This is a genomic window from Gordonia sp. 852002-51296_SCH5728562-b, assembly GCF_001665475.1.
GTDB classification, from domain to species: domain Bacteria; phylum Actinomycetota; class Actinomycetes; order Mycobacteriales; family Mycobacteriaceae; genus Gordonia; species Gordonia sputi.
Genome location: NZ_LZMI01000132.1, coordinates 1 through 57671, shown reverse-complemented (window position 1 = coordinate 57671; position 57671 = coordinate 1). Strand labels below are relative to the sequence as shown.

56 protein-coding genes (1 of these 56 running past the window's edge) are annotated in these 57671 nt (G+C 65.8%); 20 read left to right on the top strand and 36 right to left on the bottom strand.

The genetic code is table 11. From position 1 onward, the window contains the following. Together A5766_RS22185 and A5766_RS22180 are read left to right on the top strand one after the other, a co-directional pair. Positions 1–352: the 3' portion of a hypothetical protein gene (locus A5766_RS22185; protein WP_372495563.1), read on the top strand. Its footprint begins 473 nt before the window's first position; 352 of the gene's 825 nt are visible here — the last part of the coding sequence; its start codon lies beyond the left edge, outside the window; the stop codon is at positions 350–352. Between the two features lie 113 nt (positions 353–465). Then, entirely contained in the window at positions 466–1584 is a 1119-nt protein-coding gene (locus A5766_RS22180; protein ID WP_064863856.1) for a GGDEF domain-containing protein, read from the top strand. Between the two features lie 28 nt (positions 1585–1612). Here the strand turns inward: A5766_RS22180 and A5766_RS22175 are convergent, their stop codons facing one another. From A5766_RS22175 to mshA, 7 genes are all read right to left on the bottom strand, one after another. Beyond that, complete coding sequence (locus A5766_RS22175; protein WP_064863855.1) at positions 1613–2299, bottom strand: response regulator transcription factor; 687 nt, start codon at positions 2297–2299, stop codon at positions 1613–1615. After that, positions 2296–3756 carry a sensor histidine kinase gene (locus tag A5766_RS22170; protein ID WP_064906440.1) on the bottom strand — a complete coding sequence of 487 codons (1461 nt, stop codon included), beginning with the start codon at positions 3754–3756 and terminating at the stop codon, positions 2296–2298. Before A5766_RS22170 ends, A5766_RS22175 begins: the two co-directional genes overlap by 4 nt. 109 nt (positions 3757–3865) lie before the next feature. Further along, positions 3866–4204, bottom strand: coding sequence for a GNAT family N-acetyltransferase (locus A5766_RS22165; RefSeq protein WP_064863853.1), 339 nt, complete (start codon positions 4202–4204; stop codon positions 3866–3868). A 54-nt stretch (positions 4205–4258) separates the two neighbouring features. Further along, on the bottom strand, positions 4259–5005 hold the full coding sequence (locus A5766_RS22160; RefSeq protein WP_064863852.1) for a phosphoglyceromutase: 747 nt from the start codon (positions 5003–5005) through the stop codon (positions 4259–4261). A gap of 133 nt (positions 5006–5138) precedes the next feature. Then, complete coding sequence (locus A5766_RS22155) at positions 5139–6746, bottom strand: AMP-binding protein (protein ID WP_064906438.1); 1608 nt, start codon at positions 6744–6746, stop codon at positions 5139–5141. 95 nt (positions 6747–6841) lie between these two features. Further along, entirely contained in the window at positions 6842–7450 is a 609-nt protein-coding gene (locus A5766_RS22150; protein ID WP_005204714.1) for a YbjN domain-containing protein, read from the bottom strand. A gap of 42 nt (positions 7451–7492) precedes the next feature. Then, positions 7493–8830, bottom strand: a complete 1338-nt coding sequence (gene mshA / locus A5766_RS22145; RefSeq protein WP_005204717.1) for a D-inositol-3-phosphate glycosyltransferase — start codon at positions 8828–8830, stop codon at positions 7493–7495. Positions 8831–8978: 148 nt separating this feature from the next. Here mshA and A5766_RS22140 point away from each other — a divergent pair, with 148 nt between their 5' ends. The 5 genes from A5766_RS22140 (at position 8979) to A5766_RS22120 (ending at position 13636) form a co-directional block, all read left to right on the top strand. After that, the gene (locus A5766_RS22140) at positions 8979–10307 is read left to right on the top strand and encodes a cytochrome P450 (protein WP_064906437.1); all 1329 of its coding nucleotides are present in this window, start codon (positions 8979–8981) and stop codon (positions 10305–10307) included. Positions 10308–10316: 9 nt separating this feature from the next. Further along, positions 10317–10907, top strand: a complete 591-nt coding sequence (locus A5766_RS22135; RefSeq protein ID WP_005204720.1) for a TetR/AcrR family transcriptional regulator — start codon at positions 10317–10319, stop codon at positions 10905–10907. A 79-nt stretch (positions 10908–10986) separates the two neighbouring features. Further along, positions 10987–11904 (top strand): metal ABC transporter solute-binding protein, Zn/Mn family, encoded by a 918-nt coding sequence (locus tag A5766_RS22130; protein WP_005204721.1) that lies wholly within the window; start codon positions 10987–10989, stop codon positions 11902–11904. After that, positions 11901–12713: a metal ABC transporter ATP-binding protein gene (locus A5766_RS22125; protein ID WP_005204723.1), complete on the top strand. Its 813-nt coding sequence runs from the start codon at positions 11901–11903 to the stop codon at positions 12711–12713. The genes A5766_RS22130 and A5766_RS22125 overlap by 4 nt, the downstream gene beginning before the upstream one ends. Continuing rightward, complete coding sequence (locus tag A5766_RS22120) at positions 12710–13636, top strand: metal ABC transporter permease (RefSeq protein WP_064863442.1); 927 nt, start codon at positions 12710–12712, stop codon at positions 13634–13636. Before A5766_RS22125 ends, A5766_RS22120 begins: the two co-directional genes overlap by 4 nt. Before the next feature lie 314 nt (positions 13637–13950). On the opposite strand, the gene A5766_RS22115 is transcribed toward A5766_RS22120, so the two are convergent. Beyond that, positions 13951–14490 carry a DUF2599 domain-containing protein gene (locus A5766_RS22115; RefSeq protein ID WP_231894778.1) on the bottom strand — a complete coding sequence of 180 codons (540 nt, stop codon included), beginning with the start codon at positions 14488–14490 and terminating at the stop codon, positions 13951–13953. 36 nt (positions 14491–14526) lie between these two features. On the opposite strand from A5766_RS22115, the gene A5766_RS22110 reads away from it, so the two are divergent. Further along, positions 14527–15657 carry a hypothetical protein gene (locus A5766_RS22110; RefSeq protein WP_005206287.1) on the top strand — a complete coding sequence of 377 codons (1131 nt, stop codon included), beginning with the start codon at positions 14527–14529 and terminating at the stop codon, positions 15655–15657. Positions 15658–15664: 7 nt separating this feature from the next. Here A5766_RS22110 and A5766_RS22105 read toward each other — a convergent pair whose 3' ends face one another. Genes A5766_RS22105 through A5766_RS22090 form a run of 4 tightly spaced genes read right to left on the bottom strand, consistent with a single transcriptional unit; the run spans position 15665 to position 22402 of the window. Then, complete coding sequence (locus tag A5766_RS22105) at positions 15665–17341, bottom strand: ArnT family glycosyltransferase (protein ID WP_064906434.1); 1677 nt, start codon at positions 17339–17341, stop codon at positions 15665–15667. Continuing rightward, positions 17338–18945 (bottom strand): glycosyltransferase, encoded by a 1608-nt coding sequence (locus A5766_RS22100; protein ID WP_005206293.1) that lies wholly within the window; start codon positions 18943–18945, stop codon positions 17338–17340. Before A5766_RS22100 ends, A5766_RS22105 begins: the two co-directional genes overlap by 4 nt. Further along, positions 18942–20480 carry a hypothetical protein gene (locus tag A5766_RS22095; protein ID WP_064906432.1) on the bottom strand — a complete coding sequence of 513 codons (1539 nt, stop codon included), beginning with the start codon at positions 20478–20480 and terminating at the stop codon, positions 18942–18944. Before A5766_RS22095 ends, A5766_RS22100 begins: the two co-directional genes overlap by 4 nt. Further along, positions 20477–22402 carry a hypothetical protein gene (locus tag A5766_RS22090; protein WP_039855142.1) on the bottom strand — a complete coding sequence of 642 codons (1926 nt, stop codon included), beginning with the start codon at positions 22400–22402 and terminating at the stop codon, positions 20477–20479. Before A5766_RS22090 ends, A5766_RS22095 begins: the two co-directional genes overlap by 4 nt. A gap of 285 nt (positions 22403–22687) precedes the next feature. Between A5766_RS22090 and A5766_RS22085 the strand changes: the two genes are divergently transcribed. Continuing rightward, positions 22688–23497 carry an alpha/beta fold hydrolase gene (locus A5766_RS22085; RefSeq protein WP_005204815.1) on the top strand — a complete coding sequence of 270 codons (810 nt, stop codon included), beginning with the start codon at positions 22688–22690 and terminating at the stop codon, positions 23495–23497. Here A5766_RS22085 and A5766_RS22080 read toward each other — a convergent pair. The 6 genes from A5766_RS22080 to A5766_RS22055 all read right to left on the bottom strand — a co-directional run bounded on the left by A5766_RS22080 (position 23468) and on the right by A5766_RS22055 (position 29282). Continuing rightward, complete coding sequence (locus A5766_RS22080; RefSeq protein ID WP_064906430.1) at positions 23468–25063, bottom strand: carboxylesterase/lipase family protein; 1596 nt, start codon at positions 25061–25063, stop codon at positions 23468–23470. The genes A5766_RS22085 and A5766_RS22080 overlap by 30 nt on opposite strands. Before the next feature lie 97 nt (positions 25064–25160). Beyond that, a complete protein-coding gene (rlmB, locus tag A5766_RS22075; protein ID WP_064906427.1) occupies positions 25161–26114 on the bottom strand; it encodes a 23S rRNA (guanosine(2251)-2'-O)-methyltransferase RlmB in 954 nt (317 codons plus the stop codon). Between the two features lie 27 nt (positions 26115–26141). Next, positions 26142–27530 carry a cysteine--tRNA ligase gene (cysS, locus tag A5766_RS22070; RefSeq protein WP_064863437.1) on the bottom strand — a complete coding sequence of 463 codons (1389 nt, stop codon included), beginning with the start codon at positions 27528–27530 and terminating at the stop codon, positions 26142–26144. Between the two features lie 11 nt (positions 27531–27541). Beyond that, positions 27542–28027 carry a 2-C-methyl-D-erythritol 2,4-cyclodiphosphate synthase gene (gene ispF, locus A5766_RS22065; RefSeq protein WP_064906425.1) on the bottom strand — a complete coding sequence of 162 codons (486 nt, stop codon included), beginning with the start codon at positions 28025–28027 and terminating at the stop codon, positions 27542–27544. Between the two features lie 33 nt (positions 28028–28060). Continuing rightward, positions 28061–28771: a 2-C-methyl-D-erythritol 4-phosphate cytidylyltransferase gene (ispD, locus tag A5766_RS22060; protein ID WP_064906423.1), complete on the bottom strand. Its 711-nt coding sequence runs from the start codon at positions 28769–28771 to the stop codon at positions 28061–28063. A gap of 22 nt (positions 28772–28793) precedes the next feature. Continuing rightward, on the bottom strand, positions 28794–29282 hold the full coding sequence (locus A5766_RS22055; RefSeq protein WP_005204805.1) for a CarD family transcriptional regulator: 489 nt from the start codon (positions 29280–29282) through the stop codon (positions 28794–28796). Between the two features lie 428 nt (positions 29283–29710). Here A5766_RS22055 and A5766_RS22050 point away from each other — a divergent pair, with 428 nt between their 5' ends. Together A5766_RS22050 and radA are read left to right on the top strand one after the other, a co-directional pair. Continuing rightward, positions 29711–30343: a hypothetical protein gene (locus A5766_RS22050; protein WP_064906422.1), complete on the top strand. Its 633-nt coding sequence runs from the start codon at positions 29711–29713 to the stop codon at positions 30341–30343. Positions 30344–30511: 168 nt separating this feature from the next. Then, a complete protein-coding gene (gene radA / locus A5766_RS22045; protein ID WP_064906420.1) occupies positions 30512–31891 on the top strand; it encodes a DNA repair protein RadA in 1380 nt (459 codons plus the stop codon). A 20-nt stretch (positions 31892–31911) separates the two neighbouring features. Here the strand turns inward: radA and A5766_RS22040 are convergent, their stop codons facing one another. Further along, entirely contained in the window at positions 31912–32460 is a 549-nt protein-coding gene (locus A5766_RS22040) for a PaaI family thioesterase (RefSeq protein ID WP_005204798.1), read from the bottom strand. A gap of 66 nt (positions 32461–32526) precedes the next feature. Here A5766_RS22040 and disA point away from each other — a divergent pair, with 66 nt between their 5' ends. The 3 genes from disA (at position 32527) to A5766_RS22025 (ending at position 35369) form a co-directional block, all read left to right on the top strand. After that, complete coding sequence (gene disA, locus A5766_RS22035) at positions 32527–33627, top strand: DNA integrity scanning diadenylate cyclase DisA (protein WP_005204795.1); 1101 nt, start codon at positions 32527–32529, stop codon at positions 33625–33627. Between the two features lie 63 nt (positions 33628–33690). Further along, positions 33691–34746, top strand: coding sequence for a DNA polymerase III subunit beta family protein (locus A5766_RS22030; RefSeq protein WP_064906418.1), 1056 nt, complete (start codon positions 33691–33693; stop codon positions 34744–34746). A gap of 20 nt (positions 34747–34766) precedes the next feature. After that, on the top strand, positions 34767–35369 hold the full coding sequence (locus tag A5766_RS22025) for a hypothetical protein (protein WP_005204792.1): 603 nt from the start codon (positions 34767–34769) through the stop codon (positions 35367–35369). Here A5766_RS22025 and A5766_RS22020 read toward each other — a convergent pair. Together A5766_RS22020 and A5766_RS22015 are read right to left on the bottom strand one after the other, a co-directional pair. Beyond that, complete coding sequence (locus tag A5766_RS22020) at positions 35294–36043, bottom strand: hypothetical protein (protein ID WP_064863433.1); 750 nt, start codon at positions 36041–36043, stop codon at positions 35294–35296. The genes A5766_RS22025 and A5766_RS22020 overlap by 76 nt on opposite strands. 130 nt (positions 36044–36173) lie before the next feature. Beyond that, a complete protein-coding gene (locus A5766_RS22015) occupies positions 36174–36899 on the bottom strand; it encodes a carbonic anhydrase (protein WP_005204789.1) in 726 nt (241 codons plus the stop codon). Between A5766_RS22015 and A5766_RS22010 the strand changes: the two genes are divergently transcribed. Both A5766_RS22010 and A5766_RS24530 read left to right on the top strand, forming a co-directional pair. Next, positions 36898–37791, top strand: a complete 894-nt coding sequence (locus tag A5766_RS22010) for an A/G-specific adenine glycosylase (protein WP_064906416.1) — start codon at positions 36898–36900, stop codon at positions 37789–37791. The genes A5766_RS22015 and A5766_RS22010 overlap by 2 nt on opposite strands. Before the next feature lie 103 nt (positions 37792–37894). Further along, entirely contained in the window at positions 37895–39088 is a 1194-nt protein-coding gene (locus A5766_RS24530; RefSeq protein ID WP_064906414.1) for a hypothetical protein, read from the top strand. A gap of 4 nt (positions 39089–39092) precedes the next feature. Here A5766_RS24530 and A5766_RS22000 read toward each other — a convergent pair whose 3' ends face one another. Then, complete coding sequence (locus A5766_RS22000; protein ID WP_005204785.1) at positions 39093–39959, bottom strand: alpha/beta fold hydrolase; 867 nt, start codon at positions 39957–39959, stop codon at positions 39093–39095. A 50-nt stretch (positions 39960–40009) separates the two neighbouring features. On the opposite strand from A5766_RS22000, the gene A5766_RS21995 reads away from it, so the two are divergent. The 3 genes from A5766_RS21995 to A5766_RS21985 all read left to right on the top strand — a co-directional run bounded on the left by A5766_RS21995 (position 40010) and on the right by A5766_RS21985 (position 42632). Further along, positions 40010–40318, top strand: coding sequence for an antibiotic biosynthesis monooxygenase family protein (locus A5766_RS21995; protein ID WP_005204783.1), 309 nt, complete (start codon positions 40010–40012; stop codon positions 40316–40318). A 64-nt stretch (positions 40319–40382) separates the two neighbouring features. Further along, a complete protein-coding gene (locus tag A5766_RS21990) occupies positions 40383–40994 on the top strand; it encodes an LON peptidase substrate-binding domain-containing protein (protein WP_005204782.1) in 612 nt (203 codons plus the stop codon). Positions 40995–41138: 144 nt separating this feature from the next. Beyond that, positions 41139–42632 (top strand): aldehyde dehydrogenase, encoded by a 1494-nt coding sequence (locus A5766_RS21985; protein WP_005204780.1) that lies wholly within the window; start codon positions 41139–41141, stop codon positions 42630–42632. 20 nt (positions 42633–42652) lie between these two features. Here the strand turns inward: A5766_RS21985 and A5766_RS21980 are convergent, their stop codons facing one another. The 14 genes from A5766_RS21980 to A5766_RS21915 all read right to left on the bottom strand — a co-directional run bounded on the left by A5766_RS21980 (position 42653) and on the right by A5766_RS21915 (position 56265). Further along, a complete protein-coding gene (locus A5766_RS21980; protein WP_005204778.1) occupies positions 42653–43423 on the bottom strand; it encodes a glucose 1-dehydrogenase in 771 nt (256 codons plus the stop codon). A 69-nt stretch (positions 43424–43492) separates the two neighbouring features. Further along, complete coding sequence (locus A5766_RS21975; RefSeq protein WP_005204775.1) at positions 43493–44263, bottom strand: SDR family NAD(P)-dependent oxidoreductase; 771 nt, start codon at positions 44261–44263, stop codon at positions 43493–43495. 258 nt (positions 44264–44521) lie between these two features. Beyond that, positions 44522–45181, bottom strand: a complete 660-nt coding sequence (locus A5766_RS21970; protein WP_005204773.1) for a hypothetical protein — start codon at positions 45179–45181, stop codon at positions 44522–44524. Beyond that, a complete protein-coding gene (locus A5766_RS21965; protein ID WP_231894777.1) occupies positions 45181–45981 on the bottom strand; it encodes a hypothetical protein in 801 nt (266 codons plus the stop codon). The genes A5766_RS21970 and A5766_RS21965 overlap by 1 nt, the downstream gene beginning before the upstream one ends. A gap of 8 nt (positions 45982–45989) precedes the next feature. Next, entirely contained in the window at positions 45990–47426 is a 1437-nt protein-coding gene (locus A5766_RS21960) for an MCE family protein (protein WP_005204770.1), read from the bottom strand. Continuing rightward, on the bottom strand, positions 47423–48754 hold the full coding sequence (locus A5766_RS21955) for an MlaD family protein (protein ID WP_082965602.1): 1332 nt from the start codon (positions 48752–48754) through the stop codon (positions 47423–47425). Before A5766_RS21955 ends, A5766_RS21960 begins: the two co-directional genes overlap by 4 nt. Next, positions 48754–50028, bottom strand: coding sequence for an MCE family protein (locus A5766_RS21950; RefSeq protein WP_005204767.1), 1275 nt, complete (start codon positions 50026–50028; stop codon positions 48754–48756). Before A5766_RS21950 ends, A5766_RS21955 begins: the two co-directional genes overlap by 1 nt. Before the next feature lies 1 nt (position 50029). Beyond that, positions 50030–51181 (bottom strand): MCE family protein, encoded by a 1152-nt coding sequence (locus A5766_RS21945; RefSeq protein ID WP_064906560.1) that lies wholly within the window; start codon positions 51179–51181, stop codon positions 50030–50032. Beyond that, positions 51178–52245, bottom strand: a complete 1068-nt coding sequence (locus A5766_RS21940; RefSeq protein WP_005204764.1) for an MCE family protein — start codon at positions 52243–52245, stop codon at positions 51178–51180. Before A5766_RS21940 ends, A5766_RS21945 begins: the two co-directional genes overlap by 4 nt. Next, complete coding sequence (locus A5766_RS21935) at positions 52238–53416, bottom strand: MCE family protein (protein WP_005204762.1); 1179 nt, start codon at positions 53414–53416, stop codon at positions 52238–52240. Before A5766_RS21935 ends, A5766_RS21940 begins: the two co-directional genes overlap by 8 nt. Before the next feature lie 4 nt (positions 53417–53420). Continuing rightward, positions 53421–54272: an MlaE family ABC transporter permease gene (locus A5766_RS21930; RefSeq protein WP_005204760.1), complete on the bottom strand. Its 852-nt coding sequence runs from the start codon at positions 54270–54272 to the stop codon at positions 53421–53423. Positions 54273–54275: 3 nt separating this feature from the next. After that, positions 54276–55040 (bottom strand): MlaE family ABC transporter permease, encoded by a 765-nt coding sequence (locus tag A5766_RS21925; protein WP_005204758.1) that lies wholly within the window; start codon positions 55038–55040, stop codon positions 54276–54278. A gap of 60 nt (positions 55041–55100) precedes the next feature. Then, complete coding sequence (locus A5766_RS21920; protein ID WP_005204756.1) at positions 55101–55991, bottom strand: 3-oxoacyl-ACP reductase; 891 nt, start codon at positions 55989–55991, stop codon at positions 55101–55103. Between the two features lie 85 nt (positions 55992–56076). Further along, positions 56077–56265, bottom strand: a complete 189-nt coding sequence (locus tag A5766_RS21915; RefSeq protein ID WP_005204755.1) for a ferredoxin — start codon at positions 56263–56265, stop codon at positions 56077–56079. 107 nt (positions 56266–56372) lie between these two features. On the opposite strand from A5766_RS21915, the gene A5766_RS21910 reads away from it, so the two are divergent. Continuing rightward, complete coding sequence (locus tag A5766_RS21910; protein WP_005204753.1) at positions 56373–57575, top strand: acyl-CoA dehydrogenase family protein; 1203 nt, start codon at positions 56373–56375, stop codon at positions 57573–57575. Positions 57576–57671 lie beyond the last annotated feature (96 nt).

The window sequence follows — 57671 nt, the reverse complement described above, 5'->3', positions numbered from 1 at the left end:
CGATGTGTGCTGGCAACTTCCGATCCGGCGCGAGCAGGACTGGGTGGAGCGTCCCGACGGCACGCAGGTCCTCAAGACCACCATCACCGAGTTCGATCGCCGCGGCTGGGGCGAGGGCGGCCACGACCTCAAGTGGTACTGCTCGGGTTCGCCCGACGCCCACGTCGGCGCGACACAGGTCTTCGAGTCCTACGCCCCGGAACTGACAGAACTGCTCGGCAAACCCGCCTACGACGAACTCGCGCGAGCGTGCCGACGTCGCAACGGCCTTGGCATCGTCGCCGTACATCCCGCCACCGCAGCCGCGACGACCCGCCGCGAGACCGACATCAAATACGAGGAACTGGGCTAGCCACGCCCGCCCCGGCGAGTAACAGGCCGGCGAATAGCAGGTAATCGCACATCAGAGGCCCTCACCGGGTGCAAGTGGTGGTACCCGGTCCGCAGGAATTGCACAATGTGCCCATGGAGATCGATGGGGGGCGCGGCGTGCGGGATGCTGCTCGCCAGTGGCTGAGGCAATCCGACGACCGTTGGGTGCTCGACTTCTTCGACTACCTCAACCTCATCGGCTTCACCAAGGCCGTCGTCGCGGGCGGCGGCGTGCTCAACGGCGTGATAGCAGTGCTTTCCCTACTCGGACCCGACGGCGTGCTGTGGCCGGGCGTCGGCACGACTGCGATGATCGCGGTCGTCGTCCTCTGTTTTGTGTGGACGGTGCGCTGGCTCCTGCTCCACTGGCCGACACGCACAGAATCCCTGATGTTGTGTGCCATCGCCGATGTCGTGATCGCCGTCACGATCTTCGCTCACCAGAACCTGCTCCTCGGCATCGCCTCGGCGTCGCTGTTCGTGGCGACGAGCATCTACATGACGCTGTTCCACGACGCCGTAGCCAATCTCTGCCACATCATCTTCACCGCGGTGGTCGTCGTGGCCGCCGTCGTCACGTGCTGCATCGTGCAGGGTATGCAGTGGCTCCCGATCGCCACCGCGGAGGCGACCGTGGTCGTCATGGCCGTTGTGGTGGCGCTGCCCATCCTCCACATCGGGTTCAGCATCGTCCGCAGGAGCGCCGTCGACTCACTGACCGATTCACTGACCGGCTTACTCAATCGCAGGGGTTTCTACCGGGCCGTCGCCGCGGCGTCGTCTCGAGGCGCGACAACGACTGCGCCGCACCGCCATTCACGGTGGATCGCCGCGGTCGTCGACCTCGACAACTTCAAGGTCGTCAACGACATCGACGGCCACGTACACGGAGATCGGATTTTGGTGGACGTCGCGGCGGCCGTACGACTCGCCGCAGAAAGTCACACCATCATCACGCGCTTCGGTGGCGACGAGTTCGTGCTCGCCACCCAGTACGACTCCGAGTTACCCGACGCCGACCGGTGTGCTGCCATCGGCGAACGACTCGTGGGCGCCGTCGTTGAGGCGAGCGGCGGCGCGGTGACGGCGAGCGTCGGAATCGCCGGCGGAGAGAACGACGACGACGGACGCATCACCACGGTCATAGCCGACGCCGACCGCGCGATGTACGCAGCCAAGATCCATGGTGGCAACCGGTTCGAACTCGGCTGAGCAGCGTCGGTCGTCGAGCCGCTGCGGGTCAGGGCTCGAGTTTGTAACCGAGTCCGCGCACGGTGACCAGATGCTTCGGGTTGGCCGGATCCGGCTCGATCTTCGACCGCAGACGCTTGACGTGCACGTCGAGGGTCTTCGTGTCACCGACATAGTCGGCACCCCACACGCGGTCGATGAGCTGACCGCGGGTGAGTACTCGACCCGAGTTGCGCAGCAGGTACTCGAGGAGGTCGAACTCCTTGAGCGGCAACGTGATCTGCTGACCGCTGACGGCGACGATGTGGCGTTCGACGTCCATCCGGACCGGACCGGCCTCCAGGATGCCGATGGCCAGGTCGTCGTCGAGCCCGTCGCCACCGCGACGCAGCACGGCACGGATTCGGGCGATGAGCTCGCGAGCCGAGTACGGCTTGGTGACATAGTCGTCGGCACCGAGTTCGAGTCCGACGACCTTGTCGATCTCGCTGTCGCGTGCGGTCACCATGATCACCGGCACGCTCGACCGCGTGCGCAACGACTTGCAGATCTCCGTGCCGGACATACCGGGCAGCATCAGATCGAGCAGAACGATGTCGGGGCTGACGCGGTCGAAGGTGCCGAGTGCCGCCGCGCCGTCGTTGACGACGGTGGCCTCGAATCCCTCCTTGCGCAACAGGAATGCCAGCGGATCGGCCAGCGATTCCTCGTCCTCGACGATCAGAACGTGAGTCACCTGTCGGTTTCCTTCGGTCGTGCGATCGGCGCAGGCTGAACTGCCTCGCCCTGGACCACGGCAACAACTGCCGTAGGTTCGAATATCTCGGTGTCGGCGATCTCGGTGTCCCACACACTCTCGGTGCTCATGTCCTGCGGGATACACAGGGTGAACGTAGAGCCCGTACCGGGCTTGCTCCACAGCGAGATGACTCCACCGTGATTGGCGGCGACGTGCTTGACGATAGCCAATCCCAAACCGGTGCCGCCGGTACTGCGTGACCGCGCCTTGTCGACACGGAAGAAGCGCTCGAAGACTCGCTGCTGGTCGGCGGGTGCGATCCCGATCCCCCGGTCGGTGACGGAGATGGCGACCATCGGCCTTCCGTCGTGGCGGGTCACGCGCCTGCTCACCGAGACGGTCGTGTGTGGCGGCGAGTACGAGATGGCATTGACGATCAGATTGTTCAGTGCCGTCAACAAGAGCATGCGGTCACCACGCACCGTCAGGTCTGCTGCGGCGTCGGCGCGCAGCGAGATCGACGCCGCTTCGGCAGCCACGCCCGCTGATTCGATCGCTTCGTCGATCAGTGCATCGACGTCGACGAGCGAGAAATCAGCAGTCTCACCCTCCTGCAGTCGCGATAGCGCGAGCAGTTCGGTGACCATGTTGCCCATGCGCGTGGCCTCCGCGACCACACGATTACCGAAGTGCTGCACCGAATCCGAGTCGTCGGACGACTCCAGCAGCGCCTCCGCGAGCAGGCTGATGGCTCCGACCGGTGTCTTCAGTTCGTGCGAGACGTTGGCGACGAAGTCGCGACGGGTGGCTTCGACGCGCAGATGTTCGGTGTCGTCGACGCCGTAGACAACGGCGTAGCGCTCCTCGCCCTCACGGACCAGTCGCGCGACACAGCTCACCGATTCGATGGTTTTGCCGCGTGCGCGCCCCGTCGAGAGGAATCCCAACGCGGACGCGGGGGGTTCGAAATCGAAACGACGCTCGGCCTCGGTGTCGAGGACCTCTTTCGCCGCCTCCCAGACCGAGTCGTCGAGCAGCCTGTCGCGCACGAGGGCCAGTTCGACGGCGCGATGGTTGTACAGGACGACGTCGCGGAATTGGTCGACGACGGCGACGGCCGTATCGGAGTTGCGCACGATCAGACCGAGCAGGCCCGCGGTGGTCATCCGACCGTCCTCGGTGGTGCCGTGCACATCGCTGTCGCGCAGCTCCGCACTCTCGGGCACCACCCGCGGGCGTTCGGCGAGAGTCAACGAGTAGCTGGGCTGGTCGTCGGAGATCTCGGGGACCACGGCGGCATCGTCGAGGGTGCGCTGCACATCGTCGCGGGTGTGGGCGGACGAGTTACGGGCGATCGCGTCACGGCGCCAGAAACGACCGAGCGCGAATCCGACGACGACAGCCGCCACGAGGGCGACGGCAACTGTCACGCCGCCCACGAATACACCGGTCACAACGTCAGCTTACGGCCCACCAAACTGCAGGAACACTCAGTGCAGGACAGTTCGACCGCTGTTCACGCACCGTTCCACCCGCATTACGTGACACCGCGGTCTCCGACGTTCAGGAGGTGACCGACGCCACCAGATCGGCGTACTCGGGGTGCTCGTCGATGTAGTGGCGCACGTACGAACAGACCGGCACGACCTGCTTGCCCTGAGACCTGATGTCGTCGAGAACGGTCCGCACAAGCTGGCCGGCGTATCCCCGTCCCGAATAGGCGTCGAGGATCACCGTGTGAGTCAGAATCACCTGGTAGGGCTCGGACACGTAATCCAGGTACCCGACGAGATGCTCTGAGGGTTCGACGTCGCGAGGATCGGACTCGGGATCGGTGAGGATCGCCTCGTACCTTTCCTGCGGTGCCGAGTGGACTATGCGCAGGGTTCCAGAATCGGCCATGCAACCAATGTAACCGCGGTCACAGCAACCCGCCCATGACGATTGGGTTACGGACTACTTCTTACCCTGCGCCGCGACCGCCGCAGCACCCGCGGCAGCCGCCTCGGGATCGAGGTAGGTCCCGCCGGGGTTGAGTGGCTTGAGGTTGTCGTCGAGGTCGTAGCGCAGCGGGTTGCCGGTCGGGATGTTGAGCGCGGCGATGTCGGCGTCGGAGATGCCGTCGAGGTACTTGACCAGCGCGCGCAGCGAGTTGCCGTGCGCGGCGATCAGCACCGTTTTACCGGCCTTGAGGTCGGCGGCGATGTCGGATTCGAAGTACGGGATGAGTCGCTCGACGACATCCTTGAGGCACTCGGTCAGCGGTACCTCGGGGAGGTCGGCGTACCGGGGATCGTGCGTCTGGCTGTACTCCGAGTCGGGTTCGATCGGCGGCGGCGGGGTGTCGTACGAGCGACGCCACAGCATGAACTGTTCCTCGCCGAACTTCTCGAGCGTGTCGGCTTTGTTGAGGCCCTGCAGCGCACCGTAGTGGCGCTCGTTGAGACGCCAGTCGCGGACGACGGGAATCCAGATCCGGTCGGCGGCGTCGAGTGCGATGTTCGCAGTGGTGATCGCGCGTCGCAGGAGCGAGGTGTAGAGGACGTCCGGCAACAAATCGTGCTCGACGAGCAGCTCGCCCGCGTGCGTCGCCTCCGCGCGACCCTTGGCGGTCAGCGCGACGTCGACCCAACCGGTGAACTGGTTGGACGCGTTCCATTCGCTCTCGCCGTGCCGCATGAGAATCAGGGTGCCGTTGCTCATGGGAGTCAGTTTTCCACACGGAAGCGTCACGCGGGAGCCGCACATGGGGCTTCGCACGCGGCCGTGGGTCACCGACAACAGCGGGCCGCCCTCGGAAGTATCCGAAAGCGGCCCGCTGCCTTGCGATCTGAGTCTACTTGCGGAGATCCTTGCGCAGGATCTTGCCCGACGCCGACTTGGGGATGACATCGATGAATTCGACGGCGCGCACCTTCTTGTGTGGCGCGACCTTGGCGGCGACGAACTCGATGACGTCGGCTTCGGTCAGCTCCGCGTCGGACTGCGTGACGACGAAAGCCTTCGGGATCTCCTCGCCGGACTCCTCGTCGATCACGCCGACGACAGCGGTGTCGGCGATCTTCGGGTGCGTGAGCAGCAGCGCCTCCAGCTCGGCGGGCGGCACCTGGTAGCCCTTGTACTTGATGAGCTCCTTGAGGCGGTCGACGATGTAGACCGCACCGGTCGCGTCGAGCTGGGCCATGTCGCCGGTGTGTAGGAAGCCCTCGGCGTCGATGGTGTCGACGGTCGCCTGCTCGTTGTTGAGGTAGCCGAGCATGACGTTGGGTCCGCGGACCCACAGTTCGCCGGGTTCCGACATTCCCTCGCTCGGCACCGCGAACTCTTCACCCGTTGCCGGATCGACGATCTTGTTCTCCGAGTTGGGGATTGGCCAGCCGACGGACGAGAGCGGCGGCTCGTCGAGTCCGAGTACGTCCTGTGAGTCGATCGGGATGAGGTGGCTGACCGGCGAGAGCTCACTCATGCCGTAGCCCTGCAGCATGTGCAGATTCAGCCGCTTGGCAACAGCTTTGCCGAGCTCGTCGTCGAGCGGCGCCGCGCCCGAGAGCATGGTGTGCAGCGACGAGAGGTCGTAGTTGTCGATGATCGGATGCTTCGCGAGGGCGACGGCGACCGGCGGCGCGATGAACGCATAGGTGACCTTGTAGTTCTGGATGTTCTCCAGGAATTCGACGAGGTCGAACTTGGCCATCACGACGAGGCTCGCCCGCGCGCGCAGCGCGGCATTCAGCAGGACAGTCATGCCGTAGATGTGGAAGAACGGCAGCACCGCGACGATCACATCGTCGCGCGCCATTCCCTGCAGTGGGGCGATCTGCGCGACGTTGGCGACGAGGTTGGTGTGAGAAAGCTTGACGCCCTTGGGGTTTCCGGTAGTGCCCGAGCTGTAGGGCAGGACGGCGACGTGCGTCGCCGGATCGAATGAGACGTCGGGTGCGGGCAGATTGGGGCCGAGCAGGTCGGCGGCGTTGGGGTGCCCCGACGCCTCGACGCCCTCACCGTCGAGGATGATCACGGCGTCGTCGGCGATCCCGACTTCCTTGGCAGCCTCGAGTGCCTGCGCGGCCATCGGCGAGATGGTGACGAGCATCTTGGCACCGGAATCGGTGAGCTGCTTGGCGATCTCGCGCGCGGTGAACAACGCGTTGATCGTCGTGGCCGTCGCACCCGCGCGCAGCACTCCGTGGAAGACGGTGGCGAACGCGGGAATGTTCGGCGAGAGAATGCCGACGACGTCGCCGACACCGATGCCGCGAGCCGCGAGAGCGCCTGCTGCAGCGTTGATCTGGCCGATCAGTTGGCGATATGTGGTCTTCGTGTCGGCCTTGGGATCGATGAGCGCGACGCGGTCGAGATCGTCGTCGGCGATGTTGCCGAACAGGTACTCGTAAACGCTGACATTCGGGATCTCGACGTCGGGGTAGGGACTCTTGACGCTCATGGCACCTCCGTTGGTAAATCAGTCAAATCGATCGTACCAATGGCTGTTGCCACGATGTGACGGCCCTCTCGGTTCCTTCGCAGGTCCGCGCACCGTCACTCGTCGAGCTGCGCGCCTTCCGCGGGACCGTCCTGCGCGGCGTCGACCACCGAGGAGGGCTCGTACCGACCTTCGAGCGGCTCGCCCGGCTGCGGCAGCGACTCCTTGTCGATGAGGTGCTCGAAGGCGAGCAGGTTGCGCAGCGACTCGCCTCGCGAGACACGCCATGCCCATTCGCGGCGGATCGACGTCGCGAAGCCGAGTTCGAGAAGCGTGTTGAAGTCGCCGTCCGCGGCCTCGAGAACCTGTCCGAGCACACGATCGATCTCGTCAGATGTCAACGCGTCCACCGATATTCGACCCACCAGATAGATGTCGCCGATGTTGTCGATGGTGTAGGCAACCCCGTAGAGACGACGATTGCGCTTGAGCAGGTAGCGATAGACGGCCTCGTGGTTCTCATCGGCGTGACGACAGACGAATGCCTCGACGCGCACCCCGTACGGTCCCGCGGTCAGCAGGACCGTCGTCTTGAGCTTCTTCTCGCCGGGCAGTTCGAGGATGACGTGTTCGGATTGCGCTCCGCCGGAACTCTTTCGGCTGTACGGGATGTCGCGCTCGGACAGCGACTCCTCCAGCAGTTCGAGATTCTCGATGTGGCTCATCGCTATCGCTCCTGACGACGCTGGGTCGGTTGGATACTCGGATCAGACATTCGCGCGATGACGACGACGCCATCGCCTCGACGCGCGCCGCGCGGCGACGGTCGGGCCCACCCGCGCACCGGGCGCCGCGGCGAACGAGGCCATCGCGCGGGAGTAGCTCTCCTGCAACGCATCCGCGGTGTGCTCCCAGGAGAAGTTCTCGGCGTGCGCACGTGCGTGTCGACGCATCGCGGCAAGCTCGTCCGGAGAGCTGATCATCTTCTCCAGCGCGTTGGTCCAGTCGCCGATGGCGTGGCCGTTGACCAGAACGCCGCTGCGTCCCGATGAGACCGCGACCGACAGCCCACCGACATCCGCCGCGATCACGGGCGTTCCGCAGGCCTGCGCCTCGATCGCGACGAGACCGAAAGACTCCGAATAGCTGGGCACCGCAACCACATCCGACGCCCGGTACACCTGCGCCAACTTCGCAGACGGCTGCGGGGACAGGAAGATCACCTCGTCGGAGATACCCAGTTGGGCGGCGAGATCGACCAACGCGGAAGGCGTTTCGAGACCAGAACCCGACGGACCGCCGACGATGAGCACCCGCACGGGACGATCACCGCCCCGCGACCTCTCGATCAGCGGGGCCGCGGCGCGCAGCAGTACGTCGGGAGCCTTCAGCGGCTGAATACGTCCGACGAACGTCAACAGCGTTGCGTCAGAGGGCAATCCGAGTTCAGCGCGGGCCTGCGCCATCGATCCCGGTGTGTAGCAGTCCAAATCGGCGCCGGGCGTCACGATGTCGATCCGCGAGGGGTCGGCGTGATACATCGAGACCAGCTCGTGCGCCTCGGTCTCAGTGTTCGCGACGAGGCGATCGGCCTCGTCGACGACCTGCTGCTCGCCCACCACGCGCAGCATCGGCTCCGCGGTGTCGCCCGCGGCGAGTGAGGCGTTCTTGACCGCCGCCAGGGTATGCGCGGTATGCACCAGCGGAACTCCCCAGCGGTCCCGCGCGAGCCAGCCGACCTGCCCCGACAACCAGTAGTGCGAGTGAATCAGGTCGTAGTACCCGGGACGCTGCTGCGCCTCGGCCCGCAGCACGCTGGCGGTGAACGCGCACAGCTGCGTCGGAAGATCGCGTTTGTCGAGGCCTTCGAATGGCCCGGCGACCACATTGCGCACGGTTACGCCGGGCGCGGCCTCGACGATCGGCGCGTCCGACGACGATGTCGCTCTGGTGAAGATCTCCACCTCGACGCCACGTCGGGCGAGGCGCTGCGCGGTCTGCCACACGTACACATTCATACCGCCGGCGTCGCCCGTACCGGGTTGCGCCAGCGGAGAGGTGTGTACCGAGACGAGCGCGACTCGCCGCGGCCCCCTGAAACTCATTACTCCACTGTAGAGAAGGTCTGACGGTCGACGATCCTCAGCACACCCGAACAACGCAGGTAGACGGCTGCGGCCGACCGTCTCACGACGTGCGTTGCCCGGCGATCACACCATTGACAGTCATGCCCGAATGCCTCACTGTCGAGACATGGCAGTGCAAGTGTCTCGCAGCGATGCCTCATTCGAACTGCGATCCGCCGATACGTGGCGCGATCCGTTCGGCATGTACGCGCGTCTTCGGCACGAGTCGCCCGTTCTCCACGTGACCGGCGATGCACAGAGCCCGCACGACTCAGGAGACGTGCGGAACCCCGACGACTACTGGGTACTCACGCGGCACGCGGACGTCTTCGCCGCAGCGTCGGACCCACTCACCTTCTCCTCGGCAGCGGGATTGACCGTGGTCTACGGCGAACTGGAGGCGATCGGCCTCGCCGACAACCCTCCCCTGGTCATGCAGGACCCGCCGCAGCACACGGCCTTCCGCTCGCTCGTCGCGCGCGGGTTCACGCCCCGGCAGGTGATATCGATCGAACCGCGCGTCCGCGAGTTCGTCGTCGAACGACTCGAGCGCCTCGACGGCGATGGTCCCACCGACATCGTCGGCGAGCTGTTCAAGCCACTGCCGAGCATGGTCGTCGCCCACTACCTCGGAGTTCCCGACGAGGACTGGACTCGCTTCGACGACTGGACCGCAGCAATCGTCGGCGCCCTGGCCGGTCCGGAACCCGCGGCGTCGAACGGCAGCGGAGCTGCGGCGTCGAACGGCAGCGGAGCTGCGGCGTCGAACGGCAGCGGAGCTGCGGCGGCCACGAGTGAACTGCTCACGTACTTCGGCGAACTGGTCGAGCATCGCCGCGCGCACCCCGGCGATGACACGGTCTCGGCGCTCGTCGACGCGGGCGTCGCCGACGATCCCGCGGGCATGGTGTCGATTCTCGCCTTTGTGTTCACCATGATCACCGGCGGCAACGACACGACGACCGGCCTGCTCGGCGGCAGCGTCGACCTTCTCTCCGGATACCCCGAGCAGCGCCGACGCCTCGTCGACGACCCTGCCCTGATCCCCGACGCCGTCGACGAGCTGCTGCGGCTGACCTCGCCCGTGCAGGGACTCGCACGCACCACCACGCGCACGGTCACCTACACCGACACTCCCGACGGACCGGTCACCGTGCCGCACGGCCGCAAGGTATTGCTCTGCTACGCCGCGGCCAACCGCGACGAGTCGGTGTTCGGTCCCGACGCCGAGCACCTCGACGTCGAACGCAGACCTCGCCGCATCCTGTCGTTCAGCCACGGTCACCACCACTGTCTCGGCGCGGCGGCAGCGCGGATGCAGGCCAGGGTCGCGTTGACCGAACTGCTCGCCCGCCACCCCGACTTCGACGTCGACACCGACGGCATCACCTACGCGCCTGGCAACTACGTTCGACGCCCCACGTACGTGCCGTTCTACGCGGACGGCTCCCGATGATCGCCAGAGATGCCGATGAGTGAGACACGAGTCGACTGGCTCGCGGACGACCGCGCGCAGATCGCGGCGACCCGCATCCTCGACACCGCCGCCGAACTGTTCGCCGCGCGCGGTGTCGGCGAGGTCACCATGCGCGACATCGCCGATGCGGCGGGATGCTCGCGCGCCACGCTGTACCGGCACTTCCCCGGCAAGCAGGAGCTGATGGCCGCCTACGTCGAGCGGGCCGCGCGCACAGTGGCGCGCGACGTCGACTCGGCCATCCCCGACGACGCCGCGCCCGATGAGCAACTCCTGATCGCCACCGGGGCAGCGATCGCCGGAGTGCGCGCCAATCCTGCTCTGTCCCAATGGTTCACCGCCGACATGGCCGCGACGTCTGGGCGCCTCGCGCAGCTGTCCCCCGCCATCGACGCGGTGGCGGCGGGTTTCCTGCGGCGCATCGTTCCCGGTACCACCGACGCCGACCTCGAGGTTCGCGCCGCCTGGCTCGTCCGCGTGATCGTGTCGCTGCTGAGCACACCGGAGGTCGACGCCGCCGCCGAACGCGAACTGCTGCGCCGATTCGTCGCGCCGACGCTGGTCACGCGGGCGAACTGACCCCGCAGCGCGTCGTCGCCGATCATCACCTACACTTCTTTCGGTAACGATTGTCATTAGCGAAACGGGTAGGCGAACGATGAAACGCGCAGTCCTGGCACTGACCACGGCCCTCGCCGTCGGCGGGGCACTGACACTTGTCGGTTGTTCTGGCGACGACTCCGGCAGCTCCGACGGCAAACCGACCGTCGTGACCTCGACCAACGTGTGGGGTGCAGTCGCGTCGGCGGTTGCGGGCGACAAAGCGTCGGTGACGGTGTTGTTCAACGATCCGACGGGCGATCCGCACGAGTTCGAGCCGTCTGCGGCCGACTCGGCAAAGGTCGTCGACGCCGACGTGGTGCTGATGAACGGCGGACACTACGACGAGTACATGGAGAAGGCGTCGCAGAACGCCAAGGGCTCCGTGATCAACGCCTTCGACACGATGACCGGCCACCACGAGGACACCGACCACTCCGCGCACGGCGAGACCAACGAGCACGTCTTCTACAACTTGCCCGTCGTCGGCCAGGTGGCCACCGAACTCGCCGACGACCTCGCCAAGAAGGACGAGGCCAACGCCACCACGTACCGCGACAACGCCAAGGCGTTCAACGAGAAGATCGACGGCCTGCGCGGATCTCTCGCCGATATCAAGAAGACCCACGACGGCACGAAGGTCGCGCAGACCGAGCCGCTCGCCGCGTACCTGCTCACCGAGGCCGGCCTGCGCGATATTGCCCCGGAAGGCTTCACCTCGGCCGTCGAAGAGGGACAGTCGCCGTCGGCCGCCGACCGCGCCGCGATGGAGGATCTGCTCCGCAAGCACGAGGTGCAGGTGTTCATCTACAACACCCAGGCCGTCGACGCGGTCACCGAAGCGTTGCTGTCGATCGCGAAGTCTGCCAACGTTCCTGTTGTGGAGTTCACCGAGACACTGCCCGCGGGCCAGACCAGCTACATCGACTGGCAGCAGAAACAGATCGCTGCGCTCGCCTCGGCACTGCCGGCGTGAGCGGGTCCGATCCCGACGGTCGCGAACCCGTCGCATCGTTCCGGCACGCCCGACTCGCCTTCGGTGAGCGGGTGCTCTGGGATGATCTCGATCTCGACATCATGCCCGGCGAGTTCGTCGCGGTCCTCGGCCCCAACGGCTCGGGCAAGACGTCGTTTCTACGCACACTGCTGCATCAGTACCCGTTGTCGGCGGGTGAGCTGACCGTCACCGACCAGGTCGGATACATCCCGCAGCAGCACGCGGACGACGCCGACTCGATGGCGATCCGCGGTCGCGACCTCGTCGGATTCGGAGTCGACGGCGCGCACTGGGGTCTCGGCATCCGCGGGCGTCGTGCGCGCAGAGCGAAGGTCGACGCTGCGCTCGCCGAGGTCGACGCGACCGAGTTCGCCGACGCACCCGTCGGCCTGCTGTCCGGCGGCGAGCAGCAGCGACTGCGCGTCGCCCAAGCCCTGACCACCAATCCCGAACTGCTGCTCTGCGACGAACCGCTGGCCAGCCTCGACCCGGCCAACCAGGAGCGGGTCGTCGAACTCATCGACAAACGACGCCGCGACGCGGGCACAGCCGTCGTATTCGTCACGCACGAGATCAACCCCGTGCTGCCCTACGTCGATCGCGTGCTGTACCTGGTCGGCGGCCGATTCCGCATCGGCACCACCGAGGAAGTGATGAACACCGCGACATTGTCGGAGCTCTACGGCAGCGACGTCGAGGTGTTGCGGGTCAACGGACGACTGCTCGTCGTCGGTGGGGAAGAGGACGCGCATCACTGCACCGCTCCCGAGGGGCTTCCGGCGACATGACGATCAGCTCGACCCCAACCGACCTCGCCGCCGGGCAGACGGTGCTTGCCGCCGACGTGCACTGGAGCGACTTCTGGGATTTCTCGGTGACCGCGGACCTGCTGCACTACGACTTCGTGCTGCAGGCCATGTTGGCGCTGGCGCTGCTCGGACTACTCGGCGGCGTGCTGGCGCCGCTGATCGTCGTGCGACAGATGTCGTTCGCGGTGCACGGCGCGAGCGAACTGTCGGTGACCGGCGCCGCCGCCGCACTGCTTGCCGGCATCAGCGTGAACATCGGCGGGATCATCGGCGCCGTCGTGGCCGCAGGCGTGTTCGGCTATCTGGGAAACAAAGCGCGAGAACGTGATTCGGTCATCGGCGTGGTGATGGCGTTCGGGTTGGGTCTCGGCGTGCTGTTCCTCGCGCTCTACGGTCGGATCGGCACGGGCTTCGCGCTGCTGACCGGGCAGGTGGTCAGCGTCGGCGTGCAGGGCCTGACCGCGATCGCGATCACCACCGCCGTCGTGCTCGCAGTGCTCGCGGTGATCTACCGGCCGCTGCTCTTCGCGTCGATGGACCCGCGCGTCGCGGAGGCGAACGGCGTTCCGATGCGCACACTGTCGGTGATCTTCGCGATCCTGATGGGCCTCGCCTGCGCGCAGGGCGTGCAGATCATCGGCGCGCTGCTGGTGATGTCGCTGATGATCACCCCCGGCGCCGCCGCGGCCCGCCTGACCGCCAACCCCACACTGATGATGGTGCTGTCGGTGATCTTCGCCGAGGTCGCCGCCGTCGGCGGGCTGATCCTGTCGTTGGCCCCCAAGCTGCCGGTGTCGGTGTTCGTCACGACGATCTCGTTCGTCATCTACGTGATCTGCCGCCAGATCGGCGCGCGCCGCGAACACACGACGCGCCGCGCCATCAGCGCCGCCGCGGCGTAGGGGTCGGGTTCGGGGGTCGGCGCGGCCTGCGCCGCGGCGGTCGGCGCGGCTGCGGTCTGCGCCGCGGCGGTGCCTGCGCCGCTGGCAGAAAGTAGGGGAAGGGTTCTTTCCGCGGGATGTTCACCCTTCTCCTAGCAACAACTCGAGGAAACGCACCCAACCCGCGGAAGGATCCTTTCCCCTACTTCCTGCGCCGCCCCACGACCCTTCCCCTACTTCCTGCGCCGCCCCACGACCCTTCCCCCACTTCCTGCACGGCCCGACGACCCTTCCCCCACTTCCCGCGCCGGCCCGGACCCCGGCGCGCGGCGCCGTCACTCCTCGGGGCCGCCGGGGTTGCAGCGGGTGGCGATCATCGTGGAGTCGTCGACGACGGGCCGCTGCGGTTCGAGGTTCCAGCTCGGCTTGTTCGGGTCGACGGCGCGGGCGAAGTTCCAGTGGCACACGAATTGCGCTTTCATGCCGGGGGTGTCGGCATCGGGGGCCAGCGCGAGCACCTCGCGCCAGGCGACCTCCGCGCCGTCGTCGGCGATGCTCGCGCGGCCGTCGGACGTGGGGTAGATCTGCAGACTCGGCCCGACGGCCGTGCTCGCCCACGCGACGTGGTCGACGTATGGCGGCGGGTGCGCCGGATCGAGGACCGCAGACGCTGACGGTGCCCCAGACTCAGCTCCAGACACCGCGTCGGGCCCGGACTGAGACGGACTCGCCACAGCCCCAGACCCCGACACACTCGGCGTCGAGCCGCTCGGTTCCGCGTTCGACGTCGAGTCCGCGCCGCAGCCGGTCAGTAGCGCGAACGAGAGCACCACCATCGGGAGCACGAGGGCACGCGTCGTCCGGAATGTTCTCACCGCTTCGACGGTAGTCGGCGGAGTAGGGTTCGATGCGTGACCTTCCGGCACGCACTCCGATTCTGTGTGATCGCTGCGGTGGTCATGGTCATCGCCGCAGCGTGCGGCGAACCTGCTCCCAAGGCGCTCGACGAGTCGTCGACGGCCCAGTCCGCTGACCACGATTTCACCGGCAGGGTGTCGACGACAGAAACGGGCCTCGTGCTCGACGGACGCACCTGGTTTCCCGCCGGGTTCAACAGCTACCAGCTCGGCACCGACTGGGCGATCAACGTCGGATGCGGCGCGCAGGTCGACCTCGACGAGTACTTCGGCAAGCTCCCACCACGCGCGCTCACCCGGTTCAACCTCTACTCGGCGTTCGTCGTCGACAAGAAGACCGGCAAGAACAACCTTTCACGGCTCGACGCCGTCTTCGCTGCCGCCAAACGGCACAACCAGATGATTCTGCCGGTGCTGACCGGAAGCTCCGGCGCATGTGAGAACGAGAAGTTCAAAGAGCGTTCGTGGTATCAGAGCGGTTGGCACACAACCGAAATCGCCGCGGGAATGACCTTCTCCGACTGGCTGTCGACCGCAATTAAGCGCTGGCGCGACGAACCGACGCTCGCGGGCTGGGAGCCTGTCGGTGAGTCCGAGGCGAGCAACTGCGGAGCTACCGGATGTGCCTGGCAGACACGCACCTGTCCGGCCAACGGCGCGGCGGTTCTGCGTACATTCTTCGACGAAGTCGGCCAACGCATCCGGGCCATCGACCCCACCCACCCGATCTTCTCGGGCTTCGTCGGCGGGGATCAATGTGGGCTCACGGGAGGCGACTACGCGCGCGTCGCCGCCTCCCCCGGCCTCGACGTTCTCGACTACCACGACTACAGCGCGGGCGGTGCGATCGCACCGGGTGGCAGCAATCTCCCCGCGCGCCTTGCCCAAGCGAGAAACCTCGGTAAACCTTTGGTGGTCAACGAGATCGGGATCGAAGCAGGGTCGTGTCTGTCGCTCGACGCCCGCGCGCGTCAGTTCACCAGCAAGTACGAATCGCTGCGCTCCGTCGGGGTCGCTGGCGCCCTGCTATGGGCATTCGTCCCCGACCCGCGGACGGACGAATGCACCTTCGACATCGGCTACGACGACCCCGCGTGGCAGGTCGTTGCGCACGAAATCTCCTGACACACGTTCACGACGTCCGCGGATTCACCTCGTACACACGCCAGTTCGGCATGTTGGCTCCCTGATTGCGGGCCTCGAGCACGAGCGTGGAAATCTGATCGCCATTCTCGTACAGCGTGGGGTACCGAATGTTCAATGCGTCCGACGACCCGCGGCCCGCGCGCGGCACCGCCAGCAGAAACCGCACGCCGAAGCGGGCGGGTTCGTTCAAGATCTCGTCGAAGTCCTGATCTGACGGGATCACGAACTGCTTCGGATGTCGGGATTGCACGACGACGGCGAACCCATAGACGGTGTCGGTGAGCACGCTACCGTCCGGCAGATGCAGCGAGTCGAGGTACTCTGCGAGCGCCCGCTCAGTGGAGAACGACCCCAACACCCGCTCCTCGTCGAGATAGCGCTTCTCCGTCGAATCCGGTTTGGGCGCAACGACAGATCGGTACGCGAACTCCTGCGGCGCGTACTTCGGCGACGTCATGCCCGTCGCGGTGACCGGGAGCCCCACCACGAATGCGAGGACAGCGACCGTGCCGATCAGTCCGTACCGCCATCCTCGGCCCGCGCGCGGATTCGCTTGCGGCAGTGCCGATCGCGGCCCGAGCCGACGGTACGGCTCGATACGACGCGCCGGGGTGGCAAGCAGAGCGGTCACCGCGGCCAACAGGATGATCGTCATGTAGAAGCGCAAGAACCCGAAAGTGGTTCCACGAACGTAACTCAGCACCTGAAATGCGATCACCGCACCGATGATCAGGACCGGTACCGCCAGCGGATACAGCCGGTGCCGCCGAATACGCACCCACGCGACGAGCACGAACAGTACAAGGTAGAGCGGCGCAAGGATGAGTAGTTCGGTGATCGAGAAACGCAGTGCGTCAAGGCCGGTCGCACTGCCTGTGCCACCTGATTGATCGATGATCGCGGAGTTGCCGTACTGCGAGGTGAACTGCGCGAACGCCTGGCCGGTGATCAGCCAACTCGTCAGTGCCCACACGATGAACGCCAGCAGGCTCGGCGATGCGACGAGCACGACGTCGAGCAGCGCCCGCTGCACTCGCAGCCTGCGCCCGGCCGCCTTGTCGGAACGTCGATAGGTCACGAACGCCACAAAGCAACCTGCGACGAACGCGGCGACCGCGCCGTCGTATCTGGTGAGGTAGGCGAGGCCGAGAGCGATTCCGGCGACGATCAATTCGTGTACGTCGTCGGTGTCGACCCACCGGATCAGCCGCCGGACCGCCCACGCGAGGAAGAAGATGTACGGCGCCTCGCTCATCCCATTGGCCGCGTACAGGACGATCATGGGGTTGAGCGCGAACACGAGCGTCACGATGACGGTCATCGCAGTCGGCAGTGCTCTGTCGCGCGCCACCCCCGACACCTGCACCACGGCGCCCGCCATGAATGCCGACGACATGATCGCCGCCGACAACGCGTCGGTCGTCATCTGCGGCCACCACACCGACAACGCGGTGAGCGGTAGCTGCACGAGCGCCGTCAGCGGCGTGAAGATGAATCCTATTGCGGCCAAGTGCGGATCCCGACTGAACAGCACACTCTGCGCGGCTTGCACCCTGGACAGCGAGTCGCCGAAGTAGGCGTGCACGCCGACGGCCAGGTACACACCGAAAGCCAGGTAGGCCAGCCACACGACAAGCCACAGCGCGACGGATCGACGGGTCATTGAGCCGCCTGCGTCGACGAAGCCGTACCCGACGAAGACCTACCCGACGAAGCCGATGCATCCGACGTCGTCTCAGAAGCGGGAGACGTCTCAGCAGTATCGGACGGACTGGCGTCGGAGGTGAGTCCGTGGGCGGTCTTCTCCCAGTACGACGGTCGAAACAGCAACTGCCACATGCCCTTGATCGCCGCGATGCTCATCATCACCCAGTAGAACGGGACGATGAGCCCCGACCAGAGCAGTTCGCCGCGGTCGTCCTCCCTATTCGCGACGAGCGTCATGTAGATCGCCGCGCTGTTACCGATGACGAACGAGATCAGCGACAGGTAATAGATCGGCCCGGGAAAGAGCTCCGCGACAAACGCGGGCTGCCCGGCGATCCACACGATCAGGATGAGCCAGAAGATCATGTTCATACACGCGATGAAGGGAGTGCCGGCAATCAGCAGGGTGAACCGGATCATGCCGAGCAGCCCCATGAAGTGGAAGAGCCGTCGGGGCCTGCGCATGTGCACGAGCCACGTCTGCATGTAGCCCTTGTACCAACGCGACCGCTGGCGAATCCAGTTGATACCGTCCACATTTGCTTCTTCGAGCGTGACCGAGTCGAGCACAGCGGTGCGGTACCCCTCGCCCGCGATGCGCACCCCGAGATCGGCGTCCTCGGTGACGTTGAACGGATCCCACGCACCGAGCTCGATGAGCATGTCCTTGCGGAAGTGATTCGACGTCCCGCCCAACGGAATCGTCGCCTTGCTGACCATCAGACCCGGCAACAGGTAGCCGAACCAGATGCCGTAGTCGGCGGTAAACCATTGTGTGAGAACGTTGTCGGTGACGTTGTAGAAGCTCAGCTTGCCCTGCACGCAGATGACGGAATCGTCGTCGAGTTCACGAAACGTCGCCACCACTCTGCGCAACTGGAGCGGGTCTGGGTGATCCTCCGCGTCGAAGATGGTGACGATATCGCCTGTGGCGAAATGCAACCCGTAGTTGCAGGCTTTCGGTTTGGTCCGCGGATCGCCCGGCGGTGTGAGCACAGAGGTGATGATGGGCGACGAGTCGACCGCATGGGCGGCCTCGATCGTCGGTGCGTCGTCCTCCTCGAGCAGGAGCAATACCTGCAGCTTCTCCTGCGGGTATTCGAACGATTCCATCGCCTCGATCAACTGCCCGACGACCTCCGGCTCACCGTATGCGGGAACCAGCACGGTGTACTTCGGCAGGTCGTCGTCGGCGATCGCGCGCGCTTGTTCGTCGGAGATCCGGATCGCACCGTTGACCAGGCCGAGCCGAAATGTGTTGAGCCGCTCGATGAGCGAGACGATGTAGATCACCGTCGCGATCGATACGAGCGTGGCCGCGGTGCCGATCGGCCAGAACACGAACCCCACGACGATGACGGCGATCACGACGGCACCGATGATCTTCTGCGTCCGGCTGAACGCTACCGACGCGGTCATCATCGGATCTTCACGACGCAGCCGGTTGATCGCGTCGTCGAGCGCTGCCGTGCGGTACTTCTCGTCCGAAAGCAGTTCGTCGACTTCTTCTTTTGTGTCCGGCGAGGCGAATGTCGGTTGCTCCGAGGCGGATTCGGTCATGGTTGATCCTCCCGCCGTACGCCGGACAGTTGTTCGTTGACGATGTCGCGCCCGGCGTCGAGTACCAGCTGCCGGTCCTTGAAATCAGGCCGGTCGTCGCGGATCACCGCGTTGCCCCGGAAGGTGACGTCGATCAGCGCACGCAGATTCGTCGCGATCGTCAGGGTGGGTTGCGGGAAGTAGGCGTTCGGCTCGTGGTTGTCGACCGACCACACCGACACCTGCTGTGCGTGCTCGCCGTCGCCCCAGAGCCAGGTGAGCAGGGTGTAGGTGAGGTACCTCTTGTCGTCGAGGATTACCTCGAGGACCGCTGGGATGCCATGCGGCAGCACCACATTGGCCGAATCCGAGAAGCGATTGCCCGAAAGATTGTAGGTGAAGGTCTGCGGATAGAGGTCGAACCGCAGCGGGTGAAGCGTTTCGATCGTGTCGACGACCACCTTGCGCGGGCGAGCCTCCTTGTCGAATGCGATATCCCCGGATTGCTGGATCAGACTCTGTCGCGCAAACTGCGCACCGCGTCCGTAGAGGTTGTCGGCGAAGTCGTAGCGCAGCGTCGGCCCATCCTGGCGCCACTCGGGTGGCACCGCCAATGGTGCCTGTGTCGACAATCCCGCGATCGTCGTCACCGGCGTGGCAACCACTCGCTGAAACGGCAGGAGCAGCGTGATGAGAGCACTGACCACGAGCACCGAGATCGCGCCCGCCTTGACCGTCTCGACGCCCGGCTCGTACAGCGGGCGGTCGAACGGACGCGACGTCGTGTGCCGCCGTCGACGCAGGTACGCGATCAACCCGACGACGAAGACGCTGCCAACCGCGGGGAGTGCCTGAAACGCGAACAGCGGGGCGTCGGGATGCAGGATGTGGACAACCACGACGATCACGACGCCGAGCACGACCGCCGCAACGAAGCCGATCAGAGCCGACCGTCGATCGCGACCGATCGCGATCGCCGCGGCCATCGCGCCGAACACCGTCATCACCAGACCCGCGGACAGCTCGTTGCCACCGATACTCAGCAACGCGACCCGGTACACGATCGGAAACGTCACCAGTCCGAACAGCCACACCCAGTGGTAGCGCATCGTCGGCCGCAGCCCGAACATCAGGACCGCACCACCGAAGAAGAACGTCAGCAAGCCGAGGATGTCGAGGTGCGTCAGCAGATACAGCGCACCGGTGAACCGGTTGGTCAGCGCGCCGTCGAAGCAGAACGACAGCAGCATCACGATGACACCGACGATGATGTCGGTCTGACGATCGCGGATCGCCCGCTCCTCGTGGCGGCGCAACGTGACCCCGTACGCGGCCATCACGACCAGGACGACCACCACGAGGATGTAACTCAGATCCGACCCGTACACGAAGATCTCGCGGTACCACTGCCCGATGTTGTGCCAGTAGCCGACAACCATCGCCGCGACCAGCAGCAGCCACCTGATCAGCAGCCGCGAGACAATCGACCTACCCGCGCTCCGCGATTCCTCCGACGACGCGCCGGAGGAATCCGCGGGTGCCTCGGTGACGGTCATTGCGCGCTGTCGTCACCGGTGTGTCGACGCCGTAGCAGCTTGAGTCCTGCGGCGACGATCAGGAACAGGATCACGGCTCCCAGAATCACCGCCACGACGACGAGCCACCCGAGCGGATGATCGTTCGACGTCTCGTCGTGCGCGACTGCGTTGGCGTCGACGGTGATCGGGTCGCGCCCCGAGATCTTCAGCGCGGCGTCGCCGGACGCGTCCGAGGCGTTGCCGGTGAACCAGCGCAGGAGGTCGTCGAGGTCGGCGGCATCGTTGGTCGAGCTCGCGACCAGCATGCTGCGGTCGTCGGACCGCGTCACCTGCAGCGAGCCGAACTGCACCTGCGGATTCAGCGTGACCTTCGATTCGGCGCCCGACGACGAATGCACGGTGACCGTCCCCGACTTCTGCGTCACCGGCAGCGCGACGCCATCGGGGAGCCCCTGCCCGTCGGCGGCGATCAGGACCGCGGGCTGTGTCGACGACGCGGCGTCGGACATCGACACCACGTCGACGCCGAGCGGCACCGCGGACAACCGCTGCATCGTCGTCATGATCGAGACCGCACGCGCGACGTCGGGGACGTCGCCCTTGGTCCACGCGAGTTGTGTGCGCGGCATCAGCGCCTGCGGCAGTGACCCCAGCCCTGCCGGGACTGGCGGATCAGCAGGCGAACTTCGTATCTCGCCGGCCGCCGAGACGCTCAGCGACCCGCGGGTTCCGTTGCCGCAGCCCTCTTTGACGTCGCCCCGTTCGAGCGTGACGATCAACCCGTTGTACCTGCTCAACGCATTGTTGGGCAGGTCGACCCACTGGTTGAACGCGCCCGAACCGTCGGGCTTGATCGTCGCGATGACACGATCACCGAGCCGCACCGACACCACCGGCGACGATCCGTTTGCCGCCGGTGTCGCCGTCCCGATGAGCTGCACACGGATGTCCTTCGACGGCCTGCCCAGGCGGGTCTGGTCGATCCCGAGTGTGATCGACGGCCACGCCGACGACGTGACGATCTGATCGGTGATGCCCAGATCAGCCAACGTCTGCACCTCGGGGGTCAACTGCGGGGCGTCGTGCAGCGGACCGGCTACCGCGGAGGAACTCTGCGCGATCGCCGACAGATTCGAGGTCAGAGCTCGCGCCTGGTTCGTCAGCTCGTTGGCCGGACCACCGATCACGAGGTAGGCGGCACCGTTCTGGTTCTCGACACTCAGCCCGGCGGGCGCCGCACTGCTGATCACGATCTGACGTTCGAGCGAATCCGGTTGACCGCTCGGCACGAGCGAGCCCGCACCCAGGGATGCGACGTCGATGTCGAAGTCGGCCGTGCCGTAGTTCGACGCGACCGATGTCGCCAGACCGACCGCGGCCGACGCCTCGGCGGTCGTCGGCTGCTGCGGCACGAAGACGGTGAGTTTGCGCAGGATTGGGGGAAGGAACTCGGCGACGCTACGCGGGATCGCCTCGCGCCCGGTGAACGAGAGCGTGGTGTCGCGGATGCGGAAGGCGTTGTCCGGGTCGAACTGGCAGATTCCGCTCACCGTCAGATACGCCCGCAGCGTGATGTCGGCGGCATTGCGGGCCACTCGTACGCCCGCCAGCGACAGTTCGATCGGCGAGTTCGGCGCCGGATTGATCGGCGTCCGCGAGATCACCCGGTCACCCTGCACTACATCGACCGTCCCGCCGGTGACGAACGGCGGCACGTCGGTGAACCCGCGCAGTTTGTCCGGCGCCAGGTTCTGCGGCACCGGAATCGACAAACTGACCTGCGACTGCTGGCCCGCGAAGGTGATATCGGAAGCCGCCCCGATGGACCACAGACCCAGCGGCGGTGGCGTATCGCCCTGCGCTGCCAACGCGTCGCCGACCCCGGACAACGACAGCACGGCACACAATGCCGCGGCGATCACCACAATGCGACGGCACATGCCCACTCTGCACACCCAATCCCCCGTGACGGGAACTCCACCTGTCTCGCCTGAATAATCTTGCCGGAAGCACTTGCACGTTCGAGGCTAATGCTGCTCTGATCTGGCTGTCAGCGAACGCATATCAGCGTGTCAGCGTCGGGACCGGCGACCTGCAGCATGTGTGCCGCCGTTGCAGTTTCGAGGCCTTTCCGTGTCCAAACCCCCCGCAGCTTCTGGAAGCATGGGCCGCATGTTCAACGGCAGTTGTCGCCGCCTGGGAGGGTTGGCCGGAGAATCGAGCGGATGATCGACACGCACTTCCGCAACGTCCCGCCGAGTGTGGGTGACCGCGTCGACGGGGGCACATTCGTCGACATCAACGGCGATCTGCTGTGGCATTTTCAAGGTGGCGACCCGATGGGTCCGCCCACCGTGCTCCTGCACGGCTCGTTCTCGTCGGCGTCGAGCTGGGGCGCACAGTTCGGCGATTTCACCGACGCAGGCCTGCGCCTGTTCGTGCCCGAGCGCAGCGGCCACGGCCACAGTCCCGACTATCCCCGCCCCTACACGTTCGCGTCGATGGCCGACCAGGTCATCGCCTACCTGGAGAACGTCGTGCGCTGCCCCGCGAACATCGTCGGCTGGAGTGACGGTGGCGTGATCGCGTTGATGATCGCGCAACGTCGGCCCGACCTCGTCGCCAGAATCGTGATGACGGGTAGCTACGTCAATCGTCGCGGACTCACGGTTTCCGCACTGACCGACCGCTTCGACGAGGACGACGAGGGAGTCGTCGCGTGCCTACGGGACAGCTTTTTGCACGACGACGCGGAATCCGACGTCGTCTTCGACAAGACCGTCGCGATGCTGCGCTTCGAGCCGGATTTCGAGAGCACCGACTTCGCGTCGGTGGCAGCCCCGACCCTCGTCATCGCCGCTGACTGCGGCATCGTGCGTGTCGAGCACGCCGTCGACCTTGCCGCGACCCTGCCGAAAGGACGGCTCGCCGTCCTCCCCGGAACGCACATCCTGCCGCTGGAGTCGCCGCACCTGTTCAACCCGCTGGTGCTGACCTACCTGGCGTCAGATCCCCCGAGCAGCGTCGAACTCTGACTCGATCAGGCCATCGTCGACGATCAGGCCGGTCCCCCGATGCCACGCGAGTCTGCGTTCGCCGTCGGGATCGGCTTCGACGTGATCGCTCCGGTCGATGACCAGGATCTCGCGGTCGTCCTCGAAGTAGCGCGGCCAGTCGTCGCCGGGGACGCCGGTGCGCGCGAAGGCTCCCCACCTCGACTGCACGTCGGCGGTCACACGCGCCACGGCACGCCAGTCCCCGACGCTCAGCGGTGCACCGAGAGCCGAGCGGTAGGCACCGAACACCGCGAACAGTTCGGTCGCGTGCGTCGCTCCGACGCCGAGCTTGTCGAGCACCTTGGTGAAGAAGTCGTAGCGGTAGGTGTAGGTCGGCGCGACCCGACTGTGCCCGTCGGCGTAGGCCACCGCTGGGGCCCAGAAGGTCGCGTCGGCCGACAGTCTCAGCCGTTCGCCCGGACCCGCATAGAGCGCGGAGATCTGCTCGCGGGCACCCTCGTCCTCGACGCGCAGGAGCATGCGCTCGGCGTCGGGAAGCATGTTCCACAGCTTCTCGAAGAGTTTGCCCTCGTCCCGGTTGCCGCCGACGATCAGCGGAACCGCATGTGTTTCGCCTGCTCGCGCCGCGTCGACCGGTAGTTTCGGCAGCAGCGCGCTGCCCGCGACGGGTGCGAACGGTACCGGTTCCGGGGTCTGCGCCCTGGAGGCGAAGCGCATCAGCCGATTGCTCGCCCGGAAGATGTCCTCGGTGCTCGCGCCGTCGAGGAGTGCGCGCGCAGCGACGGGATCGATCGGGTCACCGCGGTCGTCGAGGTCTGCGCTGCGACGCTCCGGGTCGCGCAGCAGGCGCAGGAACTCGTCGGCAAACGTTGTCGCGCTCGGCTTGCTCACGACGAGTTCGGGTGCGGGGCTCTCGGCGATCGCGCGCGCGAACAAACCCTTGGCTTCCGGCGTCGCGAGCAGCGTCAGCACCGCCGATCCGCCCGCACTCTCGCCGAACACCGTCGTGTTGTCCGGGTCGCCGCCGAATGCCGCGATGTTGCGCTGTACCCAGCGCAGCGCGGCGAGCATGTCCGACAGGCCCGGGTTCTCGTCGAAGGTGCGATCCGGCGTCGAATACCCGCTGAAATCGAGCATCCCGAACGCCCCGAAGCGGTACTGCACGGTGACGACGACGACGTCCTGCGTGCGTGCGAGCGCCGAGCCGTCGTAGAGCGGAGTCGCCGCGGTGCCGAGGATGTATGCGCCGCCGTGGATGAAGACCATCACCGGGCGCGGCGTCGACGACTGCTCCTCGGGAGAGAAGACGTTGAGTGTCAGGCAGTCTTCGCTGGTCGGGGCGTAGCGGCCGGGACCGGTCGCCGTGAATCGACGTTCCTGAACGGCGGCATTGCCGAATGCCGTGCAGTCGCGCACGCCAGGCCACGGCGCCACCGGCTGGGCGTCACGGAAGCGGCCCTCGCCGACAGGAGGAGTCGCAAACGGGATGCCCTTCCAGCTGATGGTTCCGCGTCGAGCGCGCCTTCCCCTGCGGCCCCCGACCAATCCGTCGGTCGTGGTCACGATGGTGTCGATCAACGTCATTGCCCCAACCTAACGAACGTCGGGAGACCACGGTCACACAGGTCCGATGCGATGCGTGCTGTCGGGCTACTGCTGACAGGGGCCATTACTGACGGGGCTACTGCTGACGGCGCTGGCGCGCGAACTCGGCGAGAACCACACCAGCGGCGACCGACGCGTTGAGGCTTTCGACGTCGCCCGCCATCGGAATCGAGAGGATCGAGTCGCACGTCTCGCGCACGAGCCGCGACAACCCCTTGCCCTCCGAGCCCACGACGATCACGGTCGGCCCGGTGCCGTCGTAGTCGTCGAGCGTCACGTCGCCCTCGGTGTCGAGGCCGACGATCTGCGCGCCGGTCTCGGCCCATTCCTTGAGCGTGCGGGTCAGATTCGGCGCCTGCGCGACCGGCAGCCGCGCGGCCGCGCCTGCACTGGTTCGCCACGCGACCGCGGTGACACTCGCGCTGCGGCGCGCCGGAATCAACACGCCGTGCCCACCGAACGCGGCGACCGAACGGATCACCGCGCCGAGATTGCGCGGGTCGGTGATGTTGTCGAGCGCTACCAGCAGCGGCGGGGTGCCCGACTCCATGGCATCGCGCATGAGGTCGTCGGGGTGCGCGTACTGGTACTCGGGCACCTGCAGCGCGATACCCTGATGCAGTCCATTCGCCGACATGCGGTCGAGTTCTGGCTTGCCGACCTCGAGGATCGCGATGCCCTTGTCCGCTGCGAGTTTCACCGATTCGGCGACGCGGTCGTCGGGTTCGCTGTTGACCGCAATGTAGAGGGCCGTCGCGGGAACGCCCGCGCGCAGACACTCCAGTACCGGGTTGCGGCCGAGCACGTACTCGGGGCCGTCGTCTTTGCGGCGCGGATTGGGCCGTCCCGCAACGCTTTTCCCGGCAGCCTTCGCCTTCTTGTGCGCGGCATGGTACGGACGGTCAACGGCCTTGGGTGTCGCGCCACGGCCTTCGAGACCGCGTCGACGCTGCCCACCGGAGCCGACGGTTTGCCCCTTCTTACTGCCCGATTTGCGCACTGCGCCACGGCGTTTGGAGTTTCCGGCCATCGTTGTCGTCCCGTCCGCTTGAATTGCTTACTTGCCCTTGAGCGCCCAGGTGGGGCCGTCTGGGGTGTCGGTGACCTCGATACCGGCCTCCGACATGCGATCTCGCACAGCATCGGCCGTCGCCCAGTCCTTGTCGGCACGCGCCTGTGCGCGCCGACCGAGTTCCGCGTGCACCAGTACGTCGAGCGCCGACATCGCATCGGTCTCGTCGGAGCCTTCCAACCAATGCTCGTCGAGAGGATCGACGCCGAGCACACCCATCATCGCGCGCACCGACTCTGCCGCGGCAAGCGCGGCGGCACCGTCGCCCGCTTCGAGAGCGGTGTTGCCCTCGCGCACGACGTTGTGGATCGTCGCCAACGCGGCGGGCACGCCGAGATCGTCGTCGAGCGCCGCGGCGAAGTCGGGGTGCACCTGTCCGACGGCCACCTGTCCCACGCGCGAAACAACCCGTCCCACAAAGGATTCGATACGCCGATATCCCGCAGCAGCCTCGGTGAGCGCGCCGTCGGAGTACTCGAGCATCGACCGATAGTGCGCACTTCCGAGGTAATAGCGCAGTTCGACGGCCCGTACGCGCTGCAGCATCGCCGGGATGGATACGACGTTGCCGAGCGACTTGCTCATCTTCTCGCCACCCATGGTCACCCAGCCGTTGTGCAGCCAGTACCGGGCGAACGGATCGCCCGCGCCGTGCGCCTGCGCGATCTCGTTCTCGTGGTGCGGGAAGATCAAATCCATTCCACCGCAATGGATGTCGAACTCGGGACCGAGCAACGACGTCGCCATCGCCGAGCATTCGAGATGCCAGCCGGGCCGTCCCGGACCCCACGGCGTCGGCCACGACGGCTCGCCTGGTTTCGCGGCCTTCCAGAGGGTGAAGTCCTGCGGGTTGCGTTTGCCGGTGCCCGCACTCTCGCCCTGGTGCATGTCGTCGAGCTTCTGTCCCGACAGCGCGCCGTAATCGGGGAGGCTCCGGACGTCGAAGTAGACATTGCCGTCCGACGCGTAGGCGTGTCCGCGCGCGATGAGTCGCTCCATGTACTCGACCATCTGCGTCACGAAGCCGGTCGCGCGCGGTTCGGCCGACGGCGGCTGCACCCCGAGTGCGTCGTACGCCTTCGAGAACTCGCGCTCGTGCGTCGCGGCCCACTCCCACCACGGCCGCTCCGCTTCGGCGGCCTTGCGCAGGATCTTGTCGTCGATGTCGGTGACGTTGCGGACGAACAGGACGTCGTCGCCCTTGTACTCCAGCCAGCGGCGCAACACGTCGAACGCGATGCCGCTGCGCACGTGACCGATGTGGGGAACGCCCTGCACGGTTGCGCCACACAGATAGATCGTCACTCGGCCGGGGTGCAGCGACACGAAGTCGCGCACCTCTCGAGCAGCGGTGTCATGTAGGCGCAAGGTCACGACGTGCGATTCTACCGGTCGCCCGACGTCGGAACCGCCTCGGTCACCAGCGCCGTCGCCACTGCAGCCACTCCCTCGCCGCGGCCGGTCATCCCGAGGCCGTCGGTTGTCGTCGCCGACACCGAGACCGGAGCGCCGAGTGCGTCGCCGAGGACCTGCTGCGCTTCCGCACGTCGCGGACCGATCTTGGGTGTGTTCCCGATCACCTGTACAGCGGCGTTGACCACGACGAACCCGTCGTCGGCGAGCAGTTGGGAGACGTGCGCGAGCATCGTCACGCCCGAGACGCCGTCCCATTCGGGCCGTCCGGTACCGAATACGGACCCGACGTCGCCGAGCCCTGCCGCCGACAGCAGGGCGTCGCACAGCGCGTGCGCACCGACGTCGCCGTCGGAATGCCCGGCACATCCGGGCGTGTCGGGAAAGAACAGCCCGACCATCCAACACGGAACGGTCGGGTCGAGCGCGTGGGCGTCGGTGCCGATGCCGACTCTCATCGAGGAACTCCTGCTGTCATCGGTGCTGCCCGCTCACCGGGCGCTGTGTGATCGTGCGACCTCTTGCACCAGATCGCGCGCGATGCGTAGGTCCCACGGCGTGGTGATCTTGAAGGCCAGCGGGTCGCCCGCGACGACGTGGACGTCGATGCCGATGCGCTCGGCGAGTCCGGCGTCGTCGGTGGCAAGGCCGGAGTCGTCCGCATGCGCTGCGATCAGCGCGTCGCGGGTGAAACCCTGTGGCGTCTGAATGGCGCGAAGTGGTTCGCGGTCGACAGTGTCGAGGACTCGGCCGGAAGCGTCGACGCGTTTGAGCGTGTCGGCCACCGGCAGTCCGGGCACCACAGCGCGATGGCCGGCGAGTACGGCGTCGACGACTGCGCGAAAAACGCGGGGAGGTGTGAACGGGCGCGCGGCGTCGTGCACGAGCACGATGTCGGCGTTGCCACTCACGGCGATACCGGCACGCACCGATTCGGAACGGTGCGCACCACCGGCAACAACAACTGCCGACGGAACGAGCGCTGCGGCATGCTCGACGAGATCTGCGGGAACGACCACGACGACCTCGGCGTTGATGTCAGCGTCGAGGACGCCGTCGACACAACGCTCGAGGATCGTCGATCCGCCGAGGTCGACGAATGCCTTGGGCTGGTCGAGTCCGAGTCGGGTACCCGAACCTGCCGCAGGGATGATGACGCTGGTCAACGGTCCGCCGAATGTCGGCTTGGTCCCTTGGGCCACGTCGATCAGTAGCCGGTCAGCGTCAAGACGCCGCGGCCAGCACCTCGTCGAGGATGCTGGTGGCCCTCTCGTCGTCGGTGTTCTGTGCGAGCGAGAGCTCGTCGACCAACACGCGACGGGCGCGGGTCAGCATGCGCTTCTCGCCGGCGGACAAGCCACGATCCTGCTCGCGGCGCCACAGGTCGCGCACGATCTCGGCGACCTTGATGATGTCGCCGGAGATCAGCTTCTCCTGATTGGCCTTGAAACGGCGGGCCCAGTTGGTGGGCTCCTCGGTGTGGGGCGCCCGCAGCACCTGGAACACCTGGTCGAGTCCCTCTTCACCGACGACGTCTCGGACGCCGACATACTCGAGCTTCGTCGAGGGAATCTGGACTGTCATATCACCATCGGCAACCTTCAGAACGAGGTATTCGATCTGCTCACCTTTGATGGTCCGGGTAACGATGTCTTCGACCCGGGCAGCACCGTGATGGGGGTAGACAACGGTGTCGCCAACTTTGAAATTCAATGTTCCGTGCCCCTTTCGAGTAGGCCCAGTCTAGCACGGGGGTCATTTGGGTCACATCCAACGGTGCAGGTCAAGGCACTACTCCTAGGCCGGGAGACCCCGACTTCCACCGTTGCAGCAGGTGAGCGGGTGAGGCCATAACAGCCTCGACGACAACGCGCAAGGGCTCGCTCCACAGCCTCTTGCGAGAGGGTTTTCGATGCCCCGCCCGCCCGCGTTCGAGGCACGCGAAATCCGGCTCGCGGATACCAATCCGGTACCCCGTCGGGCTTTTGGCACGCCCGCCCACTACGCTGCGTAGTGCAGGGTTCGCGCCAAGCGATTTCGGCCTTTCGATTACCTGGGAGGAACGGGTGTCTGTGTCATCGCAGAATGAGGCAACTCGGAGTGGGACAACTCGGAGTGGGTCGAGCCATCCGACTCGTCGTGTGCGTCGGTTCGCCGAAGCCACAGCCATCGCAGCAGTCGGAATCGCGATCGCGTTCGGGACGACCGGCTGCGGCGCCGGGCAGATCTCGCAGACGTCGAATCAGCTGCCCGCCGTCAACGGCAACAACGCCAACCTCGGCAGCATCGAACTGCGCGACGTGCAGATCATCTACCCAACGCAGAACGCTGCGTCGGTCTTCGACAACGGCGGCCCGTTCGAGCTGTCCTGGGTGATCGCCAACCAGAGCGAGATCGACACCTACCGGCTCACCAACGTGACTGCCGAGCAGGGCACTGTCACCCTCAAGGACCGCTACGACCTCCAGCCGGGCAAGGCGCTGCGCGCAGGCGAACCCGCCGCCCTCGTCAAGGATTCGAGCATCACCGACGAGAAGCGCATGACCGCGACTCTCGACGGCACCGGAAAGTCCGTCGCTGTCGGGCTGACCACCAAGCTGACCTTCACCTTCGAGAAGGTCGCCGCCAACGGCTCGACCTCCCCGGTCGGCTCGGTCACCGTCGACACTCCCGTCGACTCCGGCACGCTGCTCACCCGCCAGGACAAGGTCCGCGAGGCCGAGGCACCGGCCGACGAGCACGCCGAAGACGCACCGAACGTCCTGCCCAACTGACTCCTCTCGCAGCTCCGCTCGCGTTGGCCGCGGTTCCCGCTCACCGGCTTCCTTCCGGCTTATTGAATTCAATGAGCGGGAGGGAAATGGGTGAGCGTCACGGCCCCTCCCGACACATCCCGGTTGGCATGCCGAGACGTGTCGGTGGCCTGACCTAGGCTCGGATTCGTGGCAAAACCCAAGTCGACGTTCCGCTGTTCCGCGTGCGGTCATACCGTCGCGAAGTGGGTGGGGCGCTGCCCCGAGTGCGGCGAGTGGGGCACCGTCGACGAGGTGGCCGCACTTCCCGCCGCGACCGCCGCGCACAGCGCTGTCGCGCCGTCGAGTCCGGCTGTTCCGATCACCCAGGTCGACGCGGCGTCGTCGAACGCAATCCCCACGGGCATAGCCGAATTCGATCGTGTTCTCGGGCGCGGCGTCGTGCCCGGATCGGTGATTCTGCTCGCGGGCGAGCCGGGCGTCGGAAAGTCGACGCTGCTTCTCGAAACGGTCAAGCATTGGGCACGCGGCGGGCGTATCGCGCTGTACCTCACCGGCGAGGAGTCGGCAGGGCAGGTCCGGTTGCGCGCCGAACGTACCGACGCGGTTCACGAAAACGTCTATCTCGCAGCCGAAACCGACCTCGCCACGGTCCTCGGCCACGTCGACGCCGTCCGCCCGTCACTACTCGTGATCGACTCGGTGCAGACCATGGTCGCGACCGGAACCGACGGCGTGACGGGCGGTGTCACGCAGATCAGGGCTGTCACAACGGCACTCGTCTCGCTGGCCAAGAATCGCGGGATCGCGGTCATCCTCGTCGGGCATGTCACCAAGGACGGCAACGTCGCCGGACCGCGCTCACTCGAGCATCTCGTCGACGTCGTGCTGTCGTTCGAGGGCGACCGCCACACGTCGTTGCGTATGGTGCGTGGCATCAAGAACCGGTTCGGCTCCGCCGACGAGGTCGGCTGCTTCGAGCAGCGCTCCGACGGCATCCATCAGGTCTCCGACCCGTCGGGAATCTTTGTCCACCAACATGATTCGGATGTGAGCGGATCGTCGTCGATCGTCGCGATGGACGGCAAGCGCGCGCTCGTCGGCGAGATCCAGGCGCTGCTCGCCGAGTCCAAGATGGCCAACCCACGGCGGGCGGTGTCCGGTCTGGATTCCGCACGCTCCGCGATGGTCCTCGCCGTGCTGCAGGGTCGGGCAGGGTTGCCGCTGGGCGAGAAGGAGATCTATCTGTCGACGGTCGGCGGGATGAAGGTCACCGAGCCCGCCGCCGACCTCGGTATCGCGCTCGCGGTGAACTCCTTCGTCACGAACAAGCCGACGCCGCGCACCACCGTCGCGATCGGCGAGGTGGGCCTGGCCGGAGAGGTTCGTCGGGTCTCGGCGGTCGGACGTCGGGTTGCCGAGGCCAAACGGTTGGGCTTCACGCACGCGATCATCCCCGCGGGCTCCGACGACCCGCTACCCAAGGGCATCCGGGTGACGCGAGTGTCGGGTATTTCCGACGCCATCAGCGCGGTCACGATCAGAGATGTGTCCCGCGCACCGTTCTGAGGCTCACGGAGTATTCGACATCACGGGCGCGACATGCGCTGCTTGTACTCGTCGGCCATCGCGCTGTTCTCGACGTGCTCGGCGAAGTGCTGCCGTGCGTCGATGGTCACAAAGATGCTGTGGCCGACGACGACCGGCTGCGAGGGGTCGCCGAGATGGCCGACGGCCTCGACGTAGACCTTGCGACGCTGCCTACCGAGGATGTCGGCCCGCAGGTACAGCGTCGAACCGATCGGGACCGGGGCGACGAAGTCGACCTCGAGGTGCACCGTGACAGCGGACGGTCCGATCAGCAGCGGGACGGTCCCCATCACCTCGTCCATCGCCGTCGACAGGATGCCCCCGTGGATCACACCGGGGCCGCCCTCGAATCGCGGCTCGACAAGCATCGACGTCTCGACAGCGAACCCGTCGGCCGCGCGCACCTCGAGATGCAGTCCCTGCGTTGACTCGGCGCCACAGCCGAAGCACAGCGGATTGTGCATGCGGATCGGCTCCCCAGGTGCAGCCGCTTTCGGGTGGCGTTGCAGCGGGTCGAGGTCGGTGGGCACCACGAAGTCACGTTTCACGTGCGGTTACCCTAGTCTGCGACGGACCGTGACCTTCACTCGCGGCCGCGAGAAGGGACGCAAGCCATGAGCGACACCGCGCGAACCGAGCCTGGAACACGCTCGGAACTGATGCGTGAGACGCTCGCTCGCGTCGCGCCGGGGACCGGACTTCGGGACGGGCTCGAGCGCATCCTGCGCGGCGGCACCGGTGCGCTCATCGTCATCGGACACGACTCCGACGTCGAGAAGATCTGCGACGGCGGGTTCCACCTCGACGTCGAGTTCGCCCCGACACGTCTACGCGAACTGGCCAAGATGGACGGGGCCGTGGTGCTGTCCACCGACGGTAAGCGGATCGTGCGCGCCAACGTCCAACTCGTGCCCGACCCGTCGATTCCGACAGAGGAGTCGGGCACGAGGCACCGGTCGGCCGAGCGCACAGCGATCCAGACCGGGCATCCGGTCATCTCGGTGAGTGCGTCGATGTCGATCGTCAGCGTCTACGTCGACGGACTCCGCAAGGTGGTCGAGAGCCCCGACCCGATCCTCTCGCGCGCCAACGTCGCGCTCTCGACGCTCGAACGCTACAAGGCGCGGCTCGATGACGTCAGCGCTGCGCTGTCGCGCGCCGAGATCGAAGATTACGTACTGCTCCGCGACGCGATGTCGACAGCCCAACGCATGGAGATGGTGCGTCGGGTCTCGGCCGAAATCGACGACTACGTCCTGGAACTCGGCGTCAACGGCCGACAAGTCAGCCTGCAGCTCGAAGAGCTCATCGCCGAGAACGACACGATGCGTGAACTGCTGGTCCGCGACTACTACGCCAGCCCGGAGCCCGCGACCACCGAAGAGGTACGCGGTTGCATCGAGGCGATCGAAGCGCTGTCCGACGCCGACCTCCTCGATCTTTCCCTCCTCGCGGGCGCATTCGGTTACCCGACGACGATCGAGGCGCAGGACACCGCGATGAGTCCTCGCGGCTACCGCCTTCTCGCGGGCATCTCGCGCTTGCAGTTCGCACACATCGACCGCCTCGTGCGCAGCTTCGGGACGCTGCAGGCGCTTCTCGCGTCGTCGGCCGCAGACCTGCAAGCCATCGAAGGCATCGGCGGCATCTGGGCCAGGCATATCCGTGAAGGACTGTCGCGGCTCGCGGAGACCAGCATCGAGCGGTTCGACTAGCCGATCCACCTCGGCCCAGAGCCGCCTTGACCTTCGAGTGGGTCGAGACTCGATGATGTTCGAGTGAATGACACGGAACTGATGTCGATCGGCGCGTTCGCCGAGCTCGCCGGAATCACGACCAGTGCGCTGCGGTTCTACGACGACGCCGACGTGCTCCGCCCCCACCGCGTCGACCCGGCGTCTGGGTATCGGTTCTACAGCAGGTCGCAGTTGACGCGCGCCACGCGGCTGCGCGGGCTCCGTGCAATCGGGATGCCCCTGCCGACAATCAATCGGTTCTTCGAGGCGACCGCCGAGCAGGCCACGAAGCTCATCGACGAGCAGGTTGCCAAGGTCAACGCTGAGGCCGACGAGATCGCCCGTGCCGCAACAACTCTCAAAGCTTCGCTCGACGATGCAGCCTGCCACCCACTCTGCACGGTCGCTGGCCCGGTCCTCGCTGCGGCAGTCCATCAAGTCTTGACCTCCACCGCCGACGACCCCGACTTCGCTGTCCTGCGCGGCGTACGCGTCGAGGTCGACGCCGACGGAATCTCGCTGACCGCAACCGATCGCTATCGGCTGACCACCCGAACGTTGGTGGGGAGCCGTCTGCCGACGGCGGACCACCCCTGGGCGGCGACCGTCGCCGGCGAAGACCTCGCGGCGTCGACCTCCCTGCTGCGCCGCAGTCCGTCAGTGACGCTTGACGCCTGCGCCACGACCCTCGATTTACGCGCGGCCGACGGCAACGCGACACATTGCCGCCTGCTGACCGCAGACTTCCCCGATCGCTCGGCATTACTCGACTCTCTCGCCCCTCCGACGCATCGCGTCACCGTCGGGACCCGACAGTTCCTGAAAGCCCTGGAGCGAGCATCGGAGAAGGTCGGTCTGCGTGTCGCCGACGGCCGGGCCATCCTGCTCCTGCCCGACGAATCCACACGACTCGACGGCACGTCGACGGGCCACGACATCACAATCTGGTTCGAGCTGACCACCCTGTACCCGGCGCTGAGCAACGCACTCGGCAGCGACGTGATCCTCGACCTTCGCTCTACCGATCAGCCGGCCACCGTTCGCTCAGCAGACGACGGCGACCTCACGACGCTCGTCATGCCCTGCAGGCCCAACTGACCCCCGAACCGAAGGAGCGCATGGACACGATGGACGCAACCACCACAACCGACCCGACGATGGATGCGATCAGCAAAGCCGTCGCCCTCGGGCACACGGGTGACGCGGCGTCGGCGCAGCGCGATCTACTCGAGATCTGGGACCGCATCGGTGCCGCGGGCGATCCGTTCCACCGCTGCACCCTGGCTCACTACCTGGCCGACCTCTACGACAATCCCGCGCAAGCCTTGGTCTGGGACATCCGCGCGCTCGACGCCGCTGCAGCACTCACCGATGAGCGCACCGGGCAACATCACGACGGACTTCGTGTCGCAGGCTTCTACCCGAGCCTGCACCTCAACATCGCCGACGATCTCCGCCGCCTGAGCGCATTCGACGCCGCGGCCGAGCACATTCGCACCGCAGAGCGGCACGCGGCAGCGCTGTCCGACGATGCCTACGGTGACATGATCCGCACGGCCATCGTTGAGGTCGGTGCGGCCATCGAGAGCAGGGATACCGATCCCAGAGCGTCGGCACTGGCGTCGCCGGCTGAACCCGCAGGACGCTACTGCTGCGCCGGCGCCACGACGTTGAACGTGATCGGCGCCGATTCCTTCTCGCCCATCTTGCCGATCGCCTGATACGACCCGACCGGCACCTGGACGCGCGGCTTGTCGCAGCCGGGGTTGCTCGTCGTACCCGACCAGGTGATGGTGTCCGTGGCTTGCTGCTTCGGTTGCAGCACGACGTTGTTCACGTCTTTCAGCGGCGAGCAATCCTGCGCCGACCACAGCGTGCGCGTGCCGTCGAGTGTCCTCACCACAACATTCTGCGCGGCCTTCCCGACGTCGCGGGTGCACGCGGTCAGACCCGCGTTGGTGGTGACGATCGTGAACACCGGCTGATCGCCGACCGTGTAGGTCGGCTTGTCGGTGTAGAGCACCACGGCGATGTTCTGGTCGGGGCACAGCGGAGTCCCGTTCACTCCCGTCGCGGGAGCCGGGACGTCTCCGGAAGCCTGCGACGCTCCCGGCTGACCGGACACGCCCGCAGCATTGTTTCCGCCGCTACCGCCGCCACCGTTGCCTGCCCCACCGGACGGGGCTTCCGACGACTCCGACGATCCGTACGCGGGCGTCGTCGTTGTCGAGATCGACGACGACGACGCGGCGTTCGACGGCGACTTGTCGCCTCCGGAGGTGGTCCACACGATCAAACCGATGACCAGGGCAAGCACGGCCACACCGACACCACCGGCGACGATACGACGACGCCAATAGATCTCAGATGGCAACGGGCCCTGCGGTTCGATCACGCATCCACGCTAACGGCCACGTTCTATACGACGGCTGACCCGAAGCGGCGTGTCGCTGAGAAAAACGCGCCTGACCGGCGCAAAGTCTAAAGGTTGACTTCAGCTGCGTGATCCGCGAGCCGCGTGAGCGTCACGCAGACGCGGCCTCGTCGACAGCTGGAGACACTTCATGTGCGACAGCTGGAGACGCTTCGTGTGCGCCCTTGTGGCCATTTCCAGCAGTATCGATCTCGACGTAGCTCTGGCCGATGTCGCCGTAGGCACCCTGCAACTGGACGGCACCTTCGTTGAGCGCGTACGTCAATCCGACGATGGCCAGCTTTCCGTTGGCCACCCGATCGGCGATGATCCGACTGCGCTGCATCAGCAAGCGGCCGGTTTCGACGACGTGCCGCGCCTCGAACTCGTCGACCCTGGTCAGCCCCTCGCTGCGGCCGGCAAGGATGCTCGGCGTGACGCGTTCGACCACGTCGCGGATGTAGCCACCGGGAATCTGCAGGTCATCGAGAGCGTCGAGCGTCGCCTTGACCGCTCCACAGCTGTCGTGGCCGAGGATCACGACGAGCGGCACCTCGAGTACCTCCGCGGCGTACTCGAGCGAACCCATCACCGCCGAGTCGACGACGTGGCCCGCGGTGCGAACCACGAACATGTCGCCGAGACCCTGGTCGAAGATGATCTCCGCCGCCAGTCGCGAGTCGGCGCAGCCGAACAGCACGACGTGGGGGTGCTGGCCTGCGACGAGACGCGCGCGGTCCTCGATACCCTGACTGGGATGCTCAGACTCTCCGTTGATGAAGCGCCGGTTACCTTCGCGCAGAACGTCCCATGCCTGTTTCGGGGTCAATCCGATCATGTCGCTTAGTCTGCCACCTCAAGTCCTGCTGGGCTGGTTCGACGCCAATGAGCGCGACCTGCCATGGCGCGAGCCAGGGCTTTCGGGCTGGCAGATTCTCATCAGCGAGATCATGCTCCAGCAGACTCCCGTTGCCCGCGTCGTCGAACCGTGGCGGGAATGGGTCCGACGCTGGCCCGTCCCATCGGCGATGGCCGCTGCGTCGCCCGGCGACGTCCTGCGGGCCTGGGGAAAACTCGGCTATCCGCGTCGTGCGCTGCGCCTTCACGAATGCGCTCGGGTGCTCGCCGCCGATCACGACGACAGGGTCCCGGACGACGTCGCGACGATGCTCACCCTGCCGGGCATCGGCGACTACACCGCCCGGGCAGTCGCCTGCTTCGCCTACGGCCAGCCGGTTCCTGTCGTCGACACCAACGTCCGACGCGTTCTCGCGCGTGCCGTCCATGGGCGCGCCGAGCCCGGCAATCCGTCGAAGAAGGATCTCGCCGACGCCGAGGCCGTGCTGCCCCGCGATCCCGACGGCACCTACGCGTCGTCGACTCCTCGTTTCAGCGCCGCATTGATGGAGCTCGGCGCCCTGGTGTGCACTGCACGAAACCCCGACTGTGAGCGATGCCCGCTCTCGTGCGCCTGGGTCAACGCGGGCAAACCCGCACACACGGGTCCGCCCAAACGAGTGCAGAAGTTCGCGGGCACCGACCGCCAGGTTCGTGGACTGCTCCTCGACGTTCTGCGTGGCACCGATGGTCCGGTCGTCCGCGACAGACTCGACATCGTCTGGACAACCGACACAGCACAGCGTGACCGGGCTCTCGACTCACTTCTCGTCGACGGCCTGGTCGAAATCACCTCAGACGGCCGCTTCTGCCTGGCAGGCGAGGCGGGCTGAGTACACCCCTCGCCCAAGCGGCAGATCAGCCGGACCACGACACGGTCAGCAATATGTCGTTCGTACTCTTCAACTGAGCCGCAAGGGTTGCTAGCTTTGCCTGATGACTGAGCCGCCGAACGAATCGACGCCTTCCGGATCCAACCCGAACGAGCCGTACGGGACGAACCCCACGCCGGGTCAACCCCAGTACGGACAACCCCAGTATGGCCAACCCGCACCCGGCCAACCTCAATACGGACAACCCGACCTCAGCAAGCCCTCGACCGACCAGCCCCCGACCGGTCAACCCCAGTACGGGCAACCTCCGACCGGCCAGCCCCAGTACGGGCAACCTCCGACCGGCCAGCCCCAGTACGGGCAACCGCAGTACGGGCAGCCCCCGACCGGCCAGCCCCAGTACGGCCAGCCGCCGACCGGCCAACCCCAGTACGGCCAGCCGCCGACCGGCCAACCCCAGTACGGCCAGCCCCAGTACGGGCAACCGCAGCCGGGTTCGGTTCCCCCCGGCGGTACGCCACCTCCCGGCCAGTTCGGTGCCGCACCCGGTTACCCGGCCGCACCCGCACCCGGCGCTCCTGGCACCCCGTTCAGCGTCGGCGAGAGCTTCAGTTGGGCATGGAGCCAGTTCAAGGCCAACCCCGGCCCGATGATTCTGCCCGGCGTGATCATGGCTCTCGTAGCACTTGTGTTCTGGTCATTGATCGTCTGGGGTTCGTCGCTTTACACGACCACCACCACCGAAACACTCGGCGGCTCCGAATACGGCGGCACCAGCTACAGCTACGAGACCACGTCGATCAGCGCCGGAGGGCTCGCCGCATTCATCGCCATCTACATCATCGGGCTTCTGATCCTGCTGTACATCGAAGCAGCGATTCTCTCCGGCGCGGTACGTGTCGCCAACGGAGAATCCGTCGACGCCAAATCGTTCCTGGTGCCCATCCGCTTCGGCCCCGTCATCGGCACGGCAATCCTCGTCGGACTCATCACCGGCGTCGCCTCCCTGTGCATCGGTATCGGCGGCCTCATCGCGGGATTCCTCCTGCAGTTCGCTGTCCTCGCGACGATCAGTGAGGGCAAATCGCCAGGCGACGCCATTACTCGTTCGTTCAGGGTCACCACCAACAGGATCGGCGACTCGATCCTGACCCTGATCATCGTGTGGCTCACCAACCTCGTGGGCGCCCTGATCTGCGGCATCGGCCTGATCGTGTCGGCACCGCTCGCCGCACTGTTCCAGGTGCACGCGTTCCGTCGCATCGTCAACGAGCCGATCGCGCCGCCCGCTCCCTGAGCAGCTACCGATACGGCAACGCAGAGAGAAACGCTTCGACGGCGCCCCGGAAGACCTCCGGGGCGTCGTCGTGTATGAGGTGACCTGCGCCGCTGATCTGGATGTGAGCGGAGTGGTCGTTGATCGACGCCATCTTCCGCATCTGCCCCTCGGGCGTCACGGTGTGCTCGGCTTCGATCAGCAGACTCGGCACCGGAACGCTGCGCCACTGATCCCAGAAGTCGCGTTCACCCCACTCCTGCGCGATCGCGGCCCAGGTTGCGAGCTGACCGTGCAACGCGCCGTCGTCGAATGCCTCGTAGAAATACCGTCCCGCGACGTCGCCGAACATCTGCCTGGCGTGTCCGAGTGAGCTGAACCGGTCGGGCCAAGAGTCGAACCAGGGCGTCCACTCGGCGGTGGTGCGGCCACGGAAGTCCGGCGCCATGTCTTCGACGACGAGCGCGCTGACCAGTTCGGGGTACTCCGCGGCGGCGCACCACGCATGCAGCGCGCCCATCGAATGTCCAACCAGCACAGCGGGTCCGAGGTCGATCCAGGTGAGGATCTCGGCGAGGTCGGCGACGAATCGTTCGGTGGAGACCTCCGCGGGATCGGAGATGAGCGCGGCGTCGGCTCCGGTGTGAAATGCGGCGTCGAACGTGAACACCCGGCCGTACCTACGTAGCCAGGGAATCTGCCGCCGCCAGGTGCGGCCACGCCCCATGAGTCCGTGGAGCAGCACGATCGGCCCAACACCGAGCGCGTCCGCCGACTGCTGCGCATCGAGGCCCCGGTCCGGACCGCCGTGATCGAGCAGGCCCGTCTCAGCCGTCACATACCCCGCCTCCGACGTCGGATATCCCGCCTCGGGCGTCGAATATGCAGTCACAGTGAATGAGGTTAATCCGACGCACAGACATTCCGAACTAGGCTGAGGACATGACTGTTGTGAAGATCAACGCGATCCATGTCCCCGAGGGCTCAGGGCCCGAACTCGAGAAGCGCTTCGCACACCGCGCGCACTCGGTCGACGGCTCGAAGGGCTTCCTCGGATTCCAGTTGCTGCGCCCGGTCAAGGGCGACGACCGCTACTTCGTCGTCACGCAGTGGGAGACCGAAGAGGATTTCCAGGCATGGGCTGCCGGTCCCGCACGCGAGGCTCATTCGGGTGAGCGCGCGAAGCCGGTTGCCAGCGGCGCAGACCTTCTCGAGTTCGAGGTCGTCCTCGACGCGAAACCCTCTGCCTGACAATCCCTTTCACACCGGATAGACGATTGCCCACACGGAGAGTGTGAACATGAGCGCACAACCCATGTTCCCGCTCGGCACAGCGCTGCTGCCGGGTGAGGTGCTTCCGCTGCGGATCTTCGAACCGCGCTATCGAACGATGCTCGACGACTGCCTCGCCGTCGCCGACGGACCGCCACGTTTCGGTGTCGTTCTCATCGCGCGCGGTTCGGAGGTCGGCGGCGGCGATGTGCGCCACGACGTCGGAACCTTCGCGGCAATCGACCGCGTGAGCCGCGACCCGGGCGGACTGTCGTACGTCCATTGCGTCGGCACCAGACGCTTCCGGGTGACCGAATGGTTGCCCGACGATCCGTACCCGCGCGCCGAAGTGTCAGTCCTCAACGAGCCGAAGACCAACGCCGCGGCCCGTGCCGACTCGATCGCGCTCGGAGTCCGCATCCGTGAGATCGTCGTCGACGCCTACACCCGGCGTGGCACACCCATCCCCGACGACCTGCCTTCGTTCGACGACGCCGACCTCGACGACGCCGGGCTCTTCGGCTGGGCAGCCCGCCTTCCGATCGGCGCCGCCGACCGACAGTCACTCCTCGAAGCACCCGACACCCCCGCGCGGATCGCGATACTCGACGACGCCGTCGAGGGATTCGCCGCCCGCATCGCCTTCGATTCCTGATCTCGACACCAGAGTTAGAACGTGTTCTAGTATTGGATGTGCGGTGGTTCACACCTGTCCGCGCCCCTCCCCGAAGAGTGTTCAGCAATCTCCAGAGCACAGCGGAGTCGAGGGAAACATCGGGTACCAACTTCAGGAGCACGCATGACCCAGACCGTCGAACCTCGTTCCTCGAACGAGGCAGGCACATCCGACGACCGGACCGAGCTCTACATCGGCGGCACGTGGGTGAAGCCCCATTCGACCGAGATCCTCGAGGTGTTCTCGCCCGCGACCGGCGAGCGAGTCGCATCCGTTCCGCTCGCCGACGAGGTCGACGTCGACACGGCTGTCCGTACCGCTCGCGCCGCCTTCGATGCTGGCGTGTGGTCGCAGAAGTCTCCGGAAGACCGTGCAGCCGTGCTCGATCGCGTGGCCGACATCATCGACGAACGCGCAGAAGCGATCTCGGCTCTGGTGTCGTCGGAGATGGGCGCCCCGCCGAGCGCCGTCGACATGCTGCAGAAGCTGCCCGGCACCGGCGTGCTGCGCTCGTACGCCGAGGCCGCACGCAACTACGCCTGGATCGAGTACCGCAACGGCCTGTTCGGCACCACGCGCATCACGCGTGAACCGGTCGGGGTCGTCGGCGCGATCACCGCATGGAACGTCCCGCTCTTCCTCGTCTGCAACAAGCTCGGCGCAGCACTCGCGGCCGGCTGTTCAGTGGTGCTCAAACCTGCACCGGAGACACCGCGGACGGCCAACGCCGTCGCCGAGATCTTCACCGAGGCAGGCGTTCCCGAGGGAGTCATCTCGATCATCCCCGGCGGACCGGACACCGGCAAAGCACTCGTCGCGCACCCGGACGTCGACAAGATCACGTTCACCGGGTCGACGGCCGCCGGTCGGCAGATCGGCGCCGCGTGTGCCGAGTCGCTCAAACGCTGCTCGCTGGAGCTCGGCGGCAAGTCGGCGGCAATCGTCCTCGATGACGTCGACATCAACAACATCGGCATGATGGTCTTCCTCGGCCTGTTCAACACCGGACAGGCGTGCGTCGCGCAGACCAGGGTGCTGGTGCCCGCGAGCCGCAAGGACGAGATCGTCGCGGCAATGGTCGAGGCAGCCAACGCCATGAAGGTCGGCCTGCCGAGCGAACCCGACAGCCAGCTCGGACCCGTCATCAACAAGCGCCAGTTGGAGAAGATCGAGGGCTACATCGCCAAGGGCAAGGAAGAGGGAGCCACCGCGACCCTCGAAGGCGGCCGCCCCGAGGGCCTCGACTCCGGCTACTTCCTCACCCCGACGATCTTCACCGACGTCACCAACGACATGACGATCGCCCAGGAAGAGATCTTCGGCCCGGTGCTGTCGGTCATCACCTACGACGACGTCGACGACGCGATCGCCATCGCCAACGACTCCGACTACGGTCTGGCGGGCACCGTGTGGACCGCCGACGTCGAGCGCGGCATCGAGATCTCCGAGAAGATCCGCACCGGCACCTTCGGGATCAACTTCTACGCCATCGACCCCGGCTCACCGTTCGGTGGCTTCAAGAGCTCGGGCATCGGCCGCGAATGCGGGCCAGAGGGACTCGAGTCGTTCGTCGAACACAAGTCGACGATGATGCCGATGGGCTATCAGGTCTCCTGACTCGAGTCCCAGGCTCGGGTTTACAGCAGCGAGCTCACGAATCCGCCGTCGAGCACGAGGCTGCTGCCGTTGCACCACGACGATTCGTCCGAGGCAAAGAAGGTCACCGCAGCAGCTACTTCTTCCGGCGTTCCGTAGCGTCCCTGCTTCTGCGCCATGACTGCGTCGAAGCCGCCTTCGGGTAGTCCGAGGGCGGCTTCGAACAGTGGAGCCGCGGTGGTGACCAGTTCCGTATCGATGAAGCCCGGCAGCACGGCGTTGACCCGGATTCCGTGCGCCCGGAACTCCGCGGCTGCGGTCTCGGTGAGGTTGCGTACTGCAGCCTTGGCCGCGGCATACGGCGCGATCAGCGCGGAGCCCGCGGTCGCGGTGATCGAGCTGATCGTCACGATCGACCCTCCGCCGGACGCGATGATCGCCGGTGCGGCGTAGCGGATCGAGAGAAACACGCCGTCGAGGTTGACCGAGGTGGTCTTGCGCCAGTCCGCGTACGACATCTCCGCAATCGGCTGCACGGAACCGACCCCCGCGTTGGGAACCATGATGTGCAGCCCGCCGAAATGCTCCTGCGTGTCGGCGATCAGTTGCTGCACCTGCGCCTCATCGGTGACATCCGTGGTGCACGCGATAGCGCCGTCGATCGAGTACGCGACCGACTTGGCGGCGTCGGCGTTGATGTCGGAGACCACCACACGCGCACCCTCCTCTCCGAACCGTCTGGCGATTGCGGCGCCGAGTCCTGCGCCCGCTCCGGTGACAACGGCAACGCGGCCGTCCAGCTTCTGTGACATGAGTTGGTCCTCTTTCTCTACTGGTGGGACGTTTTCTACGTATAGGTCGGAGTGAGTCGAAATACGAAGTCAGACAAGGGAAGCGGTGAGCCCGCCGTCGAGCACATAGTGGCTTCCGGTTACCCAACTCGCGCGGTCTGATGCGAGGAAGCACGCGACCTCCGCGATGTCTTCCACGGTTCCGAGACGTCCCTGCTTTGCGGCGACGAGGTCACCGAAGGGGGCGTCGGTCGCCGCTTCGAACTCGGGGGCGAGCCGGTCGACCATGGACGTATCCGCGAATCCGGGACAGACGGCGTTGACGCGAATTCCGGTCTGACGGAGTTCGACCGCGAACACACGGGTGAGCTGGATGAGCGCCGCCTTGGTGGCGCAGTACGAGCCGAGCAGCGGACTTCCGCCGACCCCCGCGACCGATGCGATGTTGACGACGTTGCCCTTGCTTTCGGCCAGCGCGGGCACGGCAGCCTTGGTGGCCACGAACGGTCCACGGACGTTCACCGCGAAGATCTTGTCGAAGCTGTCCGTCGACTGCACTGCGAGCGGTGCCGCGATCTCGATGCCCGCGTTGTTGACCAGCACATCCAGCCCGCCGAGCAGTTCCTGCACCCGAGCGATCGCGTCGACGACGCTCGCCTCGTCGGTCACGTCGCAATTGGCTACGCCTGCCGCACTCAGATCGGCTGCTGTCTTGTGAGCCGCGTCCTCGTCGAAGTCACTGATCACCACCTGGGCGCCGCGGCTGATCGCCAGCTCGGCGATTCCCCGCCCGACACCGCGCGCAGAACCGGTGATGAAAATGCGCTTACCCTGCAATTCCGAATTGGACACTTCCGACATCAACACGAACCTCTCTCGAATCTGTTGGCGCTGCACAACAGGTGCGACGACATCACCGATAGGTGCCTGAATTCGAGGACTGCATCGTGCTTCATCACGAAAGTCGTTGCGGCGGGCGCTAATTCGCGGAACTAGCCGCTCGACGCCGCCCTGCTGTGTGCCACACGACACTATCTATGCCGGAGTGACCTACACCATGTCCTCCGGACATGAAGTCCACGGACAGATTTGGCTCGTCCGCACAAAGGGGTGTTACCACTAACCAGCGGGTGGTGCCGACGATTCGGTGGGAGCGTCAGGCGACGGACTCGGTGCCGGACTTGCCGATGACGGCCCGGGGAGCGGGACCGCACCTGCCGGCGGAGTCGATGTCTGCTCGATACGACTGCGGAACGAGTCGTCGGTGATGATCTCGATCTTCTCGATCATCCAGGTGTCGTCGTGGCGGACCATCGAGAACGTCAGTCGGCTCGGGTCCACCCGCACGAGGTCCTTACCGTTGCGGCTGACCGACTGATTCATGAAGAGCAGCACCGTCGAGGTGTCGCGTGTGTTGGTCACGACGCCCGCGTCCTGGATGACGGCCTGAGAGACGACGCGCTGCTTGCGCACTCCCTCGACAAAGTTGTCCTTGTCGTCGGGCAGCGGCTGCGCGATCAGCCTGTCGTACTCGGTCTTCGCCGATCCGATGACGACGTTCTTGGACCGCTGCACGTGATCGGCGACGTTCACCGGGTCGTAGCCGAACATCGTCGTCGCGTAATCCCTTGCCGCAGACAGTGATGACTCACGCGAGTCCTCCGTGGCACGAGCGTCGAAGTACCTGAATCCGAGAAACCCGGTCAGCACGGCACACGCCACCGCGATGACGGCGAGTCCCACTCCGACGAGGCGTCGCGTCGTGATTGCGGTCGCCATCAGACCACCCACTCGAAGTTGGTCATCTTGAGATCACCGTTGATCCGTGTGATGTCCACTCGCCAGCGGAACGTCTGAATAACGGTCTCCTGCTTGGGATCCTGCGACTTCATCTCCCACCCGTACACGACGATCACCGAGCCCTCGTCGTCGGTCGCCTTGGTGACCGCGTCGGTGATCACCGACGACGTGACGGTCTGATTCTGGGTACGGATCAGGTCGGTCACCTGGGCCATGGACTGCTTGATCCGTTGCTGCGCAGGGCCACTCGTCTTGTCCTGCACTGTCTGCAACGCCTTGTCGACGTTGCCGGGGTTGAGCGATGTCAGGTCGATGGTCATCTGACGCGCAAAGCCCGAGTACGACGCTCGCAGCTCGTTGTGGTGATCGAGCCGACTGGTTCCGACGGCGAAGAAGGTCGACGCGACGACGCACGCGACGATGAACAGCGCGCACACCACACCGGCGACGACCCACTTGCCACCTGCTCCGCGACCCACTCGCGCGCGACGTTCCACCTGCCGGCTCGGCGTCGAACCCTGCCTTTTGGCGCGGCGTTCGCGGTAGCTGACCGCGGATTCCCCGGCGGGTTCGGCGGTGCCCCCGGCGGGTTCGGCGGTGCTCTCGGCAGTTTCCTCGGCGGCCTCAGCGGGCTCCACAGCGCTCTCAACGGCCTCGGCTTCGGCGGTGTTCTCGTCGAGTTGCTCCGGTGCCGGCGCGCTCTCGGCGGGCTTGATCGGTTCGCGCTTGTTCTTGCGGCCCCGGCGCAGCGGTGCCGAGCGCACCGGTTGAGCGCCCACCTGCCGATTCACCCTGCCATCCCGCTGGTGATCAATCCCTGCCACGTGCTGCTTTGTCCTTGACTGTCGCTGCTTGCAGGAGCGTCCCTGCCGGTTCCGGCGTTGTACGTCTTGCCGTCCGGGCCGATGAAGTCACCCGTATCCGGATCGTACGTGGTGCCGTAAACGGCCGGACCAGCCTCATACGACCCGGGGGTACCAGGCGTCGTATAGCCGGCGGGGGCGGGCACGAGGCCCGGGATCCCGTTGGGCAGAGCGACGTTCTTCTCCGTGCTCGCCTTGAAGCCCGTCCGGCATTCCTCAGGCGTCGGGGCGCGTCGGCCGGGGAACTCGGCGCACGGGAAGTTCCTGGCACCGCGAACCGCGATCTGCGCATCCTGCGGTAACCGGCACAGCAGACCGGGAGGCAGGTCGCGGGCGGTTTGCACCGCGGGACTGCGCCACTCGTTGGACGGCATGAATCCGACGGTGCACGGCGCGGGATCCTGGAAGCCCAGCGAGAACAGGACGCTCGGCCCGTACTCGGCCGAGCCCTGATGAACCGCGGTCAGCAGCGAGCTGATCAACCGCGGATAGATCACCACCACCTGCTGGAGATTCGGCAGGTAGAGCGCCAGTGTCTTCGACGCGACGCCGAGGTTGTTGATCAGCATCGGCAGCGTCTGATCCATGTCTGCGAACAACTGCTGCGACTTCGACGCCGTCGACGGCCCCTTGGTCAGGATGTCGGTGATCTCCGGCTTGTTGGCACGCAACTGATCGGTCACCTTGACGGCGTTCGCCGTCCACGCACGGACCGAGTCCGCTGTCCTGTTCTGCGTCTCCAGCAGCGGGCCGGTCTGCTTGATCAGATCGATCGTCACGTCGACGTTCTTGTCGGCGTCGGCGACGAGGAGCGTCATCGAGTCGAGCAGGCGCCGAAGATCCTCACCGGTTCCGTTGAATGCGGTGAACGCCTCGTCCATCACGTTGCGCAATCGGGTGTCGCCCACCTTGGCGAGCAGGGCATTGGCCTGCTCGAGCACCGACGAGATCTCGACCGGCACGTCGGTGCTGTGCACGACCGCACCGTCGCCGAGATAGTCACCACCCGATCCGGACTTGGGTGTGAACTCGACGAACTGCTCGCCGACCGCCGACACGCTGCGGATCGACGCAGTGGAGTCTGCGGGGATCTTCGCCGAGCTGTCGATCGACAGCGTCGCCGCGACACCGTTCGACGTGAGGCGGACCTCCTTGACCTTGCCGACGTTCACTCCGCGGTAGCTGACGTTCGCGTTGGTGTAGATGCCGCCCGTGCTCGGCAGTTCGAGTGTCACGTCGTAGCGACCGACACCAGCCATCGCGGGCAAGCGCACGTAGTACACGGCCATCGCGACAAGTGCGACGACGGTGACGATCGCGAAGATCGTGAGCTGCATCCGGACGAACCTGGTGATCTTCATCGGCCACCACCGTTCGCGGGAACGGGTGTCCGGGGAGCGGACGTCCGGGGGGCGGTGGACGTTCCCGTTGCGGTCGACTCCTGCGTGCCGGCGGGGACAGGGTCCGCACTGTCGGGCCGCTTCTCACCGCCGGGTACCAGCGGCGACGTGAACGGATCCAGCCCGCGCTTGGCCGCTCCGGCAGGTTGGCCGGTCACCCCTTCCGGTCCGACGAGACCCGAGGTCATCAGAATTGTCTGCTTGAGCCTGTCGACCGTCAGGTCGAGCACGAGGTCGGAGTTCACGTAGTCGCCCTTGACGATCTGCGGAATCGTCTCCTCCAAGAAGGGGAAGGTGAACAGGATTCTGGTCGCCCCCGGCAGCGCCGGACCCGCCGCAGCGAGTGCGCCGAGCGTCGGATTCAGGTTCGCGACGATGGTCTTGATGTCGTCGGTGTTGGCGCGCAGCACATCGTTGACGGTCTTCGAGAGGCCACTGAGCGCCGACAATGCGCCGGTGAACTTGTCGCGTTCGTCGTTGAGCATCGCCAAGATGGCCGGCCCGTCGGCGAGAGCCTTTTCGACGGTCGGCTTCTGCTGGTTGATCGTCGTACTCAACCGGTCGAGGCCGTCCATCGCGTCGATGATGTCGCCCGACTGGCTCGAGAGGTCGGAGATGAGCGTGTTCAGGCGCGGCACGAGCGCGCGGATCGACGCCGCGTTGCCGCCGAGCACCTGACTGAGCTCATGGGTGATGTCGCCGAGCTGCGAGAGTCCACCACCGTTGAGCACCACCGATAGTGCACTGAGCACCTGTTCGGTGGTCGGGTATGCGCACTGGGGTACCTGCTGGGCGGAGTTGATGTCTGCGACCCGCTGGCCCGATGGCTGCTCGATGTTCTTCTGCTCCGGGCACGCGGGCAGCGGGATCTGATCGCCGGCGTGCAGGTAGCCGGTTGTCGCCTTCTCGGGTGGCACGATCGCCAGATGCGTCGACCCGAGCACGCTCGTCATCCCGACCTTCACGTACGAACCGCGTGGAACCTGCACCCCCGGGTTGAGCCTGATCGGCACCGCCGCATGCCAATTCGCGTCGACATCGATATTGCCGACGCTTCCGACCGTCACGTCGTTCAGCATCACCGGTGAGTTGTTGGTGAGACCCGCCGCGGTCGGGATCACCGCTGAGATCTCGTACGATCCGTTGCCGGTGCCCTGCGCGCCCGGCACGGGCAGGCTGTCGGCGCCGTCGAATCCACAGGCCGTCGCGATGGCCGTGACCACCGCGATCATGAGCGCGGCGCGCAGGCTCCTGCGGCGCGACCCGCGAGTTCGGTTGGGGCGCAGCATCAGCCCTCACCTCCCCACGGCACCAGCAGGTCGCCGAGCCCGCCGCCGTTACCGCGACGCGTCGCTGCGTCCTGATCGCGAATGCCCTGCTGGGCGCGGGCCTTGACGTCGGCGTTCTGGTAGGTGACCTGGCTGGGTAGTGCGCTCTTGCCGACGACCGGATCGGAGAGGAAAGGCGGGTACGCCACCGAGATCGAACCGAGAACGGGCGCAAGCACATCGACACACTTCTCGACGTCGGCCTGGCTCTGGCCCGGCCTGTTGTTGGCCTCCATCGTTCCGCAGAGCAGCGTGATGAGGTTGTTGCCCATGCCCAGCCCGAAAACGCCGGACAGTGAACCGGTCAGCGGGTTGTAGATGTTGTAGAAGTTGGCGAGCTGATTGGGCGCCGAGTGCAGCAGCCCGCGGATCTGGTTGTCCTTGTCCGCGAGGATGCGCGTCGTGGTCGACAGCTTCGCCACCGAGCTGGTCAACGCCTCCTTGTTCTGGTCGATGAACGCCGTGATGTCGCTCATCGCGGAATCCAGATTGTGCATCGCGCCGTCGAGCTGCGTCGTGTTGTCGGCGAGAACATCTGTCACAGAGGCGATCCGGCCATTGAACTGAACCAGCTCCTCGTGACTCGTCGAGAGCGCGTCGGTGAGCTTCTGCAGGTTGCGGATCGTCGAGAACAGGTCGTCGCGGCCCGACGACAGCGTCGACATCACGTCGGAGAGGTTGGTGATCGACGAATTGATCGCCTCACCGTTGCCCTGCAGGTTCTTGTCGGCGACGTCCATCAGCTTGGCGGCCGATCCCTTGTCGGCGCCATCGGGTCCGATCGCCTTGGTCAGACTCGAGAGTTGCTTCTTGACGTCGTCCCACTCCATCGGAACAGCGGTGCGCTCCATGGGAATCGCGCTGCCGTCGTTGAGCTGCTCTCCGCCCGCGTAGACCGGAGTCAGTTGGACGAACCGGCCGGAAACGAGACTCTGAGCCACCACCACGGCCCGTGCGTCGGCCGGAATCGCCGTCGACCGATCGACGTCGAGCGTCACCTTCACATCGCCCGCACGAGGCGTGATGGAGCTGACCTTTCCGACGCGGACACCGAGCACACGCACGGTGTCGCCGGTGTAGAGACCGTTCACCGACGGGAAATAGGCGGTGATCGTCTTGGTGGTCGCCCTGTCGTAGACCGCGTATCCGATGATGGCCGCGAGAACCAGCAGCGCCACCAGACCCGCTGCGCCCCATGCCTTTCGACTCCCCGGGAGGGAACGACGGAATGCCATGTCAGCCACCTGCCGTCGGGGTCGGGTAGGTCGGCGGCGGCGCCGGTGCCGTGTTCTTCTGCGGGGAGGGCGGCGCTTGGCTCCAAGCCTGCGGCAGCAGCGGGAAACCGCTGTAGCCGAACGCCTTCCACGCCTCGGGATACTTCTGCTGAAGGATCTTCATGAACGTCGCGGTGTAATCGCCGAAAGTACTGACGCCGACCAGGGATTCGAACCGCGGGCCCGATGCGACGGCCTCGCCGAGCGCATTGGCGTACGGCCCCAGCCGGTCGAGAGTCTGTTTGAGGTTCTCCTCGTTGTCGTTGAGGATGTCGAGCACACCGTCGAGTTTCGTCAGGGCCGGCCGCAGTTGTTCGTTGTTCTCCTTGATGAATCCGGAGATCTGCTCGGCGACGTCGCGGGTCCCACTGATGAGCTGCGCGATGGCGGTGCGTCGGAACTGCAGTTCGCCGACGAGCGAATTGGCATCCACGAGAAGCTGATTGATCTGCTTGCTCCGGTCACCGATCACGTCGGTGACACCGTTGGCTTTGGCCAGCAGTGCACGAAGGTTGTTGTCGCGGTCGGCAATCGCCTTGGACAGCCGTGACACGCCGTCGACCGCGCCCTGTACTTCGTCCGGGGTGGACGAGAACGTCACCGACAGGGTGTCGAGGGCCTTGTTGAGCTGATCGGTGTCGGTCTGTGCGAGCGAATTGGTCGACTCGTCGAGAGCGTCGGAGAGTGAATACGGTGCGATGGTGTTCCGGTTGGCGATCGACTCGCCCGGCCGGATCCGTCCACCGCCGTGCGGCAGAATCGTCAGATTCCTTCTGCCGAGCACTGTTTCGGTCTTGATCGCGGCCTGCGTATCCGTACCCATCACCACGGTATCGTTCATGCGAAAGGTGACCGAGGCCTTCGTGCCCTGGTCGGTCGGTGCGAGCACGATGTTCTCGACCGTACCGACCTTCACGCCGGAGACCGTCACGATGTCGCCGGTCACCAGCCCGCCCGCGTCGTCGAAATATGCGGTGTATCTGCTGATCGGTGACAGATACGGCAGCTCGTCCATCTGCATCGCGACGATCACGACCATCGCGGTGACGACTACGCCGATGAGTCCAATCTGAACTCTGCTGCGCCCGTTGAGGAGCGCCCGCTTCTCGCTCATGTCGCCGCGCACCTCCCTCCGGCCTTCGTGGTATCGCCCATCACGTCGTTGGAGGTGAAGAAGTACTGCTTGCCGTCGGGTCCGCTGAGCAGCAACCGGATTCGACAGAAGTAGATCTGCAGCCATGCACCGTAGCTGCCGAGATTGGAGAGCTTCTTGAAGTCATTGGGGAGTCGTCCCGCGAGTTGCCGCAGGTATGGCTCCGACTTCAACAGGTTGCCCGAGACCGTGCCCGTCTCGGCGACGATCTGCTTGAGATCGGGACGCGTCGCACCGAGCAACCCCGACAGTCCGTTGGTCACCGCGGCCGTCTGCGTCAGCGCGTTTCCGATGGTTCCGCGCTGTGCCGACAGGCCGGTGATCAACTGCTGCATCTGGTCCAGGCTGGTGTCGAGACCCTTCTTGTCGCCGTCGAGAATGCCGAGCGTCTGGTTGAGGTTGTCGATGACGTCGCCGATCAATTGGTCCCGATCGGCGAGCGCGCCGGTGAACGACGACGTCTGCGCGAGCAGATTGGTCAACGCCTCCCGCTGTGCTCGGCCCTGAAAGACCTCGATCAGCGACGCAGACAGTTGGTTCACCTCGTCGGGGTTGAGCGTGCGGAACAGCGGTTTGAACCCGCCGAGCAACTTGTCGAGGTCCATCGCGGGCTCGGTCTGCCCGATCGGGATCGTCGCCCCCGAGGGCAGTGTGTCGTCGGGATCGCCCTCGCCTTGCTCGATGTCGACATATCGGTCGCCCGTCAGGTTTTCGTAGCGGATCAACGCGCGCACGGATCGCGGTAGCCGGTACTTCTCGTCGACGCTGAACGACACCTCGGCGTCGTTGCTTCGCGTCAACCCGACCTTGTGCACGGTGCCGACCTGCACGCCGGCGATCTTCACCTTCGACCCCGACTTCATCTCCGACGCACTCGTGAAGATCGCGGAATAGTCCGACGACGATCCCGGCCGATAGTTGCTGAACACGGCGACGAGGCCGACGAAGACCAAGATCATGACGGTCGCGAATGCGCCCAGCTTGATGACGGTGGCGCGGAACGCGCGGGTGCGATTGTCAACCACGGGCGGGCTCCCCGAAGAGCACCTGGAAGAGCTTCTCGCGTGAGGCCTTCGGAGTGGTGCGTGGCTGGTAGGGCACGGGAGCGTTGTCGGTTACGTAGAAACCCGAGTTGACGTCGGTTGTGGGATCACTCAGGGCTCCATCGCAGGTCGGCGGGCCGTCGGCGCCGACAATCGGGAGGCTCTGCGGATACGTGTAGGGGTCGGTGCCCGGCTGTAATCCGGCGTACAGCAGCAGGTTGTTGTTCTTGCCGCCGAGCATCGGCTTGGCGAGATCAGCGGCCTGCGCGCTGGCCGTCAAGAAGCACGTCAGTCCCGGCGACTGGTAGCCGAGAAGCCGCGCGACGGGGTTCAGGTTCGACAGTGTGTTGATCAGTGTCTGCTTGGGCGGCGAGAGCACGCCGTTGATCGTATTGGCCATCCCAGTCGCGTTGATCAGAAGCGCGTCGAGGTTGGCCGAGTTGTCGAGCAACGTGTTGCCGAGGAACGTCGCGTTGTCGATGGTCCGCATCAGATCCGGCATGGCGTCGGCGTACACATTGGTCGCTCCCGCGGCCTGTTCGATCGCCTCGTTGAGCTCCGGCAGATGAGGGTTGGTCTTCGCGAGCAACCCCGACAGTTGGTCGAGCGAGGCACCGATCTGCTTGCCCTGCCCCGACAGTGCAGTGTCGACGGCGCCCATCACGGCGTTGAGCTTGTCGGGCTGGAGGTCGGCGAGCACGTTGACCAACTGTTGGAAAACGGTATTGAGTTCGACGACGACCCGGTCGGCCGCGATGACCTGCCCGGCGTAGAGGTGGCCCTGCGGTCCGGTCTCTGGGATCACCAGGTTGACGGCTTTGGCCCCGAAAACCGTGTTGGATTTGATGTCTGCGGTCACGTTCGCGGGGATCTGCGACATTTTGTCGCTGTCGATGTCGAGGTCGAGCACCGCGTGACCGTCGGCCTGCCTGATCGTCGCGACCCTGCCGACCTGCACACCGCGCAGTTTCACCTTGGCGTCGGGACTCATCACCAGACCGGCTCGCGGCGTGTTGAGCGTGACCGACTGAGTGTCGGCGAACCAGCCGAGGAACTGTGCGCCGGCACCGACGACAACCGCGACGAGACCACCCACCATGATCACCGCTGCCGTCTTGCGGACCAGTGGGCTCCGCTCTTGTCTGCGCGCCATCTGATCAGCCCGCCAGGTTGAACTTGCCGTCGGCGCCGTAGATGGCGAGCGAGGTGAGCAGAGTGATGACGACGACAACCACCAGCGACGCGCGCACCGCGTTGCCGACCGCGACGCCCACGCCGACCGGACCGCCGTCGGCGTTGTAGCCGTAGTAGGTGTGGATCAGCATCACCGCGATGGCCATACAGATGGCTTGCACGAACGACCAGAGGATGTCCGACGGGATCAGGAACGTATTGAAGTAGTGGTCATACACACCCGACGACTGCCCGTAGAGCACGACCGTTGCGAATCGGCTGGCGACGAACGCTGCGAGGGAGGCCAGCGAGTAGAGCGGGATGATCGCGATCATGCCCGCCACGATGCGCGTGCTGACCAGGTAGGGAATCGACGAGATCGCCATGGTCTCCAGTGCGTCGATCTCCTCACTGACGCGCATGGCACCCAACTGTGCTGTCGCTCCCGCGCCGATCGTCGCGGCAAGCGCGATACCCGCGATCACCGGAACCGCGATGCGGACGTTGATGAACGCCGAGAAGAATCCCGTCAGCGCCTCGACACCAATGTTGGCCAGCGAACTATAGCCCTGAACCGCGATGGTGCCGCCCGTGAACAACGTCAGGAATCCGACCACGACGACGGTGCCGCCGATCATCGCCAGCGCACCAGAGCCCATGGAGATCTCCGCGATCAGCCGAAGCGTCTCCTTCTTGTACTGGCGTACCGCTCGCGGGATCGCAATCAGGCTGTCCCAATAGAAGAGCGCCTGATCGCCGATCTGGTTCCAGTCGTCGCCCGCGCGTTTGATCGCGACTCTGGCGGTCTGGAGCCGCGTCGTGAAGGGAAGGACCATTTCTCAGCCCGCCGTCGCCTTCACGCCGACCGCGGTCACCACGACGTTGACGACGAACAGCGCCATGAAGGAGTAGACGACGGTCTCGTTCACCGCGTCGCCGACGCCCTTGGCCCCACCCTTGACGTTGAGTCCCTGATAGCAGCCGACCAATCCCGCGAACAGCCCGAACAGCGCCGCTTTGACCATCGAGATCATCAGCTCACCGAAGCCGGTGAGCAGCGTGAGGCTGGCGAGGAACGCACCCGGATTGACGTCCTGCAGATAGACCGAGAACAAGAATCCGCCGCCGATACCGATCGTGCACACAAGGCTGTTGAGCAACAGCGCCACGCCGGTCGAGGCGATCACGCGAGGAACCACCAGTCGGTGCACCGGGTTGATCCCGAGCACCTCCATCGCGTCGATTTCCTCGCGGATCGTCCGTGCGCCGAGGTCGGCGCAGATTGCCGTGGCGCCCGCTCCGGCGACGATGAGCACCGTGACAATGGGACCGATCTGAGTGATCGTGCCGAGCGCTGCGCCTGCTCCCGACAGGTCTTGCGCACCGATCTCGCGCAGCAGGATGTTGAGCGTGAAGCTGACGAGCACGGTGAAGGGGATCGCCACGAGCAGCGTCGGCATCATCGAAACACGCGCGATCGCCCACGATTGCTCGACCGTCTCCCGCCACTGAAAAGGACGATGAAACAGCTCGCGGAATGAATCGACACCTAGGGCAACGAAGTCGCCGACCTGTTCCAGCGGCGCGTCAAGCCTGCGCGACAAACGTCTGCTCCTCTTCCCCGGTTTCCAAGCAACCTAGCACGCAAAACACACAGAAGTGGGTCAGTTGACCAGCCCACGCGCCGTGAAGGTTTTCGACGGATCGCGCTCGGCAAAATACGACGTGAGCGTCTTCGCGAGATCGTCGGAATCCCAGGTGCCACTCTCGGCCTCGAAGACCTCGTCGACGGTCGGCGCGGCCATCAGGGTAACGCGCGGACCATAGACGACGAAGACCTGTCCGGTCACGTCGTCGGAGTCGGGCGACGCCAGAAAATTCACGAGTCGTACAACGTGCTCGGGCGACAGCGGGTCGACGCCATCGGCGGGTCCATCACCGAATACCGCGGCGGTCATCGCTGTCCGCGCGCGTGGACAGATCGCGTTTGCACGCACGCCGTAGCGCTTGAGCGCGCGCGACGAGGAGAGGGTGAGCGCGGTGATCCCGGCCTTGGCCGCGGCGTAGTTCGCCTGCCCCTCGGGGCCGAGCAGACCGGCTTCCGACGAGGTGTTGATCAGGCGCCCGTAGACGGGTCCGCCCGCCTTCTTCGACTCGTTGCGCCAGTAGGCGCCTGCGTTGCGGTTGAGCAGGAAGTGTCCCCGGAGGTGGACCCGGATCACCAGATCCCACTCGTCGTCGGTCATGTTGAACAGCATCTTGTCGCGGACGACGCCCGCGTTGCTGACCACGACGTCGAGTCGGCCGAGGTCTTCGGTGGCAACGCGCATGATCTCTGCCGCGACGCCGGAGTCGGAGATGTCGCCTGCGACGGGCACCGCTCGGCCGCCCGCGCCGGTGATGGTCTCGATCGTGTCGCTGGCGTCGAGCGCGTTCGCGAGGTCGTTGACGATCACGGTCGCACCCGCCTTGGCGAGACCGATCGCCTCGGCCCTGCCGAGACCAGCACCGGCGCCGGTGACCACGGCGACCCGATCGTCAAGTGACTGCACCATCACGAACCCCTTTCAATTACTAGAACCTGTTCTAACATGCGCGCCCTGCGCGCCGGAACAGAACCCCCGAAACCACTCGTCGAATTCACTCGAGCCGCAGTGCCGACTTAGGACATCCGGCCACTGCCCGACGCACCTCGTCGACCTTCTCGTCGGGCACCTCGTCGGACAGAATCACCAGGTAGTCGTCGTCATCGAGGTCGAAGAACTCGGGTGCGAATCCGACGCACACACCGTTGGCCTCACATAGGTCGAAATCCGCCTTGATTCGCATCAGTACCCCTCTTCGTTGTCAGGTCCGCTGGTTGACGGCTGGGTGGATACAGGTTAGAACGTGTTTCAGAAGTTGGCGAGTACCCACCGAAAGCACAGGGGTCGAACATGCGCATCGCGTACACAGAGCAACAGGCCGATCTCCGTCGCGAGCTGCGGTCGTATTTCGCAGGGCTGATGACAGACGAACGACGCGCCGCACTCACGGGCGGTGACGGCGAACTCGGCGAGGGCGACGCGTACCGCGACGTCGTGGCACAGATGGGCTCCGACGGCTGGCTCGCGCTCGGCTGGCCGACCGAGTTCGGCGGCCAGAACCGTTCGATGATGGACCAGTTGATCTTCACCGACGAGGCCGCGATCGCGGGCGCGCCCGTCCCGTTCCTGACCATCAACTCGGTTGCGCCGACGATCATGAACTACGGCACCGACGAGCAGAAGGCCTTCTTCCTGCCCAAGATCGCGGCGGGTGAACTGCACTTCTCGATCGGATACTCCGAGCCGGAGGCAGGCACCGACCTCGCGGCTCTACGCACGACCGCCGTGCGCGACGGCGACGAGTACGTGATCAACGGACAGAAGATGTGGACGTCGCTGGTCGCATACGCCGACTACATCTGGCTCGCGTGCCGCACCGACCCGTCGACCCTCGAGCCCGGCGGAAAGAAACACAAGGGCATCTCGATGCTCATCGTCCCGACCGACAGCGCCGGATTCGACTACACCCCGGTCCACACGATGTCGGGCGTTGACACATCGGCCACCTACTACTCCGACGTCCGGGTACCGGTGAGCGCGCGAGTCGGCGAAGAGGGCGGCGGCTGGCCGCTGGTGACCAATCAGCTCAACCACGAGCGGGTCGCGCTCTGCAGCGCCGCCCCCGTGCAGACCGCGCTTCGCGAAACCGTCGCTTGGGCACAGCAACACAAGACCGGCGACGGCCAGCGCGTCATCGACGCACCGTGGGTGCGCACAAACCTCGCGCGGGTACACGCGAAGGTCGAGTACCTGAAGTTGATCAACTGGAAAATCGCCTCCGCCGCGGCATCCGGCGGATCGCCGAGTCCTGCCGACGCCTCGGCCACCAAGGTTTTCGGCACCGAATTCTCCACCGAGGCTTACCGTTTGCTGATGGAGGTCGTCGGACCCGCCGCGACGCTCCGGCAGGATTCGCCCGGCGCCCAGCTCCACGGCCGACTCGAGCGCTACCAGCGGACCTCGCTGATCCTCACCTTCGGCGGCGGCACCAACGAGATCCAGCGCGACATCATCGGCATGCTGGCCCTCGGCCTCCCGCCCGCCCGCCGCTGAGGCGCTGATCGAGCTACTTTTCGCTGATCGAGCTTGTCGAGATCACCCCGCTGATCGAACCCCACCACCGCTGATCGAGCTTGTCGAGATCACCAA

Excerpts from the sequence above, each read along its gene's own strand:
- A5766_RS22165 (WP_064863853.1), bottom strand. The coding sequence starts at position 4,204 with ATGGCCGATTCTGGAACCCTGCGCATAGTCCACTCGGCACCGCAGGAA.
- A5766_RS22100 (WP_005206293.1), bottom strand. The coding sequence starts at position 18,945 with ATGACCGAATCCGCCTCGGAGCAACCGACATTCGCCTCGCCGGACACA.
- A5766_RS21985 (WP_005204780.1), top strand. The coding sequence starts at position 41,139 with ATGACCCAGACCGTCGAACCTCGTTCCTCGAACGAGGCAGGCACATCC.
- A5766_RS21930 (WP_005204760.1), bottom strand. The coding sequence starts at position 54,272 with ATGGTCCTTCCCTTCACGACGCGGCTCCAGACCGCCAGAGTCGCGATC.
- A5766_RS21935 (WP_005204762.1), bottom strand. The coding sequence starts at position 53,416 with ATGGCGCGCAGACAAGAGCGGAGCCCACTGGTCCGCAAGACGGCAGCG.
- A5766_RS22120 (WP_064863442.1), top strand. The coding sequence starts at position 12,710 with ATGACGATCAGCTCGACCCCAACCGACCTCGCCGCCGGGCAGACGGTG.
- disA (WP_005204795.1), top strand. The coding sequence starts at position 32,527 with ATGAGCGACACCGCGCGAACCGAGCCTGGAACACGCTCGGAACTGATG.
- A5766_RS22105 (WP_064906434.1), bottom strand. The coding sequence starts at position 17,341 with ATGACCCGTCGATCCGTCGCGCTGTGGCTTGTCGTGTGGCTGGCCTAC.
- A5766_RS22160 (WP_064863852.1), bottom strand. The coding sequence starts at position 5,005 with ATGAGCAACGGCACCCTGATTCTCATGCGGCACGGCGAGAGCGAATGG.
- A5766_RS22150 (WP_005204714.1), bottom strand. The coding sequence starts at position 7,450 with ATGAGCCACATCGAGAATCTCGAACTGCTGGAGGAGTCGCTGTCCGAG.
- A5766_RS21980 (WP_005204778.1), bottom strand. The coding sequence starts at position 43,423 with ATGTCACAGAAGCTGGACGGCCGCGTTGCCGTTGTCACCGGAGCGGGC.
- A5766_RS22180 (WP_064863856.1), top strand. The coding sequence starts at position 466 with ATGGAGATCGATGGGGGGCGCGGCGTGCGGGATGCTGCTCGCCAGTGG.
- A5766_RS21975 (WP_005204775.1), bottom strand. The coding sequence starts at position 44,263 with ATGTCGGAAGTGTCCAATTCGGAATTGCAGGGTAAGCGCATTTTCATC.
- rlmB (WP_064906427.1), bottom strand. The coding sequence starts at position 26,114 with ATGGCCGGAAACTCCAAACGCCGTGGCGCAGTGCGCAAATCGGGCAGT.
- A5766_RS22085 (WP_005204815.1), top strand. The coding sequence starts at position 22,688 with ATGATCGACACGCACTTCCGCAACGTCCCGCCGAGTGTGGGTGACCGC.
- A5766_RS21945 (WP_064906560.1), bottom strand. The coding sequence starts at position 51,181 with ATGAGCGAGAAGCGGGCGCTCCTCAACGGGCGCAGCAGAGTTCAGATT.
- A5766_RS21910 (WP_005204753.1), top strand. The coding sequence starts at position 56,373 with ATGCGCATCGCGTACACAGAGCAACAGGCCGATCTCCGTCGCGAGCTG.
- A5766_RS22080 (WP_064906430.1), bottom strand. The coding sequence starts at position 25,063 with ATGACGTTGATCGACACCATCGTGACCACGACCGACGGATTGGTCGGG.
- A5766_RS22010 (WP_064906416.1), top strand. The coding sequence starts at position 36,898 with ATGTCGCTTAGTCTGCCACCTCAAGTCCTGCTGGGCTGGTTCGACGCC.
- A5766_RS22025 (WP_005204792.1), top strand. The coding sequence starts at position 34,767 with ATGGACACGATGGACGCAACCACCACAACCGACCCGACGATGGATGCG.
- mshA (WP_005204717.1), bottom strand. The coding sequence starts at position 8,830 with ATGAGTTTCAGGGGGCCGCGGCGAGTCGCGCTCGTCTCGGTACACACC.
- A5766_RS22090 (WP_039855142.1), bottom strand. The coding sequence starts at position 22,402 with ATGTGCCGTCGCATTGTGGTGATCGCCGCGGCATTGTGTGCCGTGCTG.
- A5766_RS22135 (WP_005204720.1), top strand. The coding sequence starts at position 10,317 with ATGCCGATGAGTGAGACACGAGTCGACTGGCTCGCGGACGACCGCGCG.
- A5766_RS22015 (WP_005204789.1), bottom strand. The coding sequence starts at position 36,899 with ATGATCGGATTGACCCCGAAACAGGCATGGGACGTTCTGCGCGAAGGT.
- A5766_RS21915 (WP_005204755.1), bottom strand. The coding sequence starts at position 56,265 with ATGCGAATCAAGGCGGATTTCGACCTATGTGAGGCCAACGGTGTGTGC.
- A5766_RS21960 (WP_005204770.1), bottom strand. The coding sequence starts at position 47,426 with ATGAAGATCACCAGGTTCGTCCGGATGCAGCTCACGATCTTCGCGATC.
- A5766_RS21920 (WP_005204756.1), bottom strand. The coding sequence starts at position 55,991 with ATGGTGCAGTCACTTGACGATCGGGTCGCCGTGGTCACCGGCGCCGGT.
- A5766_RS21995 (WP_005204783.1), top strand. The coding sequence starts at position 40,010 with ATGACTGTTGTGAAGATCAACGCGATCCATGTCCCCGAGGGCTCAGGG.
- A5766_RS22130 (WP_005204721.1), top strand. The coding sequence starts at position 10,987 with ATGAAACGCGCAGTCCTGGCACTGACCACGGCCCTCGCCGTCGGCGGG.
- A5766_RS21950 (WP_005204767.1), bottom strand. The coding sequence starts at position 50,028 with ATGGCATTCCGTCGTTCCCTCCCGGGGAGTCGAAAGGCATGGGGCGCA.
- A5766_RS21990 (WP_005204782.1), top strand. The coding sequence starts at position 40,383 with ATGTTCCCGCTCGGCACAGCGCTGCTGCCGGGTGAGGTGCTTCCGCTG.
- A5766_RS22155 (WP_064906438.1), bottom strand. The coding sequence starts at position 6,746 with ATGAGCGTCAAGAGTCCCTACCCCGACGTCGAGATCCCGAATGTCAGC.
- A5766_RS22140 (WP_064906437.1), top strand. The coding sequence starts at position 8,979 with ATGGCAGTGCAAGTGTCTCGCAGCGATGCCTCATTCGAACTGCGATCC.
- A5766_RS21955 (WP_082965602.1), bottom strand. The coding sequence starts at position 48,754 with ATGCTGCGCCCCAACCGAACTCGCGGGTCGCGCCGCAGGAGCCTGCGC.
- A5766_RS22095 (WP_064906432.1), bottom strand. The coding sequence starts at position 20,480 with ATGACCGTCACCGAGGCACCCGCGGATTCCTCCGGCGCGTCGTCGGAG.
- A5766_RS24530 (WP_064906414.1), top strand. The coding sequence starts at position 37,895 with ATGACTGAGCCGCCGAACGAATCGACGCCTTCCGGATCCAACCCGAAC.
- ispF (WP_064906425.1), bottom strand. The coding sequence starts at position 28,027 with ATGAGAGTCGGCATCGGCACCGACGCCCACGCGCTCGACCCGACCGTT.
- A5766_RS21970 (WP_005204773.1), bottom strand. The coding sequence starts at position 45,181 with ATGGCGACCGCAATCACGACGCGACGCCTCGTCGGAGTGGGACTCGCC.